This is a genomic window from Bacillus sp. EB600 (assembly GCF_024494385.1).
Lineage (GTDB): Bacteria > Bacillota > Bacilli > Bacillales > Cytobacillaceae > JAEVLT01.
Genome location: NZ_JAEVLT010000007.1, coordinates 1 through 57,671 on the forward strand (window position 1 = coordinate 1; position 57,671 = coordinate 57,671).

The 57,671-nt window shown below is 39.9% G+C and carries 44 protein-coding genes and 1 pseudogene (1 of these 45 running past the window's edge); 40 read left to right on the forward strand and 5 right to left on the reverse strand.

From position 1 onward, the window contains the following. Positions 1 to 279 precede the first annotated feature (279 nt). The 3 genes from JN080_RS09610 (at position 280) to JN080_RS09620 (ending at position 3,148) form a co-directional block, all read left to right on the forward strand. The gene (locus tag JN080_RS09610) at positions 280 to 915 is read left to right on the forward strand and encodes an FMN-dependent NADH-azoreductase (protein ID WP_256235752.1); all 636 of its coding nucleotides are present in this window, start codon (positions 280 to 282) and stop codon (positions 913 to 915) included. 183 nt (positions 916 to 1,098) lie between these two features. Next, positions 1,099 to 2,274: a DUF3800 domain-containing protein gene (locus tag JN080_RS09615; protein ID WP_256235753.1), complete on the forward strand. Its 1,176-nt coding sequence runs from the start codon at positions 1,099 to 1,101 to the stop codon at positions 2,272 to 2,274. Between the two features lie 112 nt (positions 2,275 to 2,386). Continuing rightward, positions 2,387 to 3,148: an NRDE family protein gene (locus JN080_RS09620; RefSeq protein ID WP_256235754.1), complete on the forward strand. Its 762-nt coding sequence runs from the start codon at positions 2,387 to 2,389 to the stop codon at positions 3,146 to 3,148. Positions 3,149 to 3,439: 291 nt separating this feature from the next. Here JN080_RS09620 and JN080_RS09625 read toward each other — a convergent pair whose 3' ends face one another. Together JN080_RS09625 and JN080_RS09630 are read right to left on the reverse strand one after the other, a co-directional pair. Then, entirely contained in the window at positions 3,440 to 4,936 is a 1,497-nt protein-coding gene (locus JN080_RS09625; RefSeq protein WP_256235755.1) for a sodium:solute symporter family protein, read from the reverse strand. Continuing rightward, positions 4,936 to 5,139: a DUF3311 domain-containing protein gene (locus JN080_RS09630; protein ID WP_256235756.1), complete on the reverse strand. Its 204-nt coding sequence runs from the start codon at positions 5,137 to 5,139 to the stop codon at positions 4,936 to 4,938. Before JN080_RS09630 ends, JN080_RS09625 begins: the two co-directional genes overlap by 1 nt. A gap of 580 nt (positions 5,140 to 5,719) precedes the next feature. On the opposite strand from JN080_RS09630, the gene JN080_RS09635 reads away from it, so the two are divergent. The 3 genes from JN080_RS09635 (at position 5,720) to JN080_RS09645 (ending at position 15,415) form a co-directional block, all read left to right on the forward strand. Beyond that, the gene (locus JN080_RS09635; protein ID WP_256235757.1) at positions 5,720 to 13,789 is read left to right on the forward strand and encodes a GH36-type glycosyl hydrolase domain-containing protein; all 8,070 of its coding nucleotides are present in this window, start codon (positions 5,720 to 5,722) and stop codon (positions 13,787 to 13,789) included. A gap of 731 nt (positions 13,790 to 14,520) precedes the next feature. Further along, the gene (locus JN080_RS09640; protein WP_256235758.1) at positions 14,521 to 14,937 is read left to right on the forward strand and encodes a MarR family winged helix-turn-helix transcriptional regulator; all 417 of its coding nucleotides are present in this window, start codon (positions 14,521 to 14,523) and stop codon (positions 14,935 to 14,937) included. A 79-nt stretch (positions 14,938 to 15,016) separates the two neighbouring features. Continuing rightward, on the forward strand, positions 15,017 to 15,415 hold the full coding sequence (locus JN080_RS09645) for a DoxX family protein (RefSeq protein ID WP_256235759.1): 399 nt from the start codon (positions 15,017 to 15,019) through the stop codon (positions 15,413 to 15,415). 216 nt (positions 15,416 to 15,631) lie between these two features. On the opposite strand, the gene JN080_RS09650 is transcribed toward JN080_RS09645, so the two are convergent. Continuing rightward, positions 15,632 to 16,228 (reverse strand): TetR/AcrR family transcriptional regulator, encoded by a 597-nt coding sequence (locus JN080_RS09650; protein ID WP_256235760.1) that lies wholly within the window; start codon positions 16,226 to 16,228, stop codon positions 15,632 to 15,634. 186 nt (positions 16,229 to 16,414) lie between these two features. On the opposite strand from JN080_RS09650, the gene JN080_RS09655 reads away from it, so the two are divergent. The 20 genes and pseudogenes from JN080_RS09655 to JN080_RS09750 all read left to right on the forward strand — a co-directional run bounded on the left by JN080_RS09655 (position 16,415) and on the right by JN080_RS09750 (position 40,754). Next, positions 16,415 to 17,908, forward strand: coding sequence for an aldehyde dehydrogenase family protein (locus JN080_RS09655; RefSeq protein WP_256235761.1), 1,494 nt, complete (start codon positions 16,415 to 16,417; stop codon positions 17,906 to 17,908). A 355-nt stretch (positions 17,909 to 18,263) separates the two neighbouring features. After that, a complete protein-coding gene (locus JN080_RS09660; protein WP_256235763.1) occupies positions 18,264 to 19,316 on the forward strand; it encodes a zinc-dependent alcohol dehydrogenase family protein in 1,053 nt (350 codons plus the stop codon). A gap of 219 nt (positions 19,317 to 19,535) precedes the next feature. Continuing rightward, positions 19,536 to 20,570 carry a zinc-binding dehydrogenase gene (locus JN080_RS09665; RefSeq protein ID WP_256235764.1) on the forward strand — a complete coding sequence of 345 codons (1,035 nt, stop codon included), beginning with the start codon at positions 19,536 to 19,538 and terminating at the stop codon, positions 20,568 to 20,570. Positions 20,571 to 20,688: 118 nt separating this feature from the next. Beyond that, positions 20,689 to 21,618, forward strand: a complete 930-nt coding sequence (locus tag JN080_RS09670; RefSeq protein ID WP_256235765.1) for an alpha/beta hydrolase — start codon at positions 20,689 to 20,691, stop codon at positions 21,616 to 21,618. Between the two features lie 49 nt (positions 21,619 to 21,667). Further along, positions 21,668 to 23,329 carry a flavin-containing monooxygenase gene (locus JN080_RS09675; RefSeq protein WP_256235766.1) on the forward strand — a complete coding sequence of 554 codons (1,662 nt, stop codon included), beginning with the start codon at positions 21,668 to 21,670 and terminating at the stop codon, positions 23,327 to 23,329. Between the two features lie 192 nt (positions 23,330 to 23,521). After that, positions 23,522 to 23,629: pseudogene (locus JN080_RS09680) on the forward strand (3-hydroxyacyl-CoA dehydrogenase family protein); the annotation flags it as partial. A 54-nt stretch (positions 23,630 to 23,683) separates the two neighbouring features. Next, complete coding sequence (locus JN080_RS09685) at positions 23,684 to 24,622, forward strand: DMT family transporter (RefSeq protein WP_256235767.1); 939 nt, start codon at positions 23,684 to 23,686, stop codon at positions 24,620 to 24,622. A gap of 646 nt (positions 24,623 to 25,268) precedes the next feature. After that, positions 25,269 to 25,484 (forward strand): hypothetical protein, encoded by a 216-nt coding sequence (locus JN080_RS09690; RefSeq protein WP_256235768.1) that lies wholly within the window; start codon positions 25,269 to 25,271, stop codon positions 25,482 to 25,484. 195 nt (positions 25,485 to 25,679) lie between these two features. Further along, positions 25,680 to 26,084: a nuclear transport factor 2 family protein gene (locus JN080_RS09695; RefSeq protein ID WP_256235769.1), complete on the forward strand. Its 405-nt coding sequence runs from the start codon at positions 25,680 to 25,682 to the stop codon at positions 26,082 to 26,084. A 282-nt stretch (positions 26,085 to 26,366) separates the two neighbouring features. Then, positions 26,367 to 27,536, forward strand: a complete 1,170-nt coding sequence (locus JN080_RS09700; protein WP_256235770.1) for a thiolase C-terminal domain-containing protein — start codon at positions 26,367 to 26,369, stop codon at positions 27,534 to 27,536. Between the two features lie 55 nt (positions 27,537 to 27,591). Continuing rightward, entirely contained in the window at positions 27,592 to 28,002 is a 411-nt protein-coding gene (locus JN080_RS09705; protein ID WP_256235771.1) for a Zn-ribbon domain-containing OB-fold protein, read from the forward strand. A gap of 98 nt (positions 28,003 to 28,100) precedes the next feature. After that, positions 28,101 to 29,687 (forward strand): AMP-binding protein, encoded by a 1,587-nt coding sequence (locus JN080_RS09710; RefSeq protein WP_256235772.1) that lies wholly within the window; start codon positions 28,101 to 28,103, stop codon positions 29,685 to 29,687. 43 nt (positions 29,688 to 29,730) lie between these two features. Beyond that, entirely contained in the window at positions 29,731 to 31,089 is a 1,359-nt protein-coding gene (locus tag JN080_RS09715; protein ID WP_256235773.1) for an MFS transporter, read from the forward strand. A gap of 308 nt (positions 31,090 to 31,397) precedes the next feature. After that, a complete protein-coding gene (locus tag JN080_RS09720) occupies positions 31,398 to 32,756 on the forward strand; it encodes an MFS transporter (protein ID WP_256235774.1) in 1,359 nt (452 codons plus the stop codon). A 53-nt stretch (positions 32,757 to 32,809) separates the two neighbouring features. Beyond that, positions 32,810 to 34,396, forward strand: a complete 1,587-nt coding sequence (locus JN080_RS09725; RefSeq protein WP_256235775.1) for an ATP-dependent acyl-CoA ligase — start codon at positions 32,810 to 32,812, stop codon at positions 34,394 to 34,396. 259 nt (positions 34,397 to 34,655) lie between these two features. Beyond that, positions 34,656 to 35,012 (forward strand): Rieske (2Fe-2S) protein, encoded by a 357-nt coding sequence (locus JN080_RS09730; protein WP_256235776.1) that lies wholly within the window; start codon positions 34,656 to 34,658, stop codon positions 35,010 to 35,012. A gap of 84 nt (positions 35,013 to 35,096) precedes the next feature. Continuing rightward, on the forward strand, positions 35,097 to 36,227 hold the full coding sequence (locus JN080_RS09735; protein ID WP_256235777.1) for an amidohydrolase family protein: 1,131 nt from the start codon (positions 35,097 to 35,099) through the stop codon (positions 36,225 to 36,227). Between the two features lie 97 nt (positions 36,228 to 36,324). Beyond that, complete coding sequence (locus tag JN080_RS09740) at positions 36,325 to 37,281, forward strand: alpha/beta hydrolase (RefSeq protein ID WP_256235778.1); 957 nt, start codon at positions 36,325 to 36,327, stop codon at positions 37,279 to 37,281. Positions 37,282 to 37,811: 530 nt separating this feature from the next. Beyond that, complete coding sequence (locus JN080_RS09745) at positions 37,812 to 38,987, forward strand: iron-containing alcohol dehydrogenase (protein ID WP_256235779.1); 1,176 nt, start codon at positions 37,812 to 37,814, stop codon at positions 38,985 to 38,987. Between the two features lie 138 nt (positions 38,988 to 39,125). After that, positions 39,126 to 40,754, forward strand: coding sequence for an acetate--CoA ligase (locus JN080_RS09750; RefSeq protein ID WP_256235780.1), 1,629 nt, complete (start codon positions 39,126 to 39,128; stop codon positions 40,752 to 40,754). Between the two features lie 87 nt (positions 40,755 to 40,841). On the opposite strand, the gene JN080_RS09755 is transcribed toward JN080_RS09750, so the two are convergent. Then, entirely contained in the window at positions 40,842 to 41,588 is a 747-nt protein-coding gene (locus JN080_RS09755) for a 2-phosphosulfolactate phosphatase (RefSeq protein WP_256235781.1), read from the reverse strand. Positions 41,589 to 41,591: 3 nt separating this feature from the next. Beyond that, on the reverse strand, positions 41,592 to 42,650 hold the full coding sequence (locus tag JN080_RS09760) for a phosphotransferase family protein (protein WP_256235782.1): 1,059 nt from the start codon (positions 42,648 to 42,650) through the stop codon (positions 41,592 to 41,594). A gap of 346 nt (positions 42,651 to 42,996) precedes the next feature. Between JN080_RS09760 and JN080_RS09765 the strand changes: the two genes are divergently transcribed. The 14 genes from JN080_RS09765 to JN080_RS09830 form a co-directional block, all read left to right on the forward strand. Next, on the forward strand, positions 42,997 to 45,078 hold the full coding sequence (locus JN080_RS09765; protein ID WP_256235783.1) for a sigma 54-interacting transcriptional regulator: 2,082 nt from the start codon (positions 42,997 to 42,999) through the stop codon (positions 45,076 to 45,078). A 584-nt stretch (positions 45,079 to 45,662) separates the two neighbouring features. Then, complete coding sequence (locus tag JN080_RS09770) at positions 45,663 to 46,814, forward strand: thiolase family protein (RefSeq protein WP_256235784.1); 1,152 nt, start codon at positions 45,663 to 45,665, stop codon at positions 46,812 to 46,814. Positions 46,815 to 46,839: 25 nt separating this feature from the next. Next, on the forward strand, positions 46,840 to 47,610 hold the full coding sequence (locus JN080_RS09775) for a 3-hydroxyacyl-CoA dehydrogenase (RefSeq protein ID WP_256235785.1): 771 nt from the start codon (positions 46,840 to 46,842) through the stop codon (positions 47,608 to 47,610). A gap of 60 nt (positions 47,611 to 47,670) precedes the next feature. Then, positions 47,671 to 48,456: an enoyl-CoA hydratase/isomerase family protein gene (locus JN080_RS09780; protein ID WP_256235786.1), complete on the forward strand. Its 786-nt coding sequence runs from the start codon at positions 47,671 to 47,673 to the stop codon at positions 48,454 to 48,456. A gap of 44 nt (positions 48,457 to 48,500) precedes the next feature. Continuing rightward, complete coding sequence (locus JN080_RS09785) at positions 48,501 to 49,706, forward strand: acyl-CoA dehydrogenase family protein (RefSeq protein ID WP_256235787.1); 1,206 nt, start codon at positions 48,501 to 48,503, stop codon at positions 49,704 to 49,706. Between the two features lie 78 nt (positions 49,707 to 49,784). Next, the gene (locus tag JN080_RS09790) at positions 49,785 to 51,032 is read left to right on the forward strand and encodes an ABC transporter substrate-binding protein (protein ID WP_256235788.1); all 1,248 of its coding nucleotides are present in this window, start codon (positions 49,785 to 49,787) and stop codon (positions 51,030 to 51,032) included. A gap of 13 nt (positions 51,033 to 51,045) precedes the next feature. Beyond that, positions 51,046 to 51,984 (forward strand): branched-chain amino acid ABC transporter permease, encoded by a 939-nt coding sequence (locus JN080_RS09795; protein ID WP_256235789.1) that lies wholly within the window; start codon positions 51,046 to 51,048, stop codon positions 51,982 to 51,984. Positions 51,985 to 51,990: 6 nt separating this feature from the next. Further along, complete coding sequence (locus JN080_RS09800) at positions 51,991 to 53,001, forward strand: branched-chain amino acid ABC transporter permease (protein ID WP_256235790.1); 1,011 nt, start codon at positions 51,991 to 51,993, stop codon at positions 52,999 to 53,001. Further along, on the forward strand, positions 52,988 to 53,764 hold the full coding sequence (locus JN080_RS09805) for an ABC transporter ATP-binding protein (RefSeq protein WP_256235792.1): 777 nt from the start codon (positions 52,988 to 52,990) through the stop codon (positions 53,762 to 53,764). The genes JN080_RS09800 and JN080_RS09805 overlap by 14 nt, the downstream gene beginning before the upstream one ends. Then, positions 53,748 to 54,449 carry an ABC transporter ATP-binding protein gene (locus JN080_RS09810; RefSeq protein ID WP_256235793.1) on the forward strand — a complete coding sequence of 234 codons (702 nt, stop codon included), beginning with the start codon at positions 53,748 to 53,750 and terminating at the stop codon, positions 54,447 to 54,449. The genes JN080_RS09805 and JN080_RS09810 overlap by 17 nt, the downstream gene beginning before the upstream one ends. Before the next feature lie 37 nt (positions 54,450 to 54,486). After that, positions 54,487 to 55,665, forward strand: a complete 1,179-nt coding sequence (locus JN080_RS09815) for an acyl-CoA dehydrogenase family protein (protein WP_256235794.1) — start codon at positions 54,487 to 54,489, stop codon at positions 55,663 to 55,665. A 193-nt stretch (positions 55,666 to 55,858) separates the two neighbouring features. After that, on the forward strand, positions 55,859 to 56,359 hold the full coding sequence (locus JN080_RS09820) for a flavin reductase family protein (RefSeq protein WP_256235795.1): 501 nt from the start codon (positions 55,859 to 55,861) through the stop codon (positions 56,357 to 56,359). Between the two features lie 102 nt (positions 56,360 to 56,461). After that, positions 56,462 to 56,998, forward strand: coding sequence for an NADPH-dependent FMN reductase (locus JN080_RS09825; RefSeq protein ID WP_256235796.1), 537 nt, complete (start codon positions 56,462 to 56,464; stop codon positions 56,996 to 56,998). Between the two features lie 18 nt (positions 56,999 to 57,016). Beyond that, on the forward strand, positions 57,017 to 57,671 hold the 5' portion of the coding sequence (locus JN080_RS09830) for a 3,4-dihydroxy-2-butanone-4-phosphate synthase (RefSeq protein ID WP_256235797.1). It continues 335 nt past the right edge of the window; the window shows 655 of its 990 coding nt (coding positions 1–655); the start codon lies at positions 57,017 to 57,019; its stop codon lies off the right edge, out of view.

Consider the following 57,671-nt stretch of genomic DNA (forward strand, 5'->3'; position numbering starts at 1 on the left):
TCTGGGGAGACCCCGCAGGCGCAAGCGCTGAGGAGGCTCCCCGGCACGCCCGCGGAAAGCGAAGCACCTGGAGCGCAAATCAACAACCATGTTTAACAGCACCAAAAAATTAAAAGGTATTGAAATCCTGAAGGTCTGTAATTTTTTATAATAAGGAATTATGAAATTGATTCATTTGTCTAAAATTAAATTTAACTTACTATAAGGTATCTGTATGGATTTTAGGTTATTACACAAACTAGAATGTCAAAATCAAGTAATAGAAAGGAAAGATATCGAATGACAAAAGTTTTATACATTACCGCACATCCTCATGATGACACAAAGTCTTACAGCATGGCCGTAGGGAAAGCCTTTATTGATACATATAAAGAAGTTAATCCGAATGATGAAGTTGTTCAGGTTGACCTTTATAAGGAAAACATTCCGCAAATCGATGTTGATGTATTTAGCGGTTGGGGTAAACTGCAATCTGGAAAAGGGTTTGATGAACTTTCTTCAGAAGAAAAAGCAAAAGTTGGCAGACTTTCAGAGTTATGTGATCAATTTATTTCTGCCGATAAATATGTATTTGTAACACCGATGTGGAATTTTTCATTCCCGCCAGTTATGAAAGCCTATATGGATGCTGTTGCCGTTGTTGGTAAAACATTTAGATACACTGAACAGGGACCAATTGGCCTATTAAAGGATAAGAAAGCCCTACATATTCAAGCTCGTGGAGGAATTTATTCAGAGGGACCAGCAGCTGCGATGGAAATGGGGCATCGATACCTGAATGTCATGATGCAATTCTTTGGGGTTCCTTCCTTTGAAGGTCTATTTGTAGAAGGACATAATGCAATGCCTGAAAAAGCACAAGAAATAAAAGAAAACGCAATTGCCCGTGCAAAAGATGTTGCTCATACTTTTTAAAGCAGCTAAAAGAGTCACATTGGTGGCTCTTTTTTAATTTTCTTAAAGAATTATGGAACATGCTATGCCAAACACTAGAAATTCACTTGTTTTTTGGGGTGAAAAAATAACTTTTTAAAGGTTTGGAAAATTTTTTGTTGAATAGTTAAAGAAAAAGCTATTTCTAGTAAAGAGGTGGGGGAATTGACAGATGTCCAATATGCGTTTGTCACGGAATATGGTAATTATGACTTTGACTTTAATAAAAATGATGTTTCAACCCACTTTATCATTGCCACTATTTTGGTAAAAGAATCCCAAAAAGACATGTTAGAACTAGAACTCGAATTGCTTAGACAAAAATACTTCCATAATGCAGAAATATCCTCTGCTTACATAAATCGTAATCCTAACCGTATGATACAACTATTACATGATCTTAAAGAATTGCCATTTCGTGTTTATGCATATGTCATTGACAAAAGAAAAATCAGAGAAGACAGTGGTATCACTTTTAAAAAGACTTTTTTTAAATATGTAAATCGTATGGTCTATGATGATTTAAATCGAACGTTCGATCAACTAGATCTGGTCGCAGCTGATGACGGAATGAACGAGTATATGCAAGAGTTTAAAAAGTATATAAACAGTACGAGTATCCCCAATCTATTTCATTATTCTTTGTTTGGCTTCAATCAAAGTCAATCAGATCTCCTCCTTCAATTGGCTGAGTTTATTGCAGGGATGATTGCACAGGGCTATGATAAAAGTCAGTATTCGGAACATTATCGTTCATATTACAAAATTATAAAAAAGAAAATCATCTCCATAAATCTTTTGCCACATGATTACAAACATTTTCTCTGTGATTACCAAGGCGGTCGGCCAGATGAAAAATACGATGAAGTTATTATGAAAAAGTCGGTAAATTTGTCCTATCAATATATTGAGCAAAATCGAAACAGTGAGGAAGCAGATGAAAAAATCCGAATCGATTTTTTAAAGTTTCTTTTATTTAATCTGAAGGAAAATCCAAATGACTATGTGTACACACAAGAGATTTTAGATAATCTTAATGCATTACGCGATGTTAAAATTAATCACCATTATTTTCGTTCTACTATTGTTTCAAAGCTTCGTGACAAGGGGCTAATCGTCGCAAGCAGTAATAAAGGCTATAAAATGGCTGTATGCCTTGCTGATCTAAATGATTTTGTATACCTGTCAAATCTAACGATTCATCCGATGATTCAACGAATTTCTAAGTGCAGAGACCAAATCTTACTTGCAACAAACCATGAGATCGATATTCTTAATCAAAAAGAATATGATTATCTAAAGAGGATCATTGAAATGGAAAAATTGTCGGTAAACAAATAGGCTAATTAGGAGAATAGGAAGAAGAAACTGTAAAACTGATAGTATCGTTCAAAGCTTACTTGTTTTATGTGAATTGCGATCAAAGATCGACGAATAACGGCGGTGATGATGAATGTGTTTAATATTGTTTGCGTATCGTGTACATCCTGTCTACAAACTTATTGTTGCAGCTAACCGGGATGAAGATTTTCAACGTCCGACTTCACCTGTTCATTTTTGGGAGGACAGTCACGGGATTCTTGCAGGAAGGGATTTGGAAAAAATGGGTACCTGGATGGGAGTGACAAAGGGTGGACGTTTCGCGGCGTTGACCAACTTCCGAAATCCGAAAGAGATAACAGTGGGTAAACATACGCGTGGTGAATTGGTGGCCGATGCCTTAAAATATGATGGAAAGCTAAAAGATTATATGCAGAACTTGATGAAAAACAATCACCTGTACCCAGGGTATAACCTAGTAGCAGGAGATGGAAATGAGTTATTCTATTATTCCAATATTGAAAAGAATCTCCAGAAATTAAAACCTGGTATATACGGCGTCAGCAATCATTTATTAAACACCGAGTGGCCAAAGGTACAAATTGGTAAAGAAGGCATAGCTAGAAGTATTAACGAAAAAAAGGAAGACATGGTCAACTCTTTATTCACTCTACTCAGAAATTCAGAACAGGCTCCAGATCAACTTCTTCCGAACACAGGAGTTCCATTAGAAATGGAAAGAAGACTCTCCTCGTTGTTTATTCAAAACGAACGTTATGGGACAAGAAGTTCTAGTGTATTGTTGATGTCTGACGAAAAAATTGAATTCTTTGAACGAGTTTTTTCGCAGGAACAGGTAAATGAAAATGATCAAAAGTACACCATTGACCTATAATTTGGCTAAACTAAATAATTATGTGATTCCATGGAGTTCGCTTGCAAAAGAAAATTGACACGAAATTGGGAGGAATCAACTGCTCGTTGGGAAAAAGCGTCAGTTGGAAAAAGGTTTTACCCAGCAACGTCCGAATCAGACCGACAAGTGGTTGAGCGAGTGGAGGAAAAGGCAGAAAAGCGAGGTGTACCAAGAGCCAAAATCGCACAAAAAACCTTAAACACAAAGAGCATGCAGCTAAATAAACAAATGTTCTGAGACTGTAGAGTGCCCAGAACATCTGTTTTTATATTAAGCTTCTTTCTTTAATGTGGTCCTTTGCTGCTCATTTCCGAATAATTCATCGAGAATGGAATTCGGTTTGTTTTTCAGTTTTTTAACAAACAGCGGATTAACGGCCACTGTTACGATTGCATTGGCTAAAATTCCCCAGAAGCCTTCGTAAATGCCGAAAGATTTTCCGGTCGCATAGACGGTGAATGTAACAATTAAACCAACAAGCAATCCAGCGATCGTGGCTTCTTTTGTTTGGTTTTTCCAGAAAAGGCTAAAGATGATGGCCGGGAAAATTTGAACCATTCCCGATACGCCCAGCAATTGTAAAGAGACGAGTGCTGACGGAAAAACCATTCCAAATAGTAAAGCAAGCCCAATCACAACAAAGACCATCGAACGAGTAACAATCGTTAATTTTGCAGGTGTTACATTCGGATTAATAAAATCACGGTAAATGTTATTGGCAAACAAGTTTGAAGCACCAATCGCCATGATTGAACAAGGAATGAGCGATGCAAGTGCAATGGTTGCGTAGGCTAAACCTTGGACAGTCCCGCCGTAAGAAACTTGAATTAAATTTAAAAGTGCATACCGTGGGTTCGTTCCTTGCGGCAATACATGATAAGCAACGAAGCCAAGGAAAATAAGCAAAATGAGGACAATATTATACAATGGTAAAAAAATCGCGTTTTTTTGCAGTGCCTTCGCACTTTTAGCCGTAAATACACCTGTTGCTGCATGGGCCCACATAAATAACGCCAGACCGGAAACTAATGATGCAGTCAGGAACCACGGAATCCCTTTTGGTCCGCTTGTCGGGATCGTTAATAACTGCGGCGAATCAGTGGCCACTTTATCAATCATCGCTCCCCAGCTTCCAAAATGTATGAACGGCAAATTGACAACCAGGAATAACATGATCACCCAAACCAATATGTCTTTAATAACAGCGGTATAAGTTGGTCCTTTAATTCCACTAAAGAAGGTATACAAGGCGACTAATAGGAAAGAGAAGACCACGACCACCTTTACATTAATTAAGCCTGTCCCAGCTACTGTCAAAGTATCCTGAATCCCGGATAACTGTAAATCGATGTAAGGGATAAGCATTAATACGCCTACTACTGCCACTAGAAAGGATAAAAGTTTACTGTTAAATCTTATTTTTGCATAATCAGCCAGTGTCGTTAATTTATGATCCTTCGAAAATTTCCAGAGCTTCGGTAAAAAGAAATAGGAAATAAAGTAAGCAATAATCGTATAAGGTATCGCAAAGAATGCCAAGCTTCCACCTGTATAAGCGGTACTGGTTAACCCTAAAAACGTATAAGCTGTATAAAGGTCAGCACCGACTAAGAACCAAACAAGTAATGTTCCAAATCGCCTTCCACCGACTGACCATTCTTCAACAGAGCTTCTGTTTGATTTATCACGCCCCGATAAAAATCCAATGAATACGACTACTAAAACAATAGCACCTGTGATTAACAATGCTGTTAAATTTCCCTGCATTATTCAGCACTCCCCTCTGAATGTTGTAACCGATAAATGGCAAAGGTGATTAACGGAGTAAGAAGCATTCCTAAAAATAACCAAAATGCAAGAAAAGGTAATCCAAAAATAATTGGATGGATTCGATTGACGAATGGTATTGCTCCAAGCATCAGTATAAAAGGCATGATGGATAGTATCGCAATGATCGTTTTTTTTCCCATTTGTAAAACCCCCAAAATTCTAAATATTTAATTAGTCTGAAAAAACGAATGAGATAATAGTACCAATAAATTTTACTTTAAACAAGTAAATTGTTTGAAATATTAATATATTTAAATAATAATTCGTTTATTTCGGCTGCACCGATGTATAGAAAGTTGTTAACAAAAAAACGGATAAAAATACGAATTTCTGAAAAAAAGCAACTTGACCGTTTTGAATTAATCCAACCTATGTATAACTTATTGAAACGCCAAGCTGAGGTCGAAATTTCACCTCTGGCCGTTCCTGCATGGAATGAACCCCGCAACACCTGCAGTTGCCTTGGTGATGTCCAATCCTTCCATAAAAGCTCCCATTATCGGCGCAAGAAATTTAAAACAGCTTGAGGATTCCCTTAACACAGTTTTATGTAAAAGACTTTTTCTTTTCCCAATACTCAAAATCAGCTACTTCCTGTTAGTAGAAGTGCATAATTATTCTTTTACGGCGATCCGCTTTTTAAAAGAGAAAGTATGTTATATGTATGAAAAGCGGCTGGCTTGGGAATATTTTCATTTGTGTACTAAAAAGGGGGAGCCTATGATTTTACATAACGAGGATTTAAAAGCCAGGGCTCACGAGTTCGCCCTGACAAATGAAATAAGTTCAACGACTAATTTTATAAAACAATTTTGGCCGGCTTTTCGTTCGGATATGGCCAGTCTTCATGAATTCGCCGAACAATTACAAGCTGGTAAAGCAGCGTGCAAGCAGCCGGCTGAAGATTGGCTGTTAGACCACATCAACTTTATAGAGACGCAGTCACAGGTAGTGGTGCGGGAACTGCCCCGAGCAACCCTTAAACAACTGCCTCGATTAAGGTCGACCGGGATGCCGAGAATATACGAACTTTGCAGTGATTATCTCGAACATGTAGGTGGAAAATATGATATCAGCTCCTTTGAAAGTTATCTCATGTCGTACCAGGAGGTTACTGTCCTAAAGGATGTAGAGTGTTGGGCGCTAATAAGTGCGATGCGGGTTATTATTATTCGGAGATTGGCAGCAGTAATGCGGGAAGTCCGCCTCCGACATGAAGTGTGTCATTCAATTACGTCGATAATAGAACAAATAGGGTCGAAAAATTTTTCTGATGAAAAAATCCGTGCTGTATTAGAACGGGAAACTCGCAAAAAGCAACTTGGGCCAATGGAGATCGTCCATTTTGTCCAGCATTTACGTGAATGGGAGCCCAATATCCATATTATCCACAATTGGCTTAAAGCACATGTTGAGAATAGTGAAGCAAACCTTGACCAGATGGTCTCGCTTGAACACCAGCTTGAAGCGGAGATTCAGGTAACATGCGGGTACTTAGTCCAGAGCCTGCACCGTTTAGAACGGATGCCATGGCGGTTGACATTCACGAAAATTTCACAACTCGAAAAAATACTGCTTACTGATCCCAATCGTGATTTTGAAATGCTTGATTTAGCAAGCAGAGATTTGCTTCGCAGCCGGGTAGTCAAAATCGCAAAGCAGCTTAATGTTCCGGAAACATTAGTGGCGCAAACTGCGATAAATCTTGCCAGATCGAGGCAAAAAAAAGCAGATCTTGAGCCTCGTGAAGCCTGCATTGCGTATTATTTACTTGATCCACACGGAATCACTGCATTGCGCAAGGAAATTGGCGGGTCGACTCGTCCAAGGGTGCTGCCGCAGCTTGCTGTACGCCGCAGACCATCGCTTGTCTATATCGTAAGCACTATCCTCCTGTTTGCGGCCTTTATGCTGCTCGCTGGGGAATGGGTAACCTACAGGACCCCGATTGGAACTTTGTCTTGGCTCGTCATCTTTGCAGCACTACTTTTACCTGTGAGTGATTGGACGATCACCGTCATTCATGAAGGGATATGTAAATGCTGCAGTCCTGCTATACTCTTGCGTTATAATTATTCCAATAAACTTCCAGATGAAGCACGGACGATGGTTGTGATGCCGATTATTTGGTCAAGTATCGAAGAAGTTGATGACGTGGTTGATCGGCTTCTTGTTCATTACTTGGCAAATCGTCAGGAGAATATTCATTTTGCAATCTTGGCAGATTTTGTTGATGCAAAAGCTGAGTCTGAGGTAAACGACAAGGAGATAGTTGCCCACGCACTGAGCCGAGTGGATGCTTTACGTAAAAAGTACGGTGCGGATAAGTTTTTCCTATTTCACCGCGCACGTCTATATAATTCTGTTGATGATATTTATATGGGCTGGGAGCGTAAACGCGGGAAGCTAGTTGAGTTTGTTGAGTTGATTACTGGAAGTAAGCAAACGAGTTACACAATCATCAACGGGGAAACAGACATTATCCCCAAAATACGCTACGTATTTACCACCGATCATGATACTCAACTTCCGATTGGTGTAGTTAGTCGTTTGGCGGGGACGATCCATTTTCCATACAACCGACCACGGCTAAACACGGAGGAAACAAGGGTAATTGAAGGATTTGGTGTTCTCCAGCCCCGGATTGGTGCCAGTTTTGAATCAACTCAAAAGTCGCGTTTTGCTGCCCTTTGGGCTGGAAAGCCTGGAATTGATCCATATGCTTTTGCTGTTTCGAATGCTTACCAGGATTTGTTTGGACAAGGTATTTTTGTCGGCAAAGGCATCTTTGAAGTGAATGCTTTTCAAAAAACCCTGGTGAACCGGATCCCAGATTTTCAAGTGCTGAGCCATGATTTACTTGAAGGGGGATTTCTAAGATCTGGGCTAACGTCTGACATTGAGGTTGTCGAGTCGCACCCGGGTATATTTTATGCCCACGAACAGCGTGCACATCGATGGATGCGAGGAGACTGGCAGCTGATTAACTGGCTGGGCAGGAACTGCAAAGACCGGAATGGTGAAAGTAAGAAAGCATCATTATGTGGATTAACTCGCTGGCAAATCATTGATAATTTACGTCGAAGCCTGATGGCACCTGCACTCATGATTACGGCAATACTAGGTCTAACCGTTTTGCCTGGAAAGAGCTGGGTATGGGAAACAATCGTGTTAGTAACCATTTTTCTACCCTTTTTACGGGACATTCTGTTAGCCATATTTGACCGGAGTCTTGCAAGAAGTTTAGGCATAAGTTTCATGCAGAGCGTCGTGAAGCTTTTGACCTTGCCTTTTTCCGCTGTTCTCTCCCTTGATGCGATTGTAAGGACGCTTTATCGTATGTTAATTAGTAAACGAAACTTACTTGAATGGGTACCATCGGCTAAAATGGACCGCCGATCGGCTGACGGCAAAGTGTTTATGTTTGCTGGCGCCGGATACATCGCCGGAATGGTATTTGTTGTGTTTGCCTTGCTGTCCGGTGAAATTTTTGGTCGGATTGCTGGTGCAGTAGCCCTTATTTTGTTGCTTTCCGTCCGGCCGGTTATCCAGAAATTAAATCAGCCGCAAAAAGAGTCTGGAAATCAATGGCTGAATGATGCACGGACAGAGCTAAATGAGTTAGCATTAAACATCTGGTCGTTCTACGATCGTTATGTAACAGATAAGGAATCATTTCTGCCACCTGATAATGTCCAGTATCAGCCTAAGGAAATCATTGCCCATCGTACATCACCAACCAATATCGGACTTTATTTAGCAAGTGTTATGGCTGCACGGGATATGGAGTTTATTGGCACGTTTGAAATGGTAAACCGGATTGAATCAACGCTCGACACAATCTCAAGGATGGAAAAATGGAATGGACATCTATTGAATTGGTATGACACATGTTCCGCCCAGCCTCTTTTTCCTAAATATGTATCTACCGTTGATTCTGGAAACTTTATAGGGTATTTAATGGTTGTGCACCAAGGACTGCTTGAATGGAGCAAGCGGGAAAGGGGATTCGAGCCCCAAATTAGCGGACTTGTAAAAAAAATTGACCAGTTTATTGATGAAACCAATTTTGAATCATTATACAACGCTGATGAGCGGTTATTCTCGCTTGGATACCATGTTGATACAAACCAAAAAGATTCAACACTTTATGATTTGATGGCATCTGAAGCACGGCAAGCGAGCTTTGTAGCCATCGCTTTAGGACAAATTCCTGCCTCGCATTGGTTTTCGTTGGGCAGGACAATGACTGAATCAGGAAAACATAAGACTTTGTTATCATGGTCAGGCACAATGTTTGAGTATTTAATGCCAAGTTTGATTATGCGCACTTACCAAAACACGATCTGGGACTCCACCTATCGCGGGGTTGTAAACAGACAACGGAAATACGCTGAAAAATATCAAATTCCGTTCGGAATATCAGAGAGCGGTTACTTTGCTTTTGACTATCAACTGAACTATCAATACCGTGCCTTCGGTGTTCCTGGGCTTGGGCTTGACCGCGGTTTAGGACAAAACCTAGTCGTTGCACCCTATGCCACTATTATGGCTCTTCCGTTTGCAGGTAATGCTGCACTTACAGCTTTGCATCAATTTGAGAATTATCAGGCAAAAGGCGAGTTTGGTTATTTTGAAGCGGTTGATTTTACAATAGAGAGAATGCCAAAGGGCGAACGCTTTCAGGTTGTAAAAAGTTATATGGCACACCATCAAGGTATGAGTATGCTGACGCTAGCCAATCTGTTAACAGGTGAAAGAATGGTCAAGCGTTTCCATTCAGATCCCCGCGTACGAGCCACTGATTTACTCTTACAGGAGCGAATACCGGCAAATGCAGCACTGATTGAGGAACCGATTGGTCTTAACAAACCATTCCCAGCATTAGACGGGAATGTAGACAATTTGGAGCGGTCGTTTACTGAACCTACAATCGTACCAGAACTAAATGTGCTGTCAAACAGCCGTATGACGAGTGTCACTACGAACCACGGCACTGGGATGCTAACGTGGAACGGACTTTCGATTACAAGGTGGATAGAAGATCCAGTTGTGGATACCTCGGGTCCAATTATTTACATTCACGACGTTCCTACGGAAGAGACTTGGAGCATTACAAGGTATCCTTGTCAAACTGTTCAAGATACGAAGGCATCGTTTCGCCTTGATCAAACGATCTATGAGGGAGATCATCGGGATATTTCAGCTAGACTTGAAATTACGGTATCTCCTGATCTTGATGCAGAGATACGGCGGCTTAAGCTGGTGAATAACAGTGACAAAGAACGAATTCTAGAAGTAACCACTTTTCTAGAATTGGCTTTGGCTGAACCAGCGGCAGTTAATGCCCATCCGGGATTCACTAAGCTGTTTGTTGAAACGAGTCACGATGCACAGGCCCAATGCCTACTTGCCAAAAGAAGGGCGCGTGAAGACGAGGAGCAGGAGACATGGGCTGTCCATACGGTTTATGTTGAAGGGTTTGAAGGGGAAGATTATGAATTTGAAACGGATCGAGCTAAATTTATTGGCCGTGGATATTCTCTTCAGGAGCCAAAGGCAATGCTGTCTCGCCTGCGCGGGCTTGTTGGATCTGTCGTTGATCCAGCTTTTGTGATGAGACGGCGCATTCATTTGGAACCAAGGGAAACAGCTGTTGTTTTTATTGTAACGGGTGTTGCTGAAAGCCGTGAAAAGGCGCTGGACCTGATACATCAGCTACGCTGGCCAAAACAGGCAGAAAGAACTTTTCATTTGGCATGGGTACGCACACAAATAGACCTTCGCCACCTGCATCTAACGCCGGAGCAGGCAGTAACAGCCCAAATGCTCGGAGGGAGGCTCCTCTTTACGCCTCCGCACACATCCTTAAGGCGCAGCGCAATCGAACAAAATAGTTTAGGACAGTCAGCTTTGTGGTCGCACGGAATCAGCGGTGATTCTCCAATCTTAATGGTAATGATTGAACATTTAGCTGATTTACCGTTCGTTGTTTTATTAGCCCGTCAGCACCAGTATCTTTGTATGCTCGGGTTAGAAATCGACCTTGTCGTCTTAGATGAAACGATTGGCGGCTATCAAGATCAATTGATGAATCTTTTAAGGGATCAGCTAGCAGCAAGAGGATTGGGGCATTTGAAGCGGATCATTGGGCTAAAGGCAGAACAACTGAAAGAGGAGGAACGAACTCTCCTTAGGGCAACGGCACGGGTCGTACTGAACGCAGGAGGTCCTAGCGTAAAGGCTCAATTGCGATTAGACGAGGTTCAGCAAGCTGTTCCAAAACGTATGATTGCGCCTGTACAAAAAGGTCATTGGGAAGCTCCGCCCTCCAGTCCAACAACTGAAGGTGAATTTTTCAATGGCTGGGGCGGTTTTGTTGAGGGCGGACAGGCGTATCAAGCTTACGTCCGGCAAGGAGCATATCTGCCCAGACCTTGGAGTAATATCGTCGCCAATCAACGTTTCGGTTGTTTAATAACTGATTTTGGTACTGGATATAACTGGTGGCGCAATTCACGTGAATGTAAGCTCACACCATGGTCAAATGATCCAATACTTGATCAACCAGGGGAGTGTATCTATTTACGTGATCTTGATACAAATCAAATATGGTCGGCCACACCAAAACCAGTAGGGGATCAATTCACGTATAAGGTTACTCATGGAAAAGGATTTAGCCGGTTTGAAAAGGAAGATGGGGATGTAGCACACAAAATGGAAATGATCGTTCCATTGAAAGATTCTTTAAAGCTGATCCAGTTGCGCTTGAAAAATAGAAGTAAAATACGAAAACGAATCTCGATTACCTATTATGCAGAATGGGTTCTTGGAGTGACGCGGGAAGCGCAGGCACCATATATCGTTAGCGAATGGAATGAAGGGCATCAAGCCCTGCTTGCAAGCAATACCTACCAAGAAACGTTTCGAGATGCGATTAGCTTCATGCATATTTCAACTCCTGATTCTAAAGCGAATTCATCGTATTCTTGGACAAGTGACCGCGCAGAATTCATTGGACCTGGTGGTACATTAGCCTACCCTGCAGCCCTACTGGAAGAAAAGCTTTCGAAGCGGACGGGGACTTTTTCAAGTTCCTGCAGTGCGTTGCAAACCACGGTCGAACTGGCAGCAAATGAAGAGGTAACCTTCATATTAGTAATGGGCTGTGCAGCTTCGAATGAAGAGGTATTTTCACTGATTAATCAATATAGTCAACCGTCTGCCTTTCATGATACGCAGACGAGTGTGAACAATTATTGGCAAGAAACTCTCGGTCAGGTACAGATCAAGACACCGGATCGGAAGATGGATATCATGATGAATGGCTGGCTCCTCTATCAAACACTAGCCTGTCGCTTGTGGGCTCGAACCGCTTTCTATCAAGCAGGAGGGGCTTTTGGTTTCCGTGACCAGCTGCAGGATTCACTCGCTTTTTTACATGTAAGTCCTTCTATTACAAGAAAGCAAATCCTGATTAACGCTGCCCATCAATACCAAGAGGGGGATGTCCAGCATTGGTGGCACCAGGAAACGGATAAAGGAATTCGAACGAAATTTTCTGATGATCTGCTTTGGCTGCCTTACACGGTATCGCGGTATATCGAACAGACAGGCGATGACGATATTCTAAATGAGGTTGTTCCATTTTTACACAGCGAGGTCTTAAAAGAAGATGAATTAGAACGATATGAAGATACAGTGGTATCCGAGGAAACAGCCACACTCCTGGAGCATTGCTTGCGTGCTATTCGACATTCATTGAAATTTGGCGAGCATGGAATTCCGCTTATGGGGATTGGCGACTGGAATGATGGAATGAGCCGAATTGGTGCCATGGGGCGGGGCGAGAGTGTTTGGCTGGGGTGGTTCCTGCTCGATATTCTTAAACGATTTGTAAGACTCGGGGAAAAAATGATTTCTGTTATTGTCGTGGAACAATTTGAACAGTCAATCCGGGAATTAGAGCGGAGTCTAAACCGCCATGCTTGGGATGGATCTTGGTTTCGCCGTGCATTCACTGATACGGGGGAATGGATTGGTTCAAATACGAATCAGGAATGCCGAATTGATGCAATTGCACAGTCGTGGTCTGTTATTTCCCAAGGGACCGAGATAGATCGGCAACAAAGGGCGATGTCTTCCTTTGATCGAGAGCTTGTCGATCGTGACTTAAATCTAGCCCGTTTATTGACAAAACCGTTTAATAAAACGAAACCAAGTCCAGGGTATATTCAAGGCTACCCGCCGGGCATTCGCGAAAATGGCGGACAGTACACCCACGGTGTTATTTGGGGGATTTGTGCGTGGGCAATGTTGGAGCGTAATGATAAGGCATTCGAACTATTTTCACTGCTTAACCCGATCACCCATACGGACACTTTCCGTGAAGTGCAAATATATGAAAATGAACCGTATGTCATGTCAGCTGATGTCTACACGGCCAGTCCTCATCAAGGCAGGGGTGGCTGGTCATGGTACACAGGTGCTGCCGGATGGATGTATCAAGCCGGACTGGAATATATTTTAGGGGTCAAGCTTCAAGGAAACCAACTTTCGATTCAACCTTGTGTTCCGTCTGATTGGAAATCCTTCAGTATTGACTATCGATTTGGTAAAACCACCTATTCACTTGATATCTACTGTCAGCAGGAGCATAGCGTTCCAGTGAAATGGGTGGTGGATGGCAAAGAAGCTGGAAATCAGACTTCACTAAAGCTAGTCGATGATGGTCAAACACATCAGGTGGAAGTATATCTTGGCAAACAGCGTTCAAGCACCGTAGGATAAGAAAATAGGAAAGGAAGGTAGGTTTTAGTTTAGACCTGACCTTCTTTTTTTATGGCTTTGGTCATTCCTATTGTAGATATTGGGCGCTATGTGAAATCTAACGGAGAAATTTCTATATATGGAGAATCCTTTAATAGATATGTAGAATCACATGGCAAATATGTAGAATCACACGGCAAACATGTAGAATCACATGCTAAATATGCAGAATCACTTAGCAAATATGTAGAATCACACGGCAAATATGTAGAATCACACGGCAAACATGTAGAATCACATGGCAAATATGCAGAATCACTTAGCGATATGTAGAATCACATGGCAAATATGTAGAATCACACGGCAAACATGTAGAATCACACGGCAAACATGTAGAATCACACGGTAAATATGTAGAATCACATGGCAAATATGTAGAATCACACGGCAAACATGTAGAATCACACGGCAAACATGTAGAATCACTTAGCAAATATGTAGAATCACATGGCAAATTCAGCTTTTGATCGTTTATGGAAAGGTTGAAATCGAACTATGAGTATTATAGGATTGAAAATAAGTGCATTGCATGAAAATAACCCTCCAGACTGTCATATTAGCGAGCTTGTTTATTCTCTTACTAGTCTGCCTTGGAGGTTTTTTTAAAAGTTATTGACAGAGAAGAATATAAGCAGTATTATTATCTCATATTAAAGATATATTAATTCGAGATAAATCCAGGAGGTGAAAAAGTGGAAAAACAGTGCACAAACCAACCCTTTCTTGTTTTAATGCAAACATCTAAAGCCATTCAGGAACGGATTGGAGAAGAAATGAACAAAAACAAGCTGGGTATTACGGAATTCTCAGTTCTAGAGGTACTTTACCATAAAGGGCGGCAGACAATTCATCAGATCGGCAAGAGCATATTAATATCTAGTGGTTCGATGACCTATGTTATTGATAAGTTAGAAAAGAAAGGCCTATTAAGTCGGAGCCCCTGTCCTGATGACCGCCGAGTCATCTTTGTTGCATTAACGGATGCTGGAATAGATTTAATGAAAAAAGTCATGCCAAAGCATCAAGAAATGATCAATAATATGTTTGGTTCTTTGACTGATGAAGATGCTCAAACAATGGTAAGTCTTTTGAAAAAAGTTAATAAATAGTAGAAGCATAAATTTTTAGAACATGTATCTTGAAATCGAGATAAAATAAATACTAATGATAACTTAGGAGGAAATAAAAATGATGAGTATTGGTTTATTACTAATTCGATTGGTAATGGGTGTTGCATTCATGGGTCACGGTGCACAGAAATTATTTGGCTGGTTCGGTGGCTATGGACTAAAGGGTACTGGCGGGTGGATGGAATCACTTGGAATTAAACCTGGCGTTACCATGGCACTCCTTGCAGGATTAGCAGAATTTGTTGGCGGAGTTTTGTTTGTATTAGGCCTGCTTACTCCTCTTGCTGGTATTATGATTGCCGGTACAATGGTAGTGGCAATTGCAAAGGTTCATGGTCCGAATGGATTTTGGGGAACAAATAATGGGTATGAATTTAACTTGATCTTAATCGCAGTTGCACTTGGTATCGCTTTGGCAGGACCTGGTCAATATGCTCTTGATGCTCTCTTATTCTAATAAATCTCTAATTAAAGATTCATAGCAAAATTAGTGCTATATTGATGAACTTGATTTTTCCTTTATAAGGATTAAATATTTAGAAACCTATCAAGATTTTAAGACTGTAATCCTCGCTTATCTTTAACTAATGGAAAGCAGCATGATAGATAACAAAGAAAACAAAAGGTAATCACCATATTATTTACATATTATATGGTGGTTACCTTTTTGTTGTCATCCTTCCAATTTAATATAAACCTTTTTCGTCTGAAAGGTTGCGATCTTTACAATTTGCTCAGCCATATGGACTTTTGAATGGGTGAAATTGCTATTGATCCATTCCAAAATAATGCCGATCATACCATGGACACGATACGTATAAAAAAGCTCACTGTCGATGTCCGGATCAGCTTCATTTAGGGCAAAATCAATATCTTCTCTGAAGTGTTTGTCCAGTACCATGATCATCTTTTTTTGGAAATTATGATTAATATTCGGACCTAACATCACCTGGTAAAATTCTTTGTTTTCGATAAAGTGGTCAAATAAAGCAATGGTAGAAAGGTCTATTATGTTGGCTTCATTTTTTAATTTTATATATGAATTTCTGAAAGATATAAGCATCTTTTTAAAGATGTCATCAATTATCTCTTGTAATAAATCCTCTTTTTGTTCGTAGTGAATATAAAAAGTCCCCCTATTATAGTCTGCTTCCTTGACAATGTCGGTTATGGTAATCTCATCAAAATGTTTTCTCCTCAATAAAGATAGTAGCGCATGTTTAAAAGATTTTTTAGTTCGGGTAACCCTTTTATCAGTTGTCTTTATCATTGTCACAACCTTCTTTCAAAAAATATTTTCTCTTTACTATACAGTATATAAAAAAATGTACATTGTTGTACAATTCTAAATATTTTGATTATTGGATATATCTACGATGTTTTCTATAATAAAAATGCGTATTAAGACATTGCTATACTCTAATTCATTTTCAATTAATAAGGAGGAATTTTTTTTATGTCCACTTTAATCGCATTGAATTCTAAAGCTGTAAAGTTCACATCGAAGCCGTTGAAAATGTTTATTGGTGGAAAATGGGTAGATGCAGTTTCCGGAAAAAGAACAGAAATCAGAAATCCTGCTGACGGAGAATTAATTACGACGGCTGCTGAGGGGGATAAAGAAGATGTTGAACGTGCCGTAGCTGCAGCGAGAAAAGCATTTGAAGAGGGACCATGGCCAAAAATGAAGCCAAATGAACGTGCAAAGCTTCTCTTAAAGCTAGCTGACCTTATTGAAGAAAATGCAGAGGAATTAGCACACTTAGACACACTTGATTACGGACAGCCAGTCGGATTAACAATTGGATTTGCCAATGCTGCTGCAGAGAATTTCCGCTATTACGCTGGATGGGCAACGAAAATAGCAGGTGAAACATTATCTTCCTCCACTCCAGGAAACTTTTTTAATTATACAAGACGTGAGGCGATTGGTGTCTGTGCCGGCATAGTCCCTTGGAATGCTCCGTTAATGAACGCGATAATGAAAATCTCGGCACCACTTGCCGTAGGAAATACAGTCATCGTAAAGCCGTCTGAGGAGACTCCAATTAGTTTATTGCGGTTTGCTGAACTTGTCCAAGAGGCTGGTTTTCCTGATGGGGTTGTCAACATTGTCACTGGATATGGTCCAACAGTAGGTGCGGCACTTGCTTCGCATCCTGACGTAGATAAAATAGCCTTTACAGGTTCAACGGTAGTCGGAAAGCAAATCATTCAAAACAGTGCTGTCAATATCAAGAAAGTTACTCTGGAACTGGGTGGTAAATCGGCACATATTATTTTTGCAGACGCCGATTATGAAGCAGCGCTTGCTAATGCTGCAAATTCCATTTTCTTTAATACTGGCCAAGTATGCTTTGCAGGTTCAAGGCTGTTTATTGAAAGTAAAATTTACGATAGATTCTTAGCGGACCTTGCAGATATTTCTAAAAATTATAAAGTAGGCAACGGTTTTGACCAAGATACAGTTATCGGGCCGCTAATTTCGGCTAAACAGAAAAAACGGGTATTGAATTATTTGGAGATTGGACGTAAAGAAGGAGCTGAAATGATCGTTGGCGGAGATGCGACAGAAGCAGAACTGGCTAAGGGTCATTTTGTTAAACCAACTGTACTGGCAAATGTTGATAATGACATGACGATTGCAAGAGAAGAGATTTTTGGGCCAATCGTTTCCGGAATTCCTTTTGATGATATTGATGAAGTGATTAAACAAGCGAATCAAACTGTATATGGTTTAGGGGGAGGGGTTTGTACAACTGATATTCGCAAAGCCCATAAAGTAGCCCATGCGCTAAGAACAGGTAATGTATGGATAAACACTTACAATATTGTGGAGCCAAACTCGCCGTTCGGAGGATATAAACAAAGTGGACTTGGCAGAGAAAATGGTGCTGCTTCCATTGATATGTATACAGAGATTAAGAATGTTTGGGTTAATTTAGATTAATAGAATGTAAGCGTTATCCTGCAGTTAAAATATGCCCTCGGTCATATCTAAAAAGTATGACCGAAGATAACCTTTAAATACGCGGAAAAGTAGCAATTGTTGGTGCGGCCGTATATTTATCAAGCCGAGGGAATAGCAGTGTATTTGCAAATATTCCCACCTATTGCATGAGTGTTGGAACAGACGGTGGTTCAGCGATCATCCTTATTTCTGCTTAGGAAGTATCAAATAATAGAATCATTCTTTTACAGATTTTTAGAAGTCGTAATTTATGGATAGTTTTATAGAATGCTTTTTGGCAATCATGAACCTCTTAAGACGACCAAAATTTAAATAGTTACGAGGAGGAATATTGATGAAAGCACTTGTGTTGACTAAGATTGGCCATAAGATGGAGGTTAAGGAAGTTCCTGTACCAGCATTAACAGATACCGGTGTAATTATTCGAGTTGAAGCTAATGGAATTTGCAGAAGTGACTGGCATTTCATGATGGGGGATTGGAATTGGATTGGCCTTCAAGCTGAATTACCCCACGTACTAGGACATGAATTTTCCGGAGTAGTTGTGGAAGTAGGCAGTCAAGTAACCAATTATAAAAAGGGTGATCGAGTTGTCGTTCCACATGCCCACGGGGAAGGAACATGTGAGTATTGCTTAACCGGTCATTCCAATATTTGTGATCATGGCAGTATTGCCGGAACAACCTATTGGGGTGGCTATGGAAGGTATGTACACGTACCGGATGCTGATCGTAATGCAGTTCATTTACCAGCCAGTGTAAGCTTTGAAGCAGGAGCTGCACTTGGGTGCAGATTTATGACGGCATTTCATGGTTTGGTAGACCAGGCTAAAGTTCAACCGGGGGAATGGGTAGCTGTTCATGGAAGTGGAGGATTGGGACTGTCTCTTGTACATATTGCTAAAGCGATAGGGGCTAGAGTGATTGCTGTTGACATTAATGATGAGGCGTTAAAACTAGCAAAAGAATTTGGTGCAGATATTGTTATTAATGGAAAAGAAAAAGATGCCGTCCAAGAAATTATTACGATCACAGATGGTGGTGCCCATGTAGCGGTGGATGCATTAGGGATTGCCGCAACCTGTCAAAATGCAATAAACAGCCTAAGGAAAAGAGGCAGACATCTACAAGTAGGGCTTACATCTCAGGATGAAAAAGGAAAGGTTGAATTGCCAATTGACCTAATTGTTGTAAAGGAACTGGAGCTAATTGGTTCAGCCAATATGCCTGTTTCCCGTTTTCCATATATGATGCGCATGGTAGAAAGCGGAATGCTCCAGCCTGAAAAGATGATTACGAAAACAGTCGGACTAGAAGAAGCAGCAGATATTCTGATGGATATGGGGCAGTTTAAGACACCTGGAATTACTGTTTTGAATAGATGGTAGAATATATTTTCTTTTTAATATAAAAAAATAGATTCTAATAGAACTTATTTGATAGGGCACTCCTCTTCTCTAAAAATGACTGTGGAGATGAGGGCTGCCGCTGCCGAACCCTTTAGTGGATAAGGATTTGAGCAAACGGATTACTGCAGAATTTTATTAATAACAGAAATGACGACGAATCATTTATTAAGATTCCAATTTTTATATGGGGGTTTTGCTATGAAGGCACTAGTTTTAGAAGATATCAAAAAGTGTGTTGTGAAGGAAGTACCCGATCCAACAATTGATGATGATGGCGTACTTGTACATGTAAAGGCAAATGGCGTGTGTCGAAGTGATTGGCACTTTTGGGTAGGGGATATGTCTGCTCCAACTCCAATCATGGGCCACGAATTCAGCGGCATCGTTGAGGAAGTTGGCAAGAATGTAAGGAACTTTAAAAAAGGGGATAGAGTAATAATCCCGTTTTCGGGCAGTGATGGTACTTGCCCACATTGTCTAAAAGGAAACTCACATCTTTGCGATTCATTTTTAGTTCCTGGTCTTGCTTATTCCGGTGGATATGGGGAATATGTAGCGGTACCTAGAGGAGAATTTAATACAATTCACATTCCTGAGGAAGTAAGCTTTCGCGATGCTGCAGCACTTGGCTGTCGTTTTATGACCGCGTTTCATGGAATTAATGACCGCGTAAAAGTTCAGACGGGTGAATGGGTTGCTGTATATGGATGTGGAGGTGTAGGATTATCTGCCATCAACATTGCAACAGCTATGGGGGCTAATGTTATTGGTGTGGATATAAATGATGAAAATCTCCAGTTGGCAAAGCAAATGGGAGCAATTTATACAATTAATAGTAAAAATACGAACCCTGTTGAGGCAGTAAAGGACCTGACCAATGGTGGTGCAGATGTCTCTGTTGATGCACTTGGAATCACGGAAACATGTATTAACGCCATCCACAGTTTGGCAAAAAGCGGGCGTCACTTACAAATTGGTGTTACGACGAAGAAAGAAGCAGGATTTATTTCACTTCCGGTTGATCATATGGTTATGAATGAAATTCAGTTTGTAACGACGCTGGGTATGCCGGCCCATCGTTTCAATGCTATGCTGCCATTGGTTGCCCAAGGACGGTTGACACCAGGCAAAATGGTGAACCGGGAGATCTCACTCTCAGAGGTCAATTCTATTTTTGAAGGAATGAGTAATTTTACGAACACAGGCACCTTTGTTGTTACAAAGTATGAGTAACGTTAATTCATTTATTGTCCTGAGTACTAAACAGTAAATTACAAGTTATTTTAAGGAGAAGGAAAATTTACACACTTGGAAAATATGAAACTAGTCTACTTGGGAAAGGAAGATTTCAATGATAAATCTGGATCCGCAAGCAAAGTTATATTTGGAAATGTTTAGTCAAATGCCGACCATTCAAGCGTTAGAACCACAGTCTGTAAGGGATATGTTTGCACTGGCTCCCCCTGTGGAGGTAGAGCTGGCAACGCTTGCTAAGGTTGAGGACAGACTGATTCCTGTTGACGAGGATGCTGAAATAAAAGTTAGAATTTACACGCCGGAAGGGCAGGGACCTTTTCCTCTCTTTGTCTATTACCACGGCGGCGGCTGGGTTATCGGGGATATCGAAATAGCTGATGCAAGCTGTCGAATGCTTGCAAATCGAACCGGAAGGATTGTCGTTTCCGTGGATTATCGCCTTGCTCCTGAATATAAATTTCCTATTCCTGCAGAAGATTCTTATGCAGCCTTGCAATGGGTAAGTGAAAATGCTGAGTCATTCAATGGAAACGCTTCCGATATAGTTGTTGGAGGAGATAGTGCGGGTGGTAATTTATCTGCAGTAGTTTCGCTGATGTCCAGGGATCGTAAAGGGCCGGGTATTGCAGCTCAGATCTTAATTTATCCAGTAACTGATGCAGGGTATGATAGCCCATCCTACCGGGAGTTTGCTGAAGGGTTTGGCTTAGATAGTGACTTAATGGTCTGGTTTGGCAACCATTACATTCGCTCAACAGCGGATAAGAAAGATCCATATCTCGCACCTTTACGAGCTGATGATTTAAGTAATCTCCCACCAGCCTATGTGATTACCTCAGAAAATGATGTACTTCGTGATGAAGGACTTGCCTATGCACAACGTCTAAAGGAGGCTGGAGTGCCAGTGGAATCGTTCACGGAGAGAGGATTGGTACATGGGTATTTCACTAACATGGCGGTTTTTTCAGAAAGGATTAAAGGATCTATTTCTAATATTGTCCGGTTTTTGAGAGATATCAATTAAAAAAGTTATAAATAAACAGGCTTACAAATATGAGGAGGTAGGAATAGGAATGACATCTACTAAACAGCAATTAAAGAAAAATCAGGTTACCAATTTAGACGCGGTCGTCATCGGTGCAGGATTTTCAGGTCTGTATATGCTTTATCGCCTACGTGAGGCTGGTCTTTCCACTCAGGTCTTTGAGGCGGCTGAAGATGTCGGCGGGGTATGGTATTGGAATCGCTATCCCGGAGCACGGTGCGATTCGGAAAGCATCTATTATAACTATACATTCTCTGAAGAACTCTATCAGGAATGGACATGGAATTCTAAGTACCCTGTCCAGCCGGAAATCTTGAGTTACCTCAACTTCGTGGCAGATAAATTTGATTTAAGGCGGGATATCCAGTTCAAAACTAGAATTACTGCTGCCCACTATGATGAGGTGACGGATAGGTGGCAGATCTTTACGGATGATGGCAACAGCGTATCGGCCAAGTACTTTATTACAGGGGCAGGCTGTATTTCAACCGCCAATTTACCCAACATTAAAGGCTTAGATCGTTTCAAGGGTGAGTGGTACCATACAGGGCATTGGCCGCATGAAAAAGTGGATTTCAAAGGAAAGCGGGTGGGTATCATCGGTACTGGTTCAAGTGGTGTTCAGGCTATTCCAGTTATTGCCCAGGAGGCGGGCCACCTTACCGTATTTCAACGGACCCCGCAGTATAGCGTTCCAGCGAGAAACCACCCGTATGACCCGGATTATGTACGGAAAGCAAAGGGAAACTTCAGCGAGATTAAGCAGCAAATACGCGCATCCCTTGGCGGCTTACCAATAAAGCCTGGAGACCGCTCAGCGCTTGAGGATTCACCGGAAAAACGTCAGAAAGTTTATGAAGAGGCCTGGGAGAAAGGCGGGCCGGCGATGCTGTTTTCTTATTACGATTTACTTGCTGACGAGGCTGCCAATGAAACTGCTTCCGAATTCATCCGCTCTAAGATACGCGAGATCGTAACTGACCGAGAGACAGCTGAGAAACTATCGCCAACATATTTTTACGGTACGAAACGTGCCATCATCGATACCGACTATTTTGAAACCTATAACCGTGAGAACGTTAGCTTAGTAGATGTGAAGAAAGCACCTATTAAGGAAATCACGCCTAGTGGGCTGCAAACGGCAGAAGGGGAATATGAACTGGATACTCTCGTTTTTGCTACCGGTTACGACGGGATGACGGGATCATTATTTAAGATCGATATTCGTGGTAAAGACGGGGTGTCATTAAAGGAGAAATGGGCTGGAGGAGCAGAAACAAGAACATATCTAGGCATTTCTACAGCCGGGTTCCCGAATATGTTTATGATTACCGGCCCCGAGAGTCCATCCGTACTTGGAAACATGCCGGTAGCAATTGAGCAGCATGTTGAATGGATATCGGATTGTATCGAATATCTTCGCAAGCATGGTGTGAACGCAATTGAAGCAAAGGTGGAAGCGGAAGATGCTTGGAGTCAGCACTGCAGAGAATTGGCCGACAGCACGCTGTATACCAAGACTGAATCTTGGTATACAGGTGCGAATATCACTGGTAAGGCTCAGGGTTTCCAAATTTACGTTGGGGGTTATGGACCATATAACCAAAAAATCACCGAAGTTGCTTCTAATGGCTATGAGGGATTTTCTTTGCAAACTTCTAAAATTGGCGAGACTGTAGTAGGCAATTAGATAGAAAAAAACAGCCAGCAATTTTATGAATTGTTGGCTGTTTCAAATTTTCTTCCAAATAAGCCGCCAAAGTTTATTTAATTTTTACATAATTCAAAGAATATACTTGACGTTAAAGGGTGAACAGAGTAAAGAGGATGTTGCTAATATTTATGCTGAACACCTACTAAAAATACTAATTTTGTTCTTACAGAGGGAACTGCCAGCGCTGAGGATATGGATGAAGGTATGAAGCTTGGGGCAAACCACCCGATCGGACCCCTTTCACTAACGGATCTCATCGGCTTGGACAATATGTAGAGTCAAAGAGCAGGGTTCTCCTGTTTCTATCAAAATTTGAAAATAGGTGAAAACTTGACTCATACAAAAATAAAATGGATATTATCCCTTGTAATAATTATGTGGGGAAGTAATTTCGTCCTAACGAAAATACTGGTTGAGCAATTCCCTTTTTGGAGTCTATTATTCTTTCGGAACCTTTTTGCAACGATTGCCTTGATTTGGTTTGTTCGAAATTCCCCTTTTATTATGCCAAGAAATAAGCAGGCTTGGGGTTATGTTTTAGGTGCTTCTGTTTTCGGTGTTGTAATTAATAATGTCGTATTCCTAATTGGGCTAAAATATACTTCACCCACGAATGCCTCACTTATTATGGGATTAACCCCATTAGTTACTGCCTTAATTTCGTTTTTGGTTTTTAGTGTTCCTTTAAACTGGAAGCAAGTCCTTGGTATTAGTCTTGGTTTTATTGGTGTTTCGCTGGTTGTATTAAAAGGGGCAATCACAAACTTAATTAATTTATCCTTTAACATTGGTGATTTTTATGTCGCTGTCGCCTTATTAACTTTTAGTATAAGCTTTATATTTATAAAAAAAGCAACGGATATAAAGGTTTCACCGGAAATCATTAGTTTTTACATCTTTGCTATTTCTTCAATCTGTTACTTTCCTATGTCAGTCTGGGAACTAACGATGGAAGGTTGGAGTGAGTTGCCTACTAGTATAAGTCCTTGGTTATTATTACTCTATCTAGGTGTTTTTCCTCTAGGAGTAGGGAATATGCTGTGGAATCGAGGGATTAGTGTTCTCGGTCCTAGTCAATCCGCCATTTTTATGAACGGAATTCCGCTCGTTGCAGCAATTGCTTCATTATTGATAGTAGATGAACCGATTTTGGTGTTACAAATAGTAGGATTTTTCTTCATTGGGTCTGGGGTGCTCCTGGGTTCTCAAGCTAGTAGACCAGCAGCTGTAATAAAAGAAGAGAAAAAGACATCTAGTCCAACAATGTGAAGCAGGAAATGGTCCTATGCTCACTTTCATGCTTTCCAGGGAAAATTATGAAATCATTGCTATTAAAATAACAATAAAGCTCATACCGAGCCGAGGGGCTTTTATAAACTGTGCCCCTTTACATTTGCAAAAATATTCCAGTTATGAAAAAGATGTATACAAATTAAAAAAATCAGAATATTCTTGCAAAATTAAAAAAGCTTAGCTATAATATAAATCAAATGGTTGTTTGTTTTATATTATAGGTTGCCTTTTGGCAATCTCATTAAACATGTGTTTGGCCAAAGTAAACTCTAGATTTACGAGTTTTTTTCTCACAATATTTAACAGAAGCAATATCCAAGATGTAAGCGCGTAATCGTGAAGATCAAAAACCACCTCACTAACACTTTTCCTTCATTTGCCTACTGCTTAGAGTAATTTAATTTAAAAAGATTACCTAAAGTTTGTGCATTAAACCCGCCTTAACTGATTAAAACCACACTCTACTGCAATAAATTACATGACTTCTTAATATTTTGCTAAAAGCTGGATTTTTTGTGGATTAATTTTTTAAGCAACACCTAATCTATTATTGTTAGTTACTTGAAAGGAGGGATGTATCAAGACTAATGCCAAAATGATAGTTTTTTAGAAGACTTGTAAATTGAGTTTAAAGCGGAGGGGATTGTTATTAGAATTAAAGACAAAGTTGCGATTGTTTCCTGTGCTGGTTCAGGGATTGGAAAAGAAGCTGCTCTCCGTTTTGGTCATGAAGGGGCAAAGGTACTATGTTAATTTAATTCCTTTCTTTGCTTCAGAGGAAGCAGACTTTGTTCCTGGTCAGGTATGGAAGGTTGATGGAGGATGGGGTTCTCAATAAATAAAAATGAAATCCATGTTTTACGTAATGTAGAATAAAACAGTCTATTTTTTAAAACAAACGTTTGGTTATAAAAATTCTCTGTAGCGTTTCGCATTTTATTTATGGTAGTTTTATCAACTCATATAAAACAATTAAAGGGGTGTAATTCCCTGAAGCATGATCATATTTATTTTATAAAGGAGCGATTAAAAAATGGGGAAAATTGAAGAAACAAATAAAGAACTAATCCTAAACTTTATGGAAACATTTTCTACAGGGGATATTGATGCATTTATGTCATTTCTGTCTGATTCGGCAACGTGGTGGGTTGCGGGCAACATTGAGGGAATTTCTGGTGAAAAGGGTATGCAGGCATTTAGAGAAATGAATTCAGGATTAGCTAGCACGACTAAAACTGGAGCGATTCGTTTAACTCCTCTAGCCATAACAGCAGAAGGCAACCGTGTTGCCGTAGAGACAGAGTCATATTGTGAATTAAATAATGGCCGTGTCTATAATAATTTGTACCACTTCCTATTCGAGATTGAAGACGGGAAGATTAAGAAAGTAAAGGAATATCTGGATACTGAACATACACGAGCAGTTTTCTTAGGGTAAAAATTAATCCAAAATAAGTGAAATGAAAAAATGGGGTAAATGATGAACACATTTACCCCGTTTTTAAGTGAATAGATTTATTCAAAGGTTTTCTTTAATTTTTTGGGATGAGACTATGACAGCGGTCTACACATATTCTTAAGGGATCATGATTCTGTCAAACAAAACTGTAATTTTCTATGAGGTAACGATAAACGTTAAAAATGAGGCCGATGAGATCATCGCTCCTGGTATGGCCGTTGTGCGATTCAACGGAAACTGGTAAAGAAAGAAGGGGGAAAAATGGAATCAATACGCGGAAAAGTCGCTATCATCGGAGCCGCAGATACGCAAGTTGGGATGGTACCTCATATGAGCGCGACCCAGCTTTGTGTCGACGCAGGCCTCCGTGCACTGGCTGATGCCGGAATTAGCAAAGATAAGATTGATGGTTTAATTACCTGTAATTCATTTGCTGAGCCTTATATGTATCATGCGGAGGCAATAGCTGAATACATGCAAATTTTCCCACGCGTTTGTTTGAGTGTGAATACAGGCGGGGGAACGACTTTTTCCGTTCTTCATCACGCTGCTTCTGCCATTTTATCAGGAATGTGCGATACAGTATTGATCACAATGGCCGACAGTTTAAAAAGTGGATTGTCTCCTGAACAGGCAATGGCGATGCAGGTATCTGCTGGTCACGCACAATTCGAATTACCGTATGGTCCATCCGTACCATCGCTATATGCATTGATTGGTAAAGCACATATGGAGAAATACGGTACAACTGCAGAGCAGTTTGCTGCTGTTGCTGTTGCCTGCCGTAAGCACGCAAGTCTGAATCCAGCCGCTCAGATGAGGGAACTGATCACAGTAGAAGATGTAGTGAATTCAAGAATGATAGCCGATCCCTTACATCTGTTAGATTGCTCTTTAATTTCTGATGGTGGTTCCGCGGTTATTCTAACTTCTGCAGAACGGGCAATGGACTTCCCACACCAGCCTGTTTATCTATTGGGGGTTGGTGAAGGCCATAGTCACGAGCATATTAGCCAGGCACGCAGCCTTACCACTTCAGCAGCTGTCGAATCTGGCCGACGGGCATATGAAATGGCAGGCTTAGGTCCGGAAGACATGGATTTTGCCGAGCTATATGACTGTTTTACGCCTACAGTCCTTATTGAATTAGAAGATCTCGGTTTTTGTAAAAAAGGAGAAGGGGGAGCTTTCGTTGAAAATGGGGCAATCGAACTGGGCGGTAAGATTCCTATAAACACTCACGGAGGCCTGCTATCACATTGTCATCCAGGAAATCCGGGGTCGATGTTTGCCTTGACTGAAGCAGTTCTTCAACTTCGCCATCAGGCTGGGGATCGCCAAGTTATGGGGGCAGAAGTGGCTCTTGTACATGGGCAGGGCGGGATTATGTCCAGTCATACTACGCTTATTCTTGGCAGAGAGAGAAGCTAAACGACAAGATATTCTAGGATAAAAGGAGAGTGCTATTAATGCGAGGTCGATACTCATGATTGATCATTCTGGAAAAATTTTTCCGCGTCCAACAGTAGAAACAGCTAGATATTGGGAAGGCTGCCGTAACCATGAGCTCCTGATTCAGCAATGTTCAGACTGTGGTCACCATCAGTTCTATCCAAGAATTATGTGTACGGAATGTGCTAGTAGAAGTGTGGAGTGGGTTCCCGCATCAGGCCGGGGTAAAATCAAAAGTTTCACCATTATGCACCGTGCTATTACAAAGGCATACCTTGCCGAAGCACCCTATGTAATTGCCTTGATAGGGCTTGATGAAGGCCCAACGATGATGAGTAATGTGGTTCAATGTGAACTTAAAAGTGTGGAAATAGGAATGAAGGTAGAAGTCACTTTTGAAGATTGGTCAGAAGAAATTTCGATTCCAAAGTTCCGTCTTGTTTAACTTTGGAATGATTGTAATGAATTACAATACTTATTAATCTATTATGAAATTAAAATTCAAACATACGTTTGTTTAAAAATCCCGGGAGGAAAAAGGAAATGTACAAAGGAATTCAAACATTTGGAAAAATAGTTGAATACCGCGCAGAGGAAAAGCCTTGTTCTCGATTTGTCCGCTTCTCTAATACTGACCTTACCTATGGCCAGCTTCATCAAGACGGCAACAAGGTAGCAAACATGATGAAATCGTTAGGGCTTTTAAAAGGGCAAACTTGTGCTGTCATGCTTCCTAATAGCCCGGAATTTCTTGCGGCATGGCTTGGTCTTGCCCGTCTTGGTGTAATCGAGGTTCCAATAAATGTGGCATATCGTGGGGATCTTTTTGCTTATATCCTCAATAAAGCAGAGTGTCAAGCCATCTTCATTTCATCACAATGGATTGAGAGAATTAGGGAAATCTCAGAAGAACTGACACATTTACGCCACGTCATAGTAGTAGGAGAAGATTATGAGCCCCTGACAAGTCCAGTTTTATGTCATACTTACGAAAATGTAATGGCTAGGGCAAGCGACACTCCAGTGGATGTCGAAATCAAACCGAACGATCCATCGCTTATTCTTTTTACCTCGGGTACAACGGGGCCATCCAAAGGAGCAATCTTAAGCCATCGAGCAAATTTCGCTCTTGCATCAACATGCTGTGACTTGATGAATTATGGTCCGGATGATCGTTTCTTTACAGTATTTCCACTGTTTCACGTTAATGCTCGTTATGCGACGATTTTGCCAGCGTTATTGGCTGGAAGTGATGTTGTTATGCATGAGAGATTCTCCGCATCGACGTTCTGGGATATTTGCCGGGCAGAGCAAATTACAACCTTTACTTATATGGGATCGCTCTTAACAATGTTAGTGAAGCAGCCGAAACGTCCTGATGATGCCGATAATCCAGTCCGAATGATTCAAGGGGCACCGGTACCATTAGAAATATATGAAGACTTTGAGAACCGCTTTAATGTAAAAATCACTGAAGCCTACGGGTCAACAGAGGTTGGGTTAGCGATGGTCAATCGTGCTGAATCGTTCCGTAAAGGCTCCTGTGGAAAGGCTGTTTCAGTTTATGATGTTGAAATTCATGATGAGAACGACCAATGTTGTCCACCAGGTGTAGTTGGTGAAATTGTTGTCCGTCCAAAGGAACCTTGGGTTTTATTCTCAGGTTATTACGGAATGCCTGAAGCAACGGTCGAAACGTGGAAGAACTTATGGTTCCATACGGGCGATCGCGGCAAAATAGATGAGGACGGTTATTTCTACTTTGTTGACCGAAAAAAAGACGTCATCCGGAGGAGAGGAGAGAATATATCTTCATATGAAATCGAGCGGGTCATTAATACTCATCCGAAAGTACAGGAAGCGGCTTTGGTTGGAGTACCGTCTGAACTTTCAGAAGAAGAGGTTCTGGCAGTCGTTATTTTAAAAGAAGGTGAAGAGCTGAAGCCGGAAGAACTGCTTGACTTCTGCCAGCCTAGAATGGCTTATTTTGCTGTTCCTCGTTATATACGGTTTATAAAAGAGTTTCCGAGAACCCCTTCTCAAAGGACTGAGAAATACAAGCTCCGGGCGGATGGAATTACTCCAGACACATGGGACCGTGAACTTGTTGGATACAGTGTCCAACGTTAATGAAGAAATGTATTTAAAGTACAAATAGTTAGGAGGAACGCAAATGCAAAAGATTAATGTGGTTCAAGTGGTTGATGACAGCAAGTTTAGCTCTTTGCATTTAACAGTTGTTGCATGGTGTGCCTTTATTCTTTTATGTGATGGCTATGACATGGTTGTTTTTGGATCTGTTATACCCAGCCTAAGCGCAGAATGGGGAATTACGGCAAGTACAGCTGGTTTTATTGGAAGTTTAACATTGTTTGGAAGTTTAATAGGATGCCTGGTATGTGGAGTCTTAGCAGATTTATTTGGTCGGAAAAAAGTTGTTCTAGCTTGTTTCACTCTTTTTGGGATTTTTACTTTATTAACCGGTTTTGCCCAAGGACCAACAGATTTTGCTATTTATCGTTTTATCGCAGGACTGGGATTAGGGGGGATGCCGCCTCTGGTTATTGCGCTAACCTCTGAGTATGCTCCGAAGTCTAATAGAAGTATGTTGATTGGTTTAATGTCGACAGGGTTTTCTATTGGCGGAATATTAGTAGCGTTACTTGGAATTGCTACTATTCCAAGATTTGGTTGGGAATGGATGTTTTTTATTGGCGGTCTTCCACTTTTTGCTTTACCATTCATGATTAAGAATTTGCCTGAGTCTTTAGCCTATCTTGTAGTAAAGGAAGACAACCAAAAAGTAAGTGGTTTATTAAAACGTTTAAATCCATCCTATAAACCGAATAAAGATGACATATATGAAGTTAATTTGCCAAAAACCGGTATGCCCGTAACCAAGCTCTTTGACGAAAAACGTGGGATTTCTTCCATAATGTTTTGGATCGTATCTTTTATGGTTTTACTAATGGTTTATGGATTGGGTACATGGTTACCACAGCTTATGGTTCAAGCGGGTTATCCTCTAAAATCTAGTTTAATGTTTTTATTTGCATTAAATATTGGAGCTATTTTTGGTCAGGTTGGCGGAGGGTGGATTGCCGATCGTAAGGGATCAAAACAGGTGATTATTGGAATGTTCGTGCTAGGTGCAATTTGTTTAGCTGCACTTGGATTTAAGCCAGTCGCTATTATTTTGTACCTTCTAGTCGCAATTGCCGGAGCATGCTCTACAGGTACAGGATGTGTCAATAATGCATACACTTCTAAATTCTATCCAACACACATTAGATCCACTGGAGTTGGTTGGTCTCTAGGCATTGGCCGTTTTGGAGCAGTTGCGGGGCCGGCATTTGGTGGACTTTTACTAGAATTAAACTTACCTACCCAAATGAATTTTATTAGCTTTGCAATACCAGCTGCAATAGCGGCGCTAGCAATTGTATTTGTTCAGGACAAGTACAGTGATTTCAAGATGGGTATAGATGAACCAAACCATACAAATAAAAATATAGAATCAGCCAATTTATAAAATTCTCCACTTATTGCACGAATATTTAGTTGTTATAGTTTGAAACTAACGCATGACTTTAAAGGATGGGGCAGAACTGAACCGGAAGAAATGCTTCACTTCTGTCAGAAGAAATTAACTCATTTACCAGTTCCACGTTATATAAGGTTTATGAACGAGTTCCAGAGTATCCGTCCTCAAAGAATGGACAATACTTTAGGCTGGAGGGACAACACCAGATAAATGGAAGGTAAACTCGTCGGATACAAAATTCACCGGTAAGCAAAGATTCAAAATTTAGATGAATAACTATTCGTGGAGGAATTCATATGCAAAAAATAAATGTGGTACAGGTAGTAAATGAAAGCAAATTTAACTTTGTACATTTAGCTGTTGTAGCATGGTGTGCTTTTATCATGTTATGTGATGGGTATGACATGGTCGTATTCGGTTCAGTTATTCCTAGTATCAGCGCAGAATGGGGCATTACGGCAAGTACAGCTGGTTTTATCGGAAGTTTAGCTATGTTTGGAAGTTTAATAGGCTCACTGGTTTGTGGAATTTTAGCTGATATTTGGGGACGCAAGAGGGTGATAGTCGTTTGTTTCATTATTTTTAGTTTTTTTACTTTCTTAACTGGATTTGCTCAAGGACCAACGGATTTTTCCATTTATCGTTTTATTGGGGGACTTGGACTCGGGGGGATGCCGCCGCTTCTAGTTGCAATTATGTCTGAATATTCGCCGAAGTCTAGCAGAAGTATGTTGGTTGGATTAATATCATCGGGATTTGCCATCGGAGGAATTGGGGTAGCATTAATAGGGATTGCCGTTATTCCAGGATTGGGTTGGGAATGGATGTTTTTTATGGGTGGGCTGCCTTTATTTGCTGTACCATTCATGATTAAGTTTATGCCTGAATCTTTAGCCTTTCTTGTAGTAAGAAAAGAAAATGAAAAAGTCAGCTCCATACTTCAAGGTTTAAATCCTTCATATGTACCAAAAAAGGATGACATCTTTGAAGTTTATTTACCTAAATCTGGATTACCGGTAGCAAAGCTTTTTGATGAAAAGCGTGGTATGTCTACCATCATGTTCTGGATTACATCATTCATGGCTTTATTAGTGATATATGGTTTGGGTACATGGCTTCCGCAGCTAATGGTTCAAGCTGGCTATCCATTAAAATCTAGTTTACTATTTTTATTTGCATTAAATATTGGAGTAATGGTTGGAAATATTACTGGAGGTTGGTTATCTGACCGCAAAGCACCGAAAAAGATCATCTCGGGTATGTTACTCATTGGTGCTATCAGTTTAAGTTTACTTGGATTAAAACCAGGGACTATCATTTTGTACTTATTAGTTGCTATTGCAGGTGCATGCTCAAATGGGCCTGGCACTACCAACTACGGTTATGCATCCAAATTTTATCCAACTTATGTAAGATCCACTGGAGTCGGATGGACCAGCGGAATGGGGCGGATTGGTGCAATTGTAGGACCAACTTTTGGTGGATTGCTATTGGGGTTAAGTTTACCAACACATTTAAATTTTGTAAGCTTTGCGATTCCTGGGATATTAGGAGCAATTGCAATATTGTTTGTTCAAGATAGGTACAGTGATTTCAAAATAGGGGCAAATGAACCTGTCCAACAATTAGGGAAAACAGTAATTAATATTAAATAAAAAATATGATTCATATAGCTTTTGACAGCTAAAGTGCAGAAGGAGATGAAAATATGTACCAAGGTTTAGAAACGTTTGGAAAAATAGTAGAACACCGCGCAGCTGCAAAGCCATACGAAAGATTTGTTCGATTTGATCATACTGATCTGACGTATAATCAATTTCATCGAAGCGGAAATAAAGTTGCTAACTTTTTAACCTCACTTGGGCTTTCAAAGGGGAAAACATGCGCAGTTATGCTGCCAAATAGCCCTGAGTTTTTAGCCGCATGGTTAGGTTTAGCACGGCTTGGTGTGATCGAAGTTCCGATAAATACTGCTTTTAGAGGTGATCTCCTTGCCTACATTCTCAATAAAGCCGAGTGCCAAGCCATTGTTATTTCTTCACAATGGGTGGAACGCGTAAATAACATCGCCAGCGACCTTATCCACCTTCGCCATGTCATTGTAGTTGGGGATGATTATGAGCCAATTTTCAATAAATTTATTTTCCATTCTTATTCAAAACTTTTCCTAAAGGCAAATGATGATACTATTCATGTTCCGATTGAGCCAAAAGACCCGTCGCTTATCTTATTTACGTCAGGGACAACAGGGCCTTCTAAAGGGGTTATACTCTGCCATAAAGCCAATTTTAGTGTCGCCAAAACTGCTTGTGAACTAATGAAGTATGGTCCAGAAGATAGATTGTTTACCTCATTCCCATTATTTCATGTCAATGCCCGTTATACGACAATTCTGGTAGCATTGTTGGTTGGCTGCGATGTCGTCATGCACAGCCGATTTTCAGCTTCAAAATTTTGGGATATTTGCCGGGAGGAACAAATAACAGCTTTTAATTTTATGGGTTCTTTACTTACAATGCTTATGAAGCAGCCAGAACGTTCAAACGACGCTGATAACCCTGTGCGAAAAGTATTTGGGGCTCCTACGCCGATGGAAATATATGAGGACTTTGAGAATCGATTCCAAGTGAAAATTTCCGAAGTTTACGGCTCAACTGAACTTGGAACAGCACTATACAACCCAGCTTCTTCTTTTAGAAAAGGATCTTGTGGCTTTTCTGTTCCGGTTTATGAGGTTGAAATTCACGATGAAAATGACAACCCTTGTCCACCTGGGGTGGCTGGGGAAATTGTATGCAGGCCAAATGAACCCTATATCATGTTTTCAGGATATTATGGAATGCCTGAAGCCACAGTTGAATCATGGAAAAATTTGTGGTTCCATACAGGTGATACCGGGAAAATGGACGAAGACGGTTACTTCTATTTTCTAGATCGCAAAAAAGATGTTGTCCGCAGACGAGGGGAGAACATATCGTCATATGAGGTTGAACGAGTAATTAACGATCATCCAAAAGTTTTTGAATCAGCTGTAATTGGTGTTCCTTCTGAACTATCAGAAGAAGAAGTGCTGGCTGTTGTTATCGTAAAAGAAGGGGAAGAACTGCAGCATGAAGAACTTCTTGATTTCTGTCAGGATCGTATGGCCTATTTTGCGGTTCCTCGCTTTATTCGATTTGTTGAGGAACTGCCGAAAAACACGTCCCAGCGAGTGGAGAAATATAAGCTGCGCCAAGAAGGGATTACATCGGGTACTTGGGATCGAGAACTTGTAGGATATAAGGTCCACCGCTAAATAGGATATCCCAAACAACCTAATTAAGGAAAAACAAGAAACTGAGTTTAATAGATTTAAGGCTCCATCATAAATTAGGTTTTGATTTTATTAATTTTAGGATAAGCAGGGAAGGATCAAGATGTCTATTAAGCTTTAAGGATTGATTGTGGTATAATATTCAGAAAATTTGGAAAACGATGTTGATTCAATTATTTGATCTTGTTATAATAAATTCAAACAATCGTTAGTTTGTTAATTAAAAAGGGAGGTTCTAAATTTGGAAAGAAATATTGTATGTAAAAAAGACGACTTGCAATCTGGTGAAAAGAAAGTCTTCCAAGTAAGAAGAATGTCCATTATAGTCGTTCGAAAAGACGATGGGTATTATGCCTTGCGAAATGCTTGTCCGCACCAAGGTGCGGAATTTGAAAAAGGTGTATTGAGAGGTGCTGCAAGATCAACAACTGAAGTAAAAGAAATCTGTTATGAAAAACCAGGAGGATTTCTTTATTGCCCTTGGCATCATTGGAGTTTTGATGTAGAGAATGGATGTTCCATGCATGATCCTGAAAACACGAAGGTTAAAACGTTTGATGTGAAAATTGAAGGGGACGATGTCGTCGTATACGCGTAAACATATTGAGTAATTCATATTTTTAATTGAAAGCGCACACATTCCACCTAAAACATCTATCTATTTTTGAAAGGGGATAAAAAAATGTCAAGAACTATTGAAAAAAGTGGGGCGCAATCTGCGGTTAAGAAGAACCAATTACCAGTTATTGATTGTGATGTCCATCCAAATCCTCATAGTTACGAAGATCTTAATCCGTATTTAAGTGATTATTGGAGAGATTTTTTGACAGATTGTAAATGGAAGGGTGTTTTTCCGGGAATTCCCGTCATGGCTATTGTTGCGAATGCAGGCCACCGCATGGATAGTATCCCTCCAGAAGGAGGTCTTGGTTGTTCTTCACTAAGTTTTTATAAAGAACAAGTGGCGGATCGATACAACTATGCGAATTCTATTCTATTTCCAGACTCAACATTTATGTTATCAGCTTCCCCTCAGCATGAAATGGCAACAGCTGTAGCAAGTGCCTATAATGACTGGCAAATTGAACACTGGTTATCAAAGGATCCTAGTCTACGTGGTTCTGTCGTCATCGCTTCCCAAGATCCAGAAGCTGCTGCACGTGAGATTGATCGTGTAGGAAGTCATCCACAAATGATTCAAGTTGGATTATCGATTCATTCCCCTTATGGCGGTTGGGGAGAAAAGCGTTATCATCCAATTTGGGAAGCAGCACTGAGAAATGGGCTTGTCTGTACGTTCCATGTTTCCGTTCCAGGTGGTTTGTTTAGACAAGGACCAGTTCTAGGAAACTACTATCCTGAAGGGCAAACGAACAACGGGTTAACGTATCAGGCACAAATAAACAGCATTATTTTTGGTGGTGTATTGGAGAAATATCAGGAGTTACGAATGGTGTTTGTTGAAGGTGGATTTGCTTATTTGCCTAATCTAATGTATACAATGGATACCCATTGGAGAAATCTAAAGCGAGAAGTTCCTTGGGTGAAGCGTCCGCCAAGTCAGCAGGTTAGGGATCAAATGTGGTTTGGTACTCAACCATTTATTGAACCTGAACGTCATGAAGATGCAAAGCATGTAGTACAGATTATGGAGATGATTGGTACGAATAAACTCCTATTTTGTAGTGACTATCCTCATTGGGAATTCGATGCACCTCATGCAGTATTTGCTAAAATTCCAAAAGACATTAGAGAAAAGATTCTTTATAAAAATGCAGTAGAATTATATGGATTTCCAGATCCAACGAAATAGGAACAGAATCATTACTATTCCCTTTCCATAATGAATAGTTCTTGTTTCCTAGATTTATAAAATAGTAAAAATAGATTTGAAATTGGAGGAATTGAATATGACATTACAACCAGCAGTGAAGAATCTACTAGATCAAATTAATGCTGCCTATGAAGCAGGTGCCCCAAAAATCGAGGAAATGTCTGTACAAGAGAATAGGGATGGACTCTTAGCTTTTTACAAAGATTTACGTGGGGAAGTGCAAGAAGTTGCTAAAATTGAAGATGTTAAGATTCCTGTAGAAGGCTCGGAGATTACACTTCGTTTATACACTCCAGAAGGGGAAGGGCCATTTCCAGTTATCGTATTCTTCCATGGAGGCGGTTGGGTACTGGGGGATTTGGAAATAGTAGATCCAATTTGTCGTTCGTTGGCAAATTCTACCGAGTGTTTGGTTGTTTCTGTCGATTACCGTCTTGCTCCTGAATATAAATTTCCAGTTGGCATTGAAGACTGTTATTCCGCCACAAAATGGGTATCTGAAAATATTACAAATTATAATGGGGATCCTAGCCGTATTGCTACATGTGGCGATAGTGCTGGAGGTAACCTAGCGGCCGTTATTCCATTAATGTCAAAAGACCGCGGCGGTCCAAATATTGCCTATCAGATTATTTTATATGGAGTAACAGATTTCTCCTTTAGTACAAAATCCTATCTGGAAAATGGCAAAGGTTTTTATTTAGAAACAACTGCTATGCATTGGTTTGCTGATCAATATTTTAATCATGATCATGAAAAATTAAATCCTTATGCTTCTCCTATTCTTGCAAAGGATCTTTCAGACCTGCCTCCAGCTCTTGTTATTACATGTGAATATGATGTTTTGCGTGATGAGGGAGAAGCATATGCTGATAGATTAAAAGGAGCAGGTGTTCCAGTTGAACTAGTAAGATATGAGGGTCAAATCCACGGTTTCTTCTGGATGCCGGTCTTAATGGATGATGCTAATAAGGCTCTTGACCAAATTACAAATGCATTAAACAAACAATTTTCTTCAAATACTGCCGTTTAAGATTTTATATTCAAAATTATTATCGTTGGAAAGTGGGGCATACGAAAGACATACGCTTTTCAAATTTAATAACTAAAGTTAATAATCTTATGTCATATGCATATGAAGTTTCTGAAACAGGAAAATATTAAAAGTAAAATGCGGTGTAGTACTAATAAACAAATATGTGCACTGGTACTTAAAATGAAAAAGGATTTTCTACTTATAAAAGCAGTGAGGTTTCATTCGTGAACTTCACTGCTTTTTTATTTATTTTTTATACTACATTTTAGGTAAGTAAAGCCCTACTAATGGAAGTCTCACTTTATATTTAAGTACCAAAAAATTGATCGGGTTAGCGTTAATTTTGAATTTATATTAAGTATTAAAAGTTATTTAAATATTTAGAAAATTATGTACAAATTAAATCATTTATTATATAATTTAAAACAAACAACAGTTTGATTTTCCTAATTTAAGTAAGAAGTTTTTCATTGTAGCAGGGGTGTTTCTCCATTAACAATGCAAAATGAATGGAAAGGGGAACAAGAATGATTTATCAGTATCTTCCTGTAGAACGGATTCATTACGGGATCAATATCGTAGCTGAACAGCTTGTAAGTGAAATAAACAAGCTTAATGGTAAGCGATTATTAATTGTCACTACCAATAGTATATTACAAACAAAGGCCTATAAAAGCATGATCCGTACTCTACACGCAAACGAATTTGAAATTTATGTTACCTGTTCAAAACAACATGTACCCTGCGACATTTTGATGAAGAATCTAAAAGAAATCCGTCATTTTAATCCTGATCTAATAATAAGCTGCGGTGGCGGCAGTCCAATTGACGCAGCAAAGATTCTTTCATTGGTATTAACTGAAGGGATCCAGTCAGAAGAAGAACTGTATCCTTATTCGGAAAATATTAAAGAAAAGATACCATTGATGTTGGATTATATTCCTCAAATCGCCATTCCTACAACACTTTCAGCAGCTGAGTTTACCAGCATAGCCGGTACTACTAAAGGGAAGGATCATGTAAAATATAAATTTTCTCATTTAAACATGACTCCTAAACTCGTATTTTTAGATCCAGTTTTTACAAAAGAGACCCCTGATTGGCTTTGGATATCAACAGGTATTCGAGCCGTCGATCATGCAGTTGAGACCCTATATACTCCAGTTCCAAATCCAATTAACACTAGTTTAGCATTACAGGCGTTAAAAAAGCTTTATTATAACTTACCAATTTCAAAGAAAAATCCTACTAATCTAGAATCGAAACTAGAATGTCAAGTAGGGGCATGGCTGTCATTATTTTCTGTCGTCAATATTAAGTTAGGACTATCACATAGTATCGGGCATCAATTAGGGGCAACATATAACATTCCTCATGGAATGACCTCAGCCATTATGCTGCCGCATGTAATGAAGTTTCTTTTACCTAGAACGTATGATGAACAGTCGCAAATTACTGAAGCTTTAGGTTTACGTAAGGGAAATGTGGTAGAAAATGCGAGTATGGCGCCGGAATTAATTAAAAGTCTTATCCAAGACCTGGAAATTCCACATTGCTTAAGAGATTTTGATGTTCCGAAAGAGAGTATACCTTTAGTAGTAAAAAATATTCTTTTCGATATTAATGGAGAAGAAAATTCGTTTGTTTTGAACACCAATGAATTACATAAAGAGATTACATCACTTTTAGAGGCAGCATGGTAGGATTTTGTGTAAACCTTTTTCCAGATGAAGAAATCACTATCAATATATATAGTTGAGGTTTTAATTGAACTCATTTGAAAGCGCTTAATACTTAATAAGGGAAATGAATCTATTCATTTATTTACGAGGTGATAGAAGATGAATTATACAGAACTTTTAGATGGATTTTCATGGAAGAAGGTACTAAAAACATTTGACTGGAATGTAAATGAAAGATTTAATATGGGGCACGAATGCTGTGACCGTTGGGCTGATGACCCAAATCGGATTGCAATATATTGGGAAGATGCAGAGGGAAATACGGATGTATGGACATACCAGAGACTAAAAGAACAATCCAATCGCATGGCTAATGCACTCAGGTCCCTTGGAGTAAAGAAAGGAGATCGAGTTGCAGGGCTCCTCGGTAAGGACATGGAACTTATTATTACTGTACTGGCTACATGGAAAATAGGTGCGGTTTATGTACCAATGTTTACAGCTTTTGGCCCTGAAGCAATCAAATATCGATTAGAAGATTGTGATTGTAAAATATTGGTGACCAATCAGGAACAAGCAAAGAAAGTAGAAAAAGTATCTATTCCTAGTAAACTTATTTTAACGGACGGATTATTAGGAAATGGATTAACGTTTTGGGAATTTATAGAATCTTTTTCAGAGCAGCATGAAACTGAACCAACAAACTTGATGGACCCAAGCGTGATCCAATATACGTCCGGATCTACTGGTTTGCCAAAGGGAGCAGCTTGGGCGCATAAAATACTAGTAAGTTCTTATCCTTACGTTCGATATGGAATCGGAGTAGAGGATGACGACCTATTGTTTGGAGGGGCAGATTTAGGATGGGCATATGGACTTATCAATTGTACATTTGTTCCTTTGAGCTATGGCATTACCCTTCTCGTTTATAAAGGTTCTTTTAATGTTGAGAAGGTGTATTCTTTATTGGAAAAATACAAGGTTACTAACTTTGCCTATGCCCCAACAGCGTATAGAATGATGATGACTTATGGCTCAGAGCTTGCTAAGAAATATACTATTAAAGTAAAAAAATTCAGCAGTGCGGGTGAGCCATTAAATGCGGAAGTTGTCCGTTTCTTTAAAGAAACCTTCGGCAGAGCGATTTATGATCACTACGGCTGCACAGAGACTGGGATGATTGTCGACAATTTTAATGTGACCGATATGGTTGTAAAACCAGGTTCAATGGGTCTGCCATCCCCAGGATTTAATATTGCATTGGTCGATGAAGACGGCAATCCTGTTAAAAAAGGGGAGGTGGGACAAATTGCGGTTGATACGACTGCATTTCCATACTTCTTCCTTGGCTATTGGAAGAATCCCGAGAAAACAGAAGAAAAAATTAGAGGAAAATGGCTATTAACAGGAGACCTCGCGAATGAAGACGAAGATGGGTATTTTTGGTTCCAAGGCCGGGCGGATGACATTATTTCCAGTGCAGGGTATCGGATTGGTCCTTTTGAAGTAGAGAGCAGCCTGATCGAACACGCTGCTGTTGCAGAAGCTGCTGTTGTCGGAAAACCAGATGCTGCAAAAGGTGAAATAGTAAAAGCATATGTAGTTCTAAATTCATCATTTGAACCTTCGGATGAACTAGCAAAAGAATTAAGTATTTTTGTTAAAAGTAAATTATCTAAACATCAATATCCAAGAGAAGTTGAATTTACAGACAATCTTCCTAAGACTCCAAGCGGGAAAATTCAGCGATATCTTTTGAAATTAAATGAGCAAACAGCGAATAAATAAAAGGCTGTTCAAATTTAATAGCTAGAAAAAAACAGCCAGCAATTTTTTTGAATTGTTGGCTGTTTCAAATTTATTCTCCTAAAATGGTTAAGAATATGCAATTTCTAGGTATGGATAGTCTCCTTTTCTTACCACCGGTACAATTGGATAAATGTCACGTTGAGCGGCATGAAAAATGGACTGTTCATAGTCTATTGAAGTTAACAATTTGCCTGTTTGGGATGTGAGAAAATATTCTACTATTTGGTTTTGCTGACATTGTTGATAGAACTTATAGGCCAGTATTGCTGCGTCCGATAAGTGAAATACTGACTCTGTGTTTCGGTGCAGGGCGTTAATCAAGTGCCCTGCACCAATAAAATCTTCCATTGAAAAACGTCCATGGTTTCCAGAACATACAAGCAGGAGGGACTTATCCCGATGGCTTTTTAATAAATACTGTGCAACAGAAGCACCATTTAACAAGCATGATGCATATATAAAGGAGGCATCAAGGGAGTTGTTCAATGCTACAGTTCCATTTGTTGTTGAAAAGATAATTGTTTTATCTTTGATATCAGACTCCATTAATTTAAGGGGACAAGGATAGATAAAGTCATCTAGAGCGTAACCGTTTGCTTCACCTGATAAAATAAAAGAGTTTTGCGGTAACTGTCTGCTCACTGCTAATGCTTCCTCCGCATTCAGGACCGGAATGATTTTATTAGCACCATGTTGTAAAAGGGTTGTAATCGTTGTAGTGGCTAAGAGTACATCAAAAACGACGACAATACAGTTTTTTAACTTTAAGGGGTCAATCGCTTCTTTTTGGGTCAATACATGAATTTTTGTCATATCTTATCCTTTTTTTGAGTAAATAACGTCATGCGATAATTGCATTAAATTTTGTATCCCTTCAATTAAGCTGCTAAACCGGTCATCAACGATGTGACCCTCTTTCCACCTATAATAGATTTGTTGAAGAATCGCAGCAATTTTAAAGTAGGCAAAGGCTAAGTAAAATTGAAAGTTTGAAAGGTCTCTGTTACTTTTGCTGGCATAACGTTCAAGAAACGCTTGTCTTGAGATAAATCCGCCATTTGTTGTTACTGAATTGATGGCAGTAAATGGATCATTCTCATCCTTCCAATAGGCAATCGCAGAGGCAAGGTCGGTAAGCGGGTCGCCAATTGTACACATTTCCCAATCAAGCACACCGACTGGTTTACCAGGATCAATCACAGAAAACATCATATTATTAACTTTATAATCGTTGTGCACGATGGTAGGACTTGGGGAATCCGGTATGTTAGATGTTATCCACTTTTCGATATCAGGGTAAACCTCAATTTCATCGGTTTTACTATTTTTATATCTTTTCATCCAGCCATGTACTTGCCGTTCTAAATAGCCATCTGGTTTTCCAAAGTCAGCCAAGCCAGCCTGTTTATAATCAATATCATGCAGCTGTACTAATGTATCAACGACAGATTCTGAAAGGATCTTTTCGATATTGGGTACCTCTTGATACAAAGGTGGAATACGATCATCCAGGACAATGCCATTTTTCTTTTCCATAATATAAAAGTGCTTATCCATTATGTTTGGATCTTCCTCATATAAGTACGGTTGTGGAGCAAGCGGAAAAACGGAATGGAGTTTTTCAAGCAATATAAATTCCCTTTCAACATCATGTGCCTTTGGCGGTAGCTTGCCAAAAGGTGGTCTCCTCATTATTGCTTCCCAATTTCCGATTTTTATCAGATAGGTTAAATTCGAATATCCTTCTGTAAATTGTTTGACTTTTAAAGGTGAAGGATCAAGGTTTTCGATATGACTCCGCACAAACTTTTCAAAGGCAATCCAATTAATGTCATTTTGCGATCGATTAAGAACATTTATATTTTGTTTTAACATGAATCAACCCCCTAATAATCTTTTCATTTACTATTAATAAAACATGCAAAAATCGTGCCAATAAAAAGAAATTTCAGCGCGTGAGCGGTTTACTTGATATAAGGAATATATGAGAGGGATTTATCTTAGAAAAGACATAGAAAAAATAGAATAGTTTCCGGACACTTGCTGTATGAAAGTGTCGCTTATTCAAACAGCTTACCCTTTCAATTCAAATATTTTATTTACTCAGGTGAGGATATAGAATGTCTGCAATCTGATAATTCAGAATAATCTTGACTAATTTTTGATAAATGATGATACTTAATAAAAGACATTATTTGGAATGTGAAAGGGGTTAAATGGTTTGGAAAACTTAAAGGGATTTATGACCCCCATTGAAGAGTGTTTACACACGGATCAAACATTAAATGACGTTATCATATATATGAATAAATATAAGTTGAATACGATTCCGGTTGTCGATTCGTCTGGAAGGTTGATCGGGGTATTTACACGAAGTATTCTTTTTCAAATGCTTCTTTCTAATGAAAAAATGGATGCACCAATCGGTAAATTTATTAAGAAAGATATTGGCACCATTTCGGAAACAACGACTGTTGAACAATTGGAACAATACATTGCAGTAAGTGAAGTTGGTACTGGTTTTGTTATAAATGATAAGGGAATACCCGTTGGTCTTATCTCAAAATCGGGAGTGGTCAAAAGCTTTCTTCACAGGACAGGAATATTAAAGGGTCAGCTTGAAACTATCTTGCAAACTTCCAATCTAGGAGCATTTATGACGGATGAAGACAAGCAGATTATTTTTGTTAATCACAGGTTAGCGGAGATGCTGGGGAAAGGAGCAGCTGAATTATTACATAAAGATTTTTTAGGCGTTTTCACTGATTGGGAGATTCCGGTTCAGCAAAAAGAAGTTCATTTTCAAAAACATATTGATGGAAATTACTTTATGATCCGCTTGTCAAGATACAATATGACAAACGGAAAACAAGGTTATATTGCTTTGTTTCAAAATATATCGGAATTAGAAAATATGGCGCAAGAGCTAGAAACAATAAAAAAATTAAAAAGTTTGCTCCAAACAGTTATTGATAACTCCTATGACGGCTTTGTGATGATTAATGAAGAGGAGAAAACCACCTTTATTAGTCCCTCTCTTCTGCAGCTTTTTGATCTTCAGCAAAAGGATGTAGAAAAAGTTCCGATTGATGAGGTTTTTCCTCACTTTGAATTGACAAAAGTGTTTAAAACAGGAGTAGCAGATATAAGTGATTTTTTGGAGATCAAAGGCATTAATTATTTCGTGTGCCGTATTCCAGTATATCAAGGGGATCAAATCATCGGTGCAATTGGAAAGATAGTTTACCGCCAATTACATGAGGTACGTGAAAGGTTCAGAACTTATGAACGGCAGGAAAAGCAAGAAATCACTTCAAGAAAAATACCTGAAGCCTCCCAATTTACGTTTGATGAAATTATTTCTCAAGATCCACAAATGGAAAAATTATTTCGAAGCGGGATGAAAGCAGCAAAAGGAAAGACAACGATCTTGATTCGCGGCGAGAGCGGGACAGGCAAAGAACTCTTTGCCCACGCAATTCATAGTTCAAGTAATCGGAAAAACGCTCCGTTTATTACCGTAAATTGTGCAGCGATACCAGAGCATCTATTAGAGTCTGAATTTTTCGGCTATGATGAGGGAGCCTTTACTGGTGCTAAACAGAAAGGGAAAATAGGTAAGTTTGATATGGCACATGGGGGAACGCTTTTCCTTGATGAAATCGGTGATATGTCCTTGCAGCTGCAGGCGAAGCTGCTCCGTGCCTTACAACAAAGAGAGTTTTATCGTGTTGGCGGTACGGAACGTATTTCAGTTGATGTAAGAATTATTGCAGCTACGAACCGCAGATTAGAAGAAATGGTGGAAACAGGAAAGTTCAGAGAGGATCTGTTTTACCGTTTAAATGTTATATCATTCGAAATTCCGCCGCTTCGAAAAAGAAAGGAAGATATTTTGCTGTTAACAGATTCCTTTATTCGGGATTTGAATAAACAAAATGGTACTAGTATCACGGCTTGGGATCCTATGGCAGAGCAGGCATTACTTGAACATGATTGGCCGGGAAATGTTCGTGAATTAAGGAATGTATGTGAGCGAGCTATGGTTTTTGCGGAAAATGGAATGATCCACTTGGAAGATTTACCGGAATATTTGCTAAAAAAAATTGGTGTTCTTTCATTGTTGGATGAAGATCAACATAATATGGATAAGTCATTATTAGAAAAAGCGGAAGAAATGGCAATCAAAATAGCGTTAAAAAAATCTGATGGAAACAAAAGCAAAGCTTGTAAGCTATTGGGGATCAGTCGTTCCGTGCTTTATGATAAATTAAAAAAATATGAAGATATTCAAATATCCTAAGCTTACAAACAATAGAAACTGGAAAAAGTACACTTTTAGCGGGTGTGCTTTTTTTCATCGTCTAGCTACAGCTTCCTGCTCCTAGTGTACTTCGCCCATCGCCCTACGGTAAGTCAAGCACGAATGCGCTAAGGCGCTTCGTGTTTCCTTTATCGCGTATTAACGGGCAGTAAATTCTCAACTGCCCGTAAAAACCCGATTGGCTCAACTAACAATCAGCGAATAAAACCCTCACTGATTGATGTTTCACCTTATCTCAGTCGGTGTGCTCCAGTTCATACGCCGCTAAACGGGCGCTTTCGCTTTTGTTCTTTCATGGCCCAGCAGTCCCATCCAATCAAATAGTTGTTTGATTTTCAGACATGATTATTGGTCCCAATTATGAAATTCATACACCATTTCATAGATCCTTATTAGATTAATTAAAAAATTTGCTTAGAGAGGCTGTGATCACTAACGTCGGGAATTATTTTTAAAAAAATCAAATAGTGGCACTATTCTTGCATTATTTAGAATGAGTATCTTTTATACCTATTTTTTTAAGGTATTCAGAAGGATTCTAATGAATTACAGGGGGAATTTCGATGCGTGAAGTAGTGATCGTTGAAGCTGTTCGAACACCGACCGGCAAAAGAAAAGGGGTGTTAAGCAACGAACGGCCTGATGACCTAGCAGCTAAAGTTTTGGAAGAATTGGTCATTAGAGCGGGCATTTCCGCAGACCTGATTGAGGACGTCATTCTAGGATGTGTTACCCAGGTTGGTGAACAAGCCATTAACATTGCCCGTACAGCCGCATTGACAGCTGGGTTTCCGATTCATGTTCCTGGAACGACAATTGACCGCCAATGTGGTTCTAGTCAACAAGCAGTGCATTTTGCTTCACAGGCTATTTTAAGCGGAGACATGGATATAGTCATCGCGGGTGGAGTTGAAAGCATGACGCGTGTCCCAATGTTATCCAACGCTCAAGGAGTAGAATGGAGCAAAAATCTCACCTCAAAACATGAGCTTATCCATCAAGGGTTATCAGCTGAGCGTATTGCGGCAAATTGGGGAATTACCCGCAGGCAGGCAGATGAATTTTCCTTAGCGAGTCACAAAAAGGCTCTTAAAGCCCAAGCGGAGGGACGATTTAAACGGGAAATCATGCCAATCGAAGTGACCTTGGCAGACGGTACAACAAAAGTGATTACCCAGGATGAAGGTCCACGAAGCGAGACCACCATTGAAAAGCTAGGCAGCCTTAAACCAGCCTTTGCTGAAAACGGTATCATTCATGCGGGGAACTCCAGCCAAATGAGTGATGGAGCGGGAGCTTTACTGCTTATGTCAAAAGAAAAAGCACTTGAATTGGGTCTAAAACCACGGTTTAAAGTGGTTGCTCGTTCTGTAATTGGATCCGATCCGACATTAATGTTAACCGGGCCGATCGAAGCAACCAGACAGGTGCTAACCAAAGCTGGCATGGGCATCAGGGATATTGATATTTTTGAAGTAAACGAAGCCTTTGCCCCAGTTCCGATGTGCTGGCTGGAAGAGACCAAAGCAGATCCTAGCAAACTGAATCCTAATGGCGGTGCAATCGCCCTTGGTCACCCATTGGGCGCAAGTGGTGCCCGTGTAATGATCACCCTTATACATGAACTGGAAAGAACAGGAGCACAGTTTGGTCTGCAGGCTATATGTGAGGGGAATGGCATGGCAAATGCGACAATCCTGGAAAGATTAAATTAGCATTAAATTAGAGGAGGAATTGCAAATGAAGATGAATGATTGTATTGCCGTCGTCACAGGTGGAAGTTCTGGACTGGGAGAAGCTACTGTAACACGAATCGTTAATAACGGGGGCAAAGCGGTAATTGTAGACTTATCTGAGGAAAAAGGGGCGGCAATCGTTGAAAAATTAGGTTCAGTAAACGTTCTTTTTACAAAAGCAGATGTTTCAAGTGAAGCAGAGATAACAGCAGCCTTACAACAGGCAATCGACAAATTTGGCTCTATCAATACGGTAATAAATTGCGCGGGAATTGGCCCTGCCAAAAAGGTATTAGGTCGGGAATCGGTTCATGACCTTGAGGGGTTTAACAAAATTATTCAAATCAATTTGGTTGGAACCTTCAATGTTATAAGATTAGCAGCTGAACAAATGGCGACAAATCAGCCGAATGAAGAAGGAGAAAGGGGTGTTATCATTAACACAGCCTCGGTTGCTGCTTTTGAAGGGCAAATTGGTCAAGCTGCCTATAGCGCCTCAAAAGGAGGAATTGTCGGGATGACCCTGCCAATTGCAAGGGAATTAGCTAGATATGGAATCAGAGTGATGACGATTGCCCCAGGGCTTATCCAGACCCCTTTATTTGATACTCTTTCGGAAAAGGCGCGCGAATCGCTTGGTGCAATGGTTCCATTTCCATCACGTCTGGGCTACCCATCTGAATATGCAATGCTTGCTGCAAGCATTATTGAAAATCCAATGCTGAATGGAGAAACAATCCGATTAGATGGCGCTATTCGGATGCAGCCTAAATAAAAAATTAAAAGAAATAATGATTAATAGATTAATTTAGCAATGAAGGGGAAGGTGGTCATAATGAGTCGTCTAATTCATCTCGAAACACACGAAGGTATCGCAATAGTCACAATTGATAATCCACCAATGAATGTCCTAAGTAGTCAAGTGACAAAAGAGTTAAAGAACGCTTTTACTACTGTTTATCAAGATCCTGAGATCATCGTTGTTATTGTAACCGGAGCAGGAGATCGAGCCTTTATGGCAGGAGCTGATATAAAGGAATTCCCTGGATGGATTGATTTAGAAAAAGCTGATTTGAAAAAAATTACGATGGCCAACAATGAAGTGTTTAATATGATTGATGATTTACCAAAGCCCACCATTGCTTTATTAAATGGAATCACATTAGGTGCTGGCTGCGAACTTGCCTTAGCCTGTGATATTAGAATCGCAGAAGACCATGCAAAGCTTGGACTGCCTGAGGTTAAATTAGGTCTATTCCCTGGAGCCGGAGGCACACAGAGACTACCGAGATTAGTCGGGGAGGCAAAGGCAAAGGAAATAATGTTTACTGGCGACCCGATAACGGCAAAGGAAGCATTAACAATTGGCCTGGTAAACCAGGTTGTTCCAAAAGGAACGGGGATGGAATGTGCCAAAGACATGGCGAAAAAAATGGCTGGACTTTCCTTACAAGCTTTAGGCCGTATCAAAAAAGCAGTAAATGAAGGAGCAGAAAAAGACCTTTATTCAGCCATCGAACTTGAAGCTGAACTTTTCCTGGATATATTTGGGACAAATGATGTTCGTGAAGGAGTGCAAGCCTTTATTGAGAAGCGTTCAGCAAGATTTACACATCGTTAATAAAATATGGTAGTCTATATTCTTTTGATCTGGAGGGTTATTCAATGATATTTGAAAAGAGTGAAAGAGTAAAAGAGCTGGAAGAAAAATTATCCGCGTTTATGGAAGAGGTTGTTTATCCGAACGAAAGCGTTTATGAGGAACAGCTTAAATCCGGAACAAGCCGGTGGGAAATCCCGCCGATTATGGAAGAAATGAAATCACAAGCAAGAGAAGCTGGCTTGTGGAATCTTTTTTTACAGCACAGTGAAAATGGAGCTGGTTTAACAAATCTTGAATATGCACCATTAAAAGAAATTATGGGCCGCTCTTTAATCGGCCCCGAAGTATTTAATTGCTCGGCACCAGATACGGGGAATATGGAACTGCTCGAACAGTTCGCGACAAGTGAGCAAAAGGAGAAGTGGCTTGTTCCTTTATTAAATGGGGAAATTCGTTCTTCATATGTGATGACGGAACCAAATGTGGCTTCCTCAGATGCGACCAATATTGCTACTCGAATTGAGAGAGATGGAGACGAGTATGTGATTAATGGGGAAAAATGGTGGATATCTGGTATTGCCGATCCACGTTGTAAAATTTTAATTCTAATGGGTAAAAGTAGCCCTGACGCTGAAAGACACAAACAACAATCGATGATTCTTATTCCAATGGGAACGCCAGGAGTAGAAATAAAATCAATTCTCCCAGTCTACGGCTATGATGATGCCCCACATGGACACGCAACGGTTGAATTTAAAAACGTACGGGTTCCTGCTTCCAATATCATTCTTGGAGAAGGAAGGGGTTTTGAAATTGCCCAAGGAAGGCTTGGACCTGGACGGATTCATCACTGTATGCGGCTGATTGGAATGGCTGAACGGGCCTTAGAATTAATGTGTAAACGGGCTAAGAGCCGGATTGCATTTGGTAAATCGATCGCGGAACAAGGAGTCATCCGCAGTTGGATTGCTGATTCCCGCATCGAAATTGATCAAGCACGATTGTTGACATTAAATGCTGCCCATATGATGGATACGGTGGGAAACAAAGCAGCAAGAAAAGAAATCGCGATGATTAAGGTGATTGTCCCTAATATGGCTTTAAAGGTAATTGATCGGGCCATACAGGTTCATGGTGCAGGAGGAGTTAGTAACGTGTTCCCATTGGCACAGATTTGGGCCCATGCCCGAACCCTTCGCCTTGCAGACGGTCCTGATGAAGTGCATCAAGAGGCAGTCGCAAAATTAGAATTAAGAAGGTTTGACTAAGACGTACCCCTTATTAAGTGTACTCTTTATGGTAATAGCGTAAAAACGAGTAAATTTAGCAATAGTAGGAGGGGTTACATGAGTTTTAATAGAAGGATTATTGTCCTATGTATAAGTATTATTTTAGTTTTCACATTAGCCGCTTGTAACAGTAAGGAAACGAGTTCAACTGGAGGAGAAAATGCACAAGGTGTAACAAAAGATGAAATCTTAATTGGGCACATAGCGCCGCAGACAGGATCCGTTGCCATCTATGATGTAGTTAGGAAAGGAATTCAATCCTACTTTAACTATGTTAATGAAAATGGTGGAGTAAACGGTCGGAAATTAAAGCTTATTGCCTATGATGATCAATACCAGCCAGCAAAAACCGTTCAGCTGGCAAAGCGTTTAGTTGAAAAAGATAAAGTATTTGCCATGCTGGCAAATGTTTGTACCCCATGTAATGCAGCGATCAAAGATTATGTTGTTAAAACTGGAGTCCCAATGGTACTGGTAGGCTCTGGGGCAAAACAATTTGTCAACCCGCCACTTAAAAATTATTTAGGTTCAGATGTAATGAATTATCGAATTGAAGCGCAAGTGTTCCTGAATTATGCCATTAATGAGCTTGGTACGAAGAAAATTGCGATAGCCTATCAAAATGATGATTATGGAAAAGAAGGACTTGAGGAAATCAACCAAGTTATTAAAAATTACCCTGGTGTTACAATCGTGTCTGAAGTTGCCTTTCTTGCAACAGATACTGATTTTAGTTCACAAGCTCAAAAGCTGGAACAAGCAAAACCGGATGCGATTATCAATTTTGCCAGTCCAACGCCTGCTGCTAATTTAAAAAAGGCTATGCACAAGATTGGGCTTGATAAACCAAAATATATCGTTTCTTCAGTAGGGGCAAATGACAATAAATTATTTCAATTAGCTGGTAAGGATGTATGGGAAGGAACATATTCCGGTGCAACCTATCCAATGCCGCAAATGGTTCCAAATGACCCGAAAATGCAATTGTTTGTTACCAGATTCAGCAAAGATTATCCAAATGATTCTCCGGAAGGCTTGTCGCAAATAGGCTGGGCTGCAGCTCAAGTAATGGTAGAATCTCTAAAAAGAACCGGTGACAAATTGACATGGGATAACTTCCTCAACTCCTTTAACTCATTTGACCATTGGGAAGGGTCGATTTATGCAGGTGTTACATTTTCAAAGGATAATCACTTCGGATTAACTTCAATGTTCATGACTCAAGCTAGAGATGGAAAGATTGTCCCGATTACAAAACCAATTACATTTGATCCGGCGAAAGGGAAAATTCAGTATAACAAATAGGTATTTCGGTAAAATGGCGGATATGATTGTATATCTGCCCTCATTCCTCTCCGCAAAAATAAAATGGAAGGAAAGTGAAATTTACATGCAAATCGTTGTAAGTGGTTTAATTATGGGCTGCATTTATGCATTAGCCTCTTTAGGGCTCGTATTAATCTTTAAAACAACAAAGGTTGTTAATTTTGCTCATGGAGAAATGGCCATGATATCAACCTTTATAAGCTTTGTTTTTTTATCAAGCTTTGGTTATTCATACCTTGTTTCTCTGTTTTTATCACTTGTATTTGCTGCCATGTTTGGCTTGATAGTCTATCTGGTGTTCATGAAAAGGATCCAATCCGCCCCACATTTAAACCAAGTAGTGTTAACACTCGGATTGTTTATGATGTTTAATGGGGCAGCTGGAATTGTTTGGGGATATCAGCCGGCTTCTTTTCCAGAAGCATTTAAGGGAAAACCCTTTCATGTTGGAAGCATCTATATTTCACCAAATGAATTATTCATTGTTGTTATTACGATTACGTTGATGCTGTTGTTTTTCTTGTTATTCCGTTTTACAAGGATTGGCCTCGCGATAAGGGCATGCTCTCAAGATATGATGGCTTCTCAATTAATGGGAATAAAAGTGACATCAGTTTTTATGGGAGCCTGGGCAATTGGAACAATGCTTGGAGGGATAGCTGGTATGATGACTGCCCCTGTCACGTTCCTGAGTCCAAACATGATGTCGGAAGTTTTAATTCTCGCGTTTGCGGGTGCTGTTTTGGGTGGATTTGTCAGTTTACCTGGGGCAGTAATGGGCGGGTTAATGATCGGTGTTTTTGAAAACCTAATAAGCTATTATATTGGACCGGAAATGAAAATTGTTTTTGTCTTTTTATTGATTCTGGTGGTACTGTATCTTCGTCCACAAGGCATTTTTGGCGGAGTAAAAATGGTCAAAAAGGTGTGATCTATATTGAAAAATCTATTGGCAGCTAAAAAAGCATGGATAGTCTTACTCATTCTTCTATTGTTTGCTTTTCCACTACTTGTAGGTCAATCAGGATATTTAATGACTATTTTCGTCACTATTTGTATATATGCAATGACATCTATGGCCTTAAATCTGTTAATTGGTTTTGGAGGTCAAATATCAGTTGGCCATGCAGGTTTTTTATCCGTTGGGGGATATTCAGTTGCCATTCTTTCCACCAAGCTGGGCTTGCCGTTTATTATTGCATTCCCCGCATCAGGGGTTATTACGGCCATCATTGGGCTCCTTATCGGCCTCCCTGCTGTCCGGTTAAGTGGGCATTTCCTAGCAGTCGTCACCTTAGGATTCGGTATTTCGGTCCCGCTAATTGCCCTAAATTGGGATTCTCTCACTGGTGGATACTCCGGAGTATCCGTTTCTCGGCCAGAATGGCTGTCAAGTGATCTTCAGTTTTTTTATGTAGTTGCGGTCATCATCGTTTTAAGCACATGTCTGCTGCATAACATTTTAAAGGGCCGGATGGGAAGAGCCTTTATTGCTATTCGCGAAAGCGAAGTAGCTGCACAGGCAACAGGCATCAATATTTCATTTTACAAAACGCTTATGTTTGTAATTAGCGCCTTTTTCACGGGGCTTGCCGGTGGACTATATGGATATTGGTTTGGCTTTGTCAGTCCAAATGACTTTACTGTCGTCACCTCATTTTTATTACTTGCGATGATTGTTGTTGGAGGATTAGCGTCCTTACCTGGAGCAATGATTGGGGCAGTGATTTTCACTGTTATTCCGGAGTTAACAAGGTCCTTTATTGGGGCAACCAACATAATGATTGGTGCAGCTGTGGTGCTTTTTATATTATTCCGTCCTCTCGGGTTCGTTTCATTACTTAAGTTACTAAACATCAAGAAACATCGTTCAGCAATGAAAAAAGAAAAAACAGTCTTACTCTCCGACAACGAGCAAGGAGGTGCTGCAAAGAGTGCTAATCTTTAAAGATGTTACTGTACAATTCTCTGGATTAACCGCTGTTAATGGGCTTTCGTTTGAGGTGCCAGCGGGGAATATTTTTTCCATTATCGGCCCGAATGGAGCCGGTAAAACAACAGTGTTTAACTGTATTAGCCGTTTCTACACACCAGTTAGCGGGGCAATTGAGTTCAACGGTAAAGATATGCTTCCGCTCAAACCATATCAAGTGATAAAGGAAGGGATTGCACGCAGCTTTCAAAATGTTGAATTATTTTCGGAAATGAGTGTAATTGAAAATTTGTTAACAGGTCTTCATCCACACTTGAAGAAAAACATTATGTCGATTGCTTTAAATTTACCCTCCGTGAGAGAAACGGAAAAGCGCTCACTTAAAAAGGCATACGAAGTAATGGAGTTGCTGACCATCACTGATTTTGCTAATGAAAAAGTATCCAATTTGCCATTTGGTTATCAAAAAATGGTTGATATCGGCAGAGCGATTATAGCGGATCCAAAGCTTATTTTATTGGATGAACCCGTAGCAGGAATGAATCCTGTTGAGACTGAAAGAATTAGTCAGCTCATACTGCGTTTAAAAGAAGAAATGAATTATACGATTCTCTTAATTGAACATGATATGTCGGTAGTTATGAAAATCTCAGATTTTGTTACAGTTATGAGCTTTGGAGAAAAAATTGCTGAAGGACTTCCAAAAAACATTCAAAACGATCCGATTGTCATTGAAGCCTATTTGGGGGAGGTGAGTGAAGGTGCTCCAATTAGCTGATGTCCATGTATATTATGGCCATGTCCATGCATTAAGAGGCGTCTCAATGAAAATAGACGATGGCAAAATCGTTTCATTGCTTGGAGGGAATGGTGCTGGGAAATCGACAACATTAAAGATCATTTCAAGGCTGATTCAACCGAAAAATGGCTTTTATGAAGTAGATGGTCAATCCATGTTAAAAGAATCCCCAAGCCGTGTTGTGAAGAGAGGTATTATTCATTGTCCGGAAAATCGAAGGGTATTTCCTCTATTCACGGTTGAAGAAAACTTAAAAATTGGTGCTTACAAACGAAGAGATAAGAAAATAAAACACGATTTGGAAAAAGTCTTTACCTATTTTCCAAGATTAAAGGAACGTGTGAATCAAAAAGCAGGAACACTCAGCGGCGGAGAACAGCAAATGCTCGCGATTGGAAGGTCATTAATGGGACAACCGAAAGTGCTGCTGTTAGACGAACCGTCACTTGGTATTGCTCCAAATCTGGTTGTTGAAATATTTCAGATTATTAAAAAAATAAATAAAGAAGGTACATCGGTTTTGCTTGTCGAGCAAAATGCCAATATGGCGCTAGCCATTTCCGATTACGCTTATGTATTGGAAAACGGTCATATCGCCCTCGAAGGCGAGTCAAGGAATTTGAAAAATAATGATGAAGTACGTCGACTTTATCTAGGAGGATAAGAAAGTGTAACGAGAGCTTGTACAAGGTGGTGAAAGAATGAAAGTGAAATACCAGCTGGAACGAAATCATGATTCGCGTGCTTTTTTTACAGAGGAACATTTTTTATTTCGGGATTCTCTTCGAAAGGTATTACAGAAGGAGGCCCTCCCATTTTTTGAACAATGGGAAAAGGAAAAAATGGTTCCTAGATCATTTTGGCGCCTATTAGGTCAGAAGGGATTTCTTTGTCCATGGATTGATGAAGAATATGGAGGGCTTGGAGCGGACTTTGGCTTTTCGGTTATTTTGAGCGAAGAACTTGAACGGGTAGGATCCGGCTTAATGGGAATTCCCCTGCATTGCGATATTGTTGCTCCTTATATTGATTCCTTTGGAACGGAGGAACAAAAGAGCAAGTATTTACCTTTGTTTATTACTGGTGAAATGATATCTGCCATCGCGATGACAGAGCCAGGCGCTGGTTCCGATTTGGCTGGTATTCAAACAACAGCTATCAAAGAGGGAAATCATTATGTTGTGAATGGTGCAAAGACATTCATTACTAATGGAATTCAGGCAGATTTAATCTTGGTTGCCTGTAAAACAGATCCAAAAGCAGACCCGCCGTATACTGGCGTAAGCTTATTGCTGGTCGACAAGGATACTCCGGGGTTCAAACGTGGTCGTCAGCTTGAAAAGGTAGGCCATTATAGTTCCGATACGGCAGAAATGTTTTTTGATCAGGCAATCGTCCCAGCAAAAAATTTGCTAGGAGAAGAAGGAAAGGGCTTTCGTTATATGATGCAAAAATTGCAGCAAGAAAGGATAATCGCAGCAGTAAATGCTCAAGCAGCGGCTGAAGATATGTTTCGCTTAACGATGGATTATATAAAAGAGCGCGAAGCTTTCGGAAAACCGATCAGCCACTTTCAAAACACACAGTTTACAATGGCGGAAATTGCTACGGAGATCACACTCGGCCGAACCTTTCTTGATGAACTCATTGGGAAGCATATGGAAGGCAAAGACATCGTAACAGAAGTTTCAATGGCGAAATGGTGGATAACCGAAATGGCCAAGAAAAGCGCTGGAAAATGCATGCAGCTCCATGGTGGCTATGGGTATATGGAAGATTATAAAATTGCCCGCCGTTATCGGGATATTGCGGTTACGTCTATTTTTGCCGGAACAAATGAAATGATGAAAAAAATAATTTCAAAAAATTTAGGGATGTAGGGAAATCTATCATAAATGATTTGGAAGCAATTAACCATAAGATTTTTAAAATACTAAGTTCTTAACTAGGAAATTGTTGATTTCGCATCGGCGTTGATTGGAGCGGAAAGCGAAGCGCTTGTAGCGGAAATCAACATACAAGTTTAACACAGCGAAGATTTTAAAAAAAATTTAAAAGGATAGGTGATCGTTTTTGAAAGAAATCATGAATAAGGCTAATGTATTTAAGGAAATCATGGGTGAATATCCGACCGGAGTTACGATTGTCACGACGATGGATGAACAAGGCTCACCTGCTGGACTTACCGTAAATTCTTTCTCCTCTGTTTCGATTGATCCGCTTATGGTGCTGTGGTGTATTGATAAAAAGGTATCTTCGTTTGATAAATTTATGAACACAAAGAAATTTGCCATCCACACATTATCTTCAGATCAAAAGGATGCTTGCTGGGCATTTGCCGGAAAAGAGGCGGATCGTTTTTCAAAGGTTGATTGGAGGATATCCGAGCATGGTTTGCCGATCATTACCGATTCATTAGGTGTATTTGAATGTAAAACGATTCAACAAATAGAGGCAGGTGACCATGTAATCCTGCTAGGTGAAGTGATTGATTTAACTAAACAAGACAAGGACCCGCTGCTTTATTTCAACAGAAATATCGGCCCGATTCCAACAAATTGGCCTAATAAATAATCTTCTTTAATTTGCGATTGTATGAAAATAGAGGATTTTAAGTTCAATCAAGATCTTGGGAACAGTCCATTCTTAAAAATCTTAATAGAGGAGCAGTGATCAATGAAAATAGTTGGGATATCGGGTACTATAACAGGTTCAAAGACCTTAGTCGTTATAAATAAGGTAATCGAGGAAATAAAAAACAATAATCCTAAAGCAGCAGTTGAAGTAGTAGACCTGAAACAGTACAATGTTCAGTTTTGTGATGGACGCCCACCATCAGATTACACAGGAGATACTAGGAAAATAATTGATCTCATCTCCTCTGCTGATGGTTATATTTTTGGAACCCCTATTTTTCAGGGGTCATTCAGTGGAGCATTAAAAAATTTAATTGATTTGGTGCCTCCGTCTGTATTTAAAAATAAGGTAATGGGTTTTGCAGCGACAGGGGGAAACCATCAGCATTACCTTGTGATTGAAAATCAATTAAAGCCAATCGCAGGGTATTTACAAGCCTATGTTGCACCAAGTTTTGTGTTTGCCCATTCTGCCCATTTTAATGTGCAAAATGAAATAGTAGATTCAGAGCTGTTGAAAAATATAAAAATGTTTTCTGAACAAATCGTATATATGTGTAATCAATTAAATCAATAAGAAAGTAGTTGATCAATTATGCGTGTTGTCTCAGCTCCTAAACTTGCAGTAAGTCAGTTTAAAGATGGTGAATTAATTATCATGTATGATGACTTAAAAACAAACATTGGTACCCTAATAGGTTTGGGTGAACATGTAACCTCTGAAAAAATTAATTTAATGACAAAAGTCGGCAAAGGTTTAATCTATGTATGCATAACAGAGGAAAGAGCTGAACACTTGGAAATTCCTAAAATGAATAAAAATCATGATCATGAGGATCGTAAACCGTTTGGGGTTTCAGTTGATTTTAAAGATTCAACAACTGGAATCTCTAGCTTTGAAAGATCGGATACGGTTAAAGCAATGACAAGTGATCAGGTTGAAGCGAATGATTTCAAAAGGCCAGGTCATATTTTTCCTTTAATAAGCAAGAAGAATGGTTTGCTTCAGCGTATTGATCTTACGGAAGCAGTAGTGGATCTAACAAAAATAGTATCTGACAATCATGTCGGATACATGTCGGAAATATTAAATGTAAACGGGGAAATAGCTAGTAAAGATGAGATTGAAGAGATTTCAGAATTATATCGTTTACCAATTATTGATTTAAGTGAAATTTTAAAGATGAGAAATGATCAGGAAATTTGTTCATTTAGGGGTATGGTAATGTATGGTAGAGGTATAGGGAAAA

Excerpts from the sequence above, each read along its gene's own strand:
- JN080_RS09770 (WP_256235784.1), top strand. The coding sequence starts at position 45,663 with ATGCGTGAAGTAGTGATCGTTGAAGCTGTTCGAACACCGACCGGCAAA.
- JN080_RS09665 (WP_256235764.1), top strand. The coding sequence starts at position 19,536 with ATGAAGGCACTAGTTTTAGAAGATATCAAAAAGTGTGTTGTGAAGGAA.
- JN080_RS09755 (WP_256235781.1), bottom strand. The coding sequence starts at position 41,588 with ATGACAAAAATTCATGTATTGACCCAAAAAGAAGCGATTGACCCCTTA.
- JN080_RS09815 (WP_256235794.1), top strand. The coding sequence starts at position 54,487 with ATGAAAGTGAAATACCAGCTGGAACGAAATCATGATTCGCGTGCTTTT.
- JN080_RS09790 (WP_256235788.1), top strand. The coding sequence starts at position 49,785 with ATGAGTTTTAATAGAAGGATTATTGTCCTATGTATAAGTATTATTTTA.
- JN080_RS09670 (WP_256235765.1), top strand. The coding sequence starts at position 20,689 with ATGATAAATCTGGATCCGCAAGCAAAGTTATATTTGGAAATGTTTAGT.
- JN080_RS09735 (WP_256235777.1), top strand. The coding sequence starts at position 35,097 with ATGTCAAGAACTATTGAAAAAAGTGGGGCGCAATCTGCGGTTAAGAAG.
- JN080_RS09740 (WP_256235778.1), top strand. The coding sequence starts at position 36,325 with ATGACATTACAACCAGCAGTGAAGAATCTACTAGATCAAATTAATGCT.
- JN080_RS09825 (WP_256235796.1), top strand. The coding sequence starts at position 56,462 with ATGAAAATAGTTGGGATATCGGGTACTATAACAGGTTCAAAGACCTTA.
- JN080_RS09675 (WP_256235766.1), top strand. The coding sequence starts at position 21,668 with ATGACATCTACTAAACAGCAATTAAAGAAAAATCAGGTTACCAATTTA.
- JN080_RS09705 (WP_256235771.1), top strand. The coding sequence starts at position 27,592 with ATGATTGATCATTCTGGAAAAATTTTTCCGCGTCCAACAGTAGAAACA.
- JN080_RS09775 (WP_256235785.1), top strand. The coding sequence starts at position 46,840 with ATGAAGATGAATGATTGTATTGCCGTCGTCACAGGTGGAAGTTCTGGA.
- JN080_RS09660 (WP_256235763.1), top strand. The coding sequence starts at position 18,264 with ATGAAAGCACTTGTGTTGACTAAGATTGGCCATAAGATGGAGGTTAAG.
- JN080_RS09635 (WP_256235757.1), top strand. The coding sequence starts at position 5,720 with ATGATTTTACATAACGAGGATTTAAAAGCCAGGGCTCACGAGTTCGCC.
- JN080_RS09630 (WP_256235756.1), bottom strand. The coding sequence starts at position 5,139 with ATGGGAAAAAAAACGATCATTGCGATACTATCCATCATGCCTTTTATA.
- JN080_RS09750 (WP_256235780.1), top strand. The coding sequence starts at position 39,126 with ATGAATTATACAGAACTTTTAGATGGATTTTCATGGAAGAAGGTACTA.
- JN080_RS09625 (WP_256235755.1), bottom strand. The coding sequence starts at position 4,936 with ATGCAGGGAAATTTAACAGCATTGTTAATCACAGGTGCTATTGTTTTA.
- JN080_RS09695 (WP_256235769.1), top strand. The coding sequence starts at position 25,680 with ATGGGGAAAATTGAAGAAACAAATAAAGAACTAATCCTAAACTTTATG.
- JN080_RS09720 (WP_256235774.1), top strand. The coding sequence starts at position 31,398 with ATGCAAAAAATAAATGTGGTACAGGTAGTAAATGAAAGCAAATTTAAC.
- JN080_RS09780 (WP_256235786.1), top strand. The coding sequence starts at position 47,671 with ATGAGTCGTCTAATTCATCTCGAAACACACGAAGGTATCGCAATAGTC.
- JN080_RS09715 (WP_256235773.1), top strand. The coding sequence starts at position 29,731 with ATGCAAAAGATTAATGTGGTTCAAGTGGTTGATGACAGCAAGTTTAGC.
- JN080_RS09645 (WP_256235759.1), top strand. The coding sequence starts at position 15,017 with ATGATGAGTATTGGTTTATTACTAATTCGATTGGTAATGGGTGTTGCA.
- JN080_RS09795 (WP_256235789.1), top strand. The coding sequence starts at position 51,046 with ATGGCGGATATGATTGTATATCTGCCCTCATTCCTCTCCGCAAAAATA.
- JN080_RS09700 (WP_256235770.1), top strand. The coding sequence starts at position 26,367 with ATGGAATCAATACGCGGAAAAGTCGCTATCATCGGAGCCGCAGATACG.
- JN080_RS09650 (WP_256235760.1), bottom strand. The coding sequence starts at position 16,228 with ATGATAAAGACAACTGATAAAAGGGTTACCCGAACTAAAAAATCTTTT.
- JN080_RS09725 (WP_256235775.1), top strand. The coding sequence starts at position 32,810 with ATGTACCAAGGTTTAGAAACGTTTGGAAAAATAGTAGAACACCGCGCA.
- JN080_RS09655 (WP_256235761.1), top strand. The coding sequence starts at position 16,415 with ATGTCCACTTTAATCGCATTGAATTCTAAAGCTGTAAAGTTCACATCG.
- JN080_RS09610 (WP_256235752.1), top strand. The coding sequence starts at position 280 with ATGACAAAAGTTTTATACATTACCGCACATCCTCATGATGACACAAAG.
- JN080_RS09620 (WP_256235754.1), top strand. The coding sequence starts at position 2,387 with ATGTGTTTAATATTGTTTGCGTATCGTGTACATCCTGTCTACAAACTT.
- JN080_RS09760 (WP_256235782.1), bottom strand. The coding sequence starts at position 42,650 with ATGTTAAAACAAAATATAAATGTTCTTAATCGATCGCAAAATGACATT.
- JN080_RS09710 (WP_256235772.1), top strand. The coding sequence starts at position 28,101 with ATGTACAAAGGAATTCAAACATTTGGAAAAATAGTTGAATACCGCGCA.
- JN080_RS09745 (WP_256235779.1), top strand. The coding sequence starts at position 37,812 with ATGATTTATCAGTATCTTCCTGTAGAACGGATTCATTACGGGATCAAT.
- JN080_RS09785 (WP_256235787.1), top strand. The coding sequence starts at position 48,501 with ATGATATTTGAAAAGAGTGAAAGAGTAAAAGAGCTGGAAGAAAAATTA.